This window comes from Enterococcus sp. AZ089, assembly GCF_050547225.1.
Lineage (GTDB): Bacteria > Bacillota > Bacilli > Lactobacillales > Enterococcaceae > Enterococcus_D > Enterococcus_D entomosocium.
In genome coordinates this window covers 519043-576713 of the sequence record NZ_CP172954.1, presented here as the reverse complement: position 1 = coordinate 576713, position 57671 = coordinate 519043, and the positions used below count along the sequence as shown (strand labels likewise).

Sequence of the window (57671 nt, the reverse complement as noted above, 5' to 3'; positions counted from 1 at the left end):
CTTCTTTTTTCTTGTCGCTGCAATGACAAACAGTACTAAGAGTGCATACCCAAGGATGATCAAACGAGTGGTGTTTGAAGAACCTGTTTGCGGTAATTTCCCTTGTCCGATTTGAGAAGCATCTGCGACGATCGTTTTCTTATTGTCATCGTCTGCTTCTTCCTCTTCCTTCGCTGTTTCACCAATTCGACCAGTCACAGTGACCTGCCCTGTTGTCGCCTCTGCGACAATGGTTTCTGATAGATCCCAGACAGTCAGAGCCAGTAATGCAGCGATGAAAAAAATGATTCTTTTTCGTTTTTTCATACGATAGATCCCTTCTTTACTGGGATTTCAGTTTTTAGTCTTCCTCTACATCCGGCGCAAAACTCAAGACCAATTTGAAACTTGGGTTTGATTCTTCTGATGCATTGACAGGTGTTGCTTCACCAGTGAACGCAAACGTCCCTTCATTCGTTCCTTGGTTGCCTTCAAGGGTAAACAATTCTGTTTCTGTTACAGTTGGTGTGCCGTTTTCAAACAACTCAATCCCGTTTACGTTTAACAAGTCTACTTCAGACATATTCAATGGTGTATCAACACCTGCAACAGAAGCGATCACACCAACTGCTGAGTTATTTGTCACCGTGTACGTAGGCGAAACGATCTCTGTATGACTTGACGCTTCTGTCGTATAGAACAAAGCAGTCGTTGGAATCGTTACATTGATCCATTGGTTCAAATCATCGGGATTTGGTCCAGGTGTTGTATTATCGAATTCACCGATGATCCCGTTTACTTGGACATCTCCTGACGTATCGCCTTCACGTCCGTCAATAGTTTGTGTCGCAAAAGCGGTGGTGCCGCTTGCGATTACTCCTGCGATCGTTGCTGTACTTAGAATAGCTGCTACAAATTTTTTCATTTTTATTTCCTCACTTTTCCTTTTTTTAATTCTTAACGATAATCGTTAATTCAGCTTCAGTGACCCCTTGTTTTTCTTTGCTTTCAGGGTCATAAATATTGATGGTGGCTTTGGCAGGATACTCGCCTTTTGCCAATGGTGTCGCCAAGGCGACATTTTCAACAAATTGATTTGGATAGATCGCACCGGAAGAATAGATGACTTCCCCGCTCGACAGTAAAGAGATATCCACGGCGATTGGGTACACATTGGTGCCTGGATTAACGATTTCGATGGATCCCGTGCTTTGACCATCTTCAAAAATGGCTTCTGGATTGATTTGCAGGGTGAAATAATTCGCATCTGCAATTTCCTGCGCCCGTTCAGATAATCGCTGATCGGTGGCATCGCCAGATTCAGGCAAAAGGTCTGCACTGATCAACGGAACTGCTTCTTTTGATTGATAGAAATAGTACCCGAGTCCACCGGCAAGTACTGCCAATAGCAACAACCACCAGAGCCATTTCCGTCGTTTTTTGTTTTCGGTTTGATTCGTTTGCTCCAATGGATTCACCTCCTTCACATTTGGTACGATCTTTTTTTCTTAGTCTCGTGGAACAAAGCGTAAGACGATGCGATAATTCGGTACAAGCAAGTCTTCATAATACCCGCCTTGATCGGCTTCTGAATCAACGACCCACTGGGGATAGTCCCCATAGAAATCCCCCGTTAAAGAAATCGGCACGCGGCTTCTTTCTTCTAAGCGAACCAAGTGTTGTTCTTCCATCGCTTCATAGAGTTGAATCTGGGTCTCTTCCGTTTTTAGGTTCAATCGCAACAGCGGGGTTGAGATATCGTCATAAGTAAGGGTTGGGTCTTCCTCTTCGCTTTCACTTTCAGCGTAATCGAGGGGATCTTCTCCCTCTTCTAACAAGACGATTCCGGCATGATCATCGATCGCCAATTGATTGATATAGGTATCCACAGCAAGTGGCGATTGATTGCGGATCTCATACGCTTGGCTTTCAAAATTACGATTCGATTCCGCCGTATTGTACAAGGATTCAAAGACCATTTTGGTCGGGATCGTCACTCGCATATGCTCCAATTTCGATGTCACATCGATACCGATGGTCATCTGGTAGGCTTTATTCCCCACCTCAAGAACAGCGAAGTAGCTGCCGTCTTCGTCCACTTCTCGTGTAAGATCCGTTTCTACGATGCGAAAGTCATCCGTCATATCCGCTTCCGTCAACACATTTGCGGCTTGCGCGCGACTTTCTTGAAGGATCAAAGCATCTAATTCTTCTTGCGTGCTTAATTCATTAATTTCATAGCGATCTAAGGTGATATTGTATGCTTCAAAATTCACACCTTTAATCACGGTTTGACGAGCGGTCACATCGACATAGGTCTCAATCGAAGGTTTCGATAAGAAAATCGACACTTCTGTCTCTGTTTCCAATCGCTCATTTTCTCTTAAGGGAATGCGGAAATAGCGATACAGCTGATTTTCATCCCGATAGTCGCCCCATTCGATTCGTTCAGAGTTTTTGTCCAATTCGACGATTTCTCCATCGGTATTTGTATAAGAGATCAAGGTGACATCGGTATCCTCGTACATGGAACCAGTGATTTCAGTCGACTGATCACTCAATGCATCAATTCTGGCAATGAGGCCTTCTGGTTCTGAAAAACGAATTTTATTGAAGTTATTCTTAGCAATCACTTGGTAAATATCCGTTTGTTTTTCCAGACTTTCCAAAGAACCCTCTAATTGCTCGCCACTCAGTAATCTGGAACGCGCTTCGCCATTTCCTGTGCCGCCATAAGGGAATGTATTCCCCCCATTTCGATTGATTCGCATCGTTCCGGAAATATTGATAAATTCTTCTGTTGGTTCATCTAAAGAAGCATTTTCCCAAACTGCTAGTTTTTGACTCGCAACATTGATTCTCAAACCGTTCGCAACCGTATTTTGTGCAGATCGGATCAAACGCTGCAATTGCGCATTGGCTTGACCAGTTCTTGTCGTAGGATGACTAATTTCAAACAAATTCACATTGTTTATATTCAATCGTGCATTGGCAAGTCTGAAATAAAGAACTTCAGATTTATTTCTTATGGTTTCCAATACAACCGTAGAATCTTCTCCTGCCGAAAATGAATTCCGCACATTGACTAACGGGCGATTGATAAATTCCGCCGATGTTCCCATGCCTGTCCGATTATCGGTCATGGAAAAATTAGCTCTGGCCCCTACTGTGATATTCGCAAATGAATTCGAATGATTGCTTGAGGCATTGCCTCCCGCCTGAGTATTTAAACCTCTCGCAACACCTTTAAATGTTGCCTCATCATTGAGAATGAAATTAGAGGAAGTCGTTACTCTAAAGATTCCTCCAGATTGATCCACGTCGAGGGTAGCCCCTTTACCAATCCGAACAAATGAATTACTAGCAGTCAACCAAATAAATCGGGAATCTGAAGTCGTTCGATCTCTTCTTGACGTCATGGTAGCATTGTCTTGCAACTCCACTCTTTGTGATACTCGGATTCTGGAATAATTTTGACTTGTTGCTGAATTTTGAATCGCCGTCGTTGTTGGCTCTGTCAAATGCACTTCAGCATGTTGCGCAAGCGTAACTGAACGAACAGTGGTGTTTCCTGTCATTCCTCTAGCAGCGTTTATTCTCGTATAGGAATTTTCGCCGAATAACAGATCTGTTGTTCCGACTCCCTGTAGAAATCGTCCACCAGTATCAACTTCGACTTTACTTCCTTCTTCCATCGTAAATTTCGAATTCGCCAAGGTTAAACGAAAAACGGCTCGTGCAGCTTGTCGCGTTGTATGATTGACCGTTACTTCCGCTTCACGACCTAGTTTGATTTCTTCTCTAAACCGGAAAAAATCAACATTTGCATTGCTTCGTCCAGAAACGGTGATTTCAGAGTGATCGCCCACATGCAACCGGCGAATGGTTGAAGAAGCAGCAGATGAGGTACCACCGGTAAAGCCTTGTGCGGTTTGTAGGCTGATCGTATTTGCTTCACCAATATAGATATCTGTTGTGCTGCGACCGGTCACCAATGGTCCTACTTGATTGAGGGTGATGGTTGCATTTGCTTCTGACAAAAATTGTGAAGCCGTCGACGTTGAACCCAGTGCAATGAAAGGATTGGCTGCTGATGATGTGCGAGAATAATTGATCGCTGCTTTTTCTCCTAGGAAGAAACGTCGTTGCACGGAAAAAGAATTGGCTGCTGTGCTCGTTGAATGCTCAGCAACATTGATTTCAGCCCCTTCAAGCAGCTCAAATTGATCGACCATCGTTCCAGCGGTAAAACCATTCCCTAATACGCCCGTTAGTTTTGAGTATTTCCCTAAAGTGACATGGGACAAACTTGCGTTGACAAACGCCCCTCGCTGGTTCACGGCTATTTCAGAATAGTCACCAATGGTGATTTTCCCGTTGCTTGATGCTAAGCCGATGACGACATTCGATGTACTTGCTGAAGAGGTCGTTCGCGTTCTCGGCACGTCAATTGTTGTATGACTTCCGATTTGAACCGAAGACGTTGCGAAAAAGGTTCGATACGCTTGACCAACAGTGGCATTACTAGGTTCACTTATGGTTATATCCACCTGATCACCAATCGCAATACTGTTGACTGCTACGTTGCCATTAAACCCGTTGCTATGCTGATTGTTCATTTTCACGTGGTCTTGAATCACTATCGTGGTACTAGCCACACCCGTAAACATCGGTCCATGCTGCGATATTCGCGTTTGTGTATTCTCCCCAAAATCGATGGAGGAATTTGCACTTTGGAGCTGGATAAAAGCTCCGGTCGTTGTGCCCGTCCGCGTTCCTTCAATAATGGTAGGTTGGTCCGCGGTACTATTTTCAACGATGAAGCGGTGTCCGACATTGATGGCGGGCGTCCCGCTGACCGTCCCGTACTCAGATAGTTTTAACTGACTCCCTGCTTGTAACCTTACTTCGCCTAGCGTGCTGGTGGAATTACCAGAAAGCCCCTGTCCCGTGCCAACATCTAGTGTTGCCCCGGTTGCTAGCGTCAACCGACTATCTTGATTGGCATTTGGTAGGGAAACCATTGCGCCAGATTGGCGAATCGTGGTCATACTTCCTTGACCAAAATCAAGGCTTGCTGCGGTACCTGTCATGTGAAAGACAGTGCCAGTATTGCTGTTGGTACTTCGGGTGACAGAAATTTCAGCTTGGCTAGCGACTGCTACTTGATTCATTTCAAAGATTGGTGTGGCATTTGATGAGCGATGATTGATCGTCAATTGGCCTTCGACCAAGAGTCCTTCAGCCGTGAATAACGTTGGAATGGAAGACGTCGCTGTCGTCACCACATTGGTTCCTTTGAAATGAAGATGTGCTTGGTTGTTATTCACCACGCGTCCTGCGGTAGTGGTCAGCTCCAGTTGGGTATCTTCAAAGGTAATCGTTGAAGCCCCAGTTGTTTGAGCCAGCCCTTGCGCCGACTGAATGCCTTGTTGTTGTACCCCTTGCCAAGTCAGTTGAACAGGTGCCGCAAACTGCATCAGGTTCTCTGCCGCCGTCTGCGAAACGATCACAGGTGTATCTTGACTACGAAAAGTAACGTCTGACCGTTGGATACCACTGATTGGCTCAGTTAATGCCAAGTTGTTGGCAAAAGTAAGCACCAAGGATTGATCATTGGCGATTTCTTCGTAATGATACTCCGTGCCATCTTCATCGGTGAAGGATTCCCCAAGTAAAATTGCCCGCAATTGCGCCTCACTTGCTACAGTCAATGCGACCGCTGAAGCTTCAGCATCAAACCTTTCGACTTGCTCATTCTCAGCTTCTGTTTCCGCTTCATCTTCTGAGCTATCTGGCGTTTCTGCTTCGGGCAGTGCTTCATTTTCCTCTGCTTCTTCTTGGCTAGCTGTCGTGGAATCATCCGTGGCTTCCGAAGAAGATTGTTCTTCACTGCTTTCTTCGGTTGTTTCTTGGTCTTCCGATAGATCAGCAGAATTAGTGGTTTCCTCAGTTGAGGAGTGTTGCGTCTCTTCAGAAAGTGACTCTGTTTCTGCATAAGCAACTTGCTGGAACGCCAGCGTCGTGTTGACCGCCGTGCTGCTTAGTAGGAATACTGCAGAAAACAATGTAAGTAGTTTCATCATATCCTCCTTTCTTCAAGTCTTTGGTGCGTCAAGAAGGTTGAAGCTAAGAAACAGCCTCCTCCTTTTCACACAAAGTTGTCTCAATATTCTTCGTTTTTGGGGGAACGACAAAAAAAGACATTTGGACGAATCAAATGTCTGAAGAAAGTTGTTAGATTGGGTTTTTGTAAAATAATATCTACATACGAGTTCCTATTTCTTAAAAACGAAGGTTATTGAGACGAAAAAAACTGTAAGTGTATCACGCGTGGTCCTTACTAAACTAAGAATAGCGTGGTCCTTTAGCAAAAGAAAATCATTATTTTCATAAACACCTGAAATAGATGAATAAATAACCTACCTCTTTCACTGTGTGAAAGGTACGGGAATGGGTTTAAAAAAGCGGTTTTTGATACGGGTTTATTTTCCGTTCAAGATGTTCCCAATCTCGATCATCTGGAAGAGATTTTAATAATAAATAATCTGTTTTGACTTTGTAATCGACGAGATAGCGATTGTAATTGGTCACGATCAAATCAATATGTGATCCATTTAGCGTCTTCTTTGTTAAATATTGCAGCTGCACAAAGGTCAACTCGTGCTTGCTGCCAAACCGCTGGATTGCTCGAGTTTGAATGTGCTGGCACACAAAATGATCTCCTTCTAGGAGAAAATAAATGGTTTTTGCTGGTGCGTAATAATCGAAAATCAACTCGCTATAAATTGTTAAACTGACACAGATGTCTTCTAAGTAAGCACTAGACAAAGAGAGTTTTTTGCTCTGCTCCTTAAGAAATTGTAAGTTCTTTTGATAATTCTCGCTGTTGGAACGCATGATCACTTCTTTGATATCATCCATTTCCTTGTTCAAAACCGGCGCAATCGCATAGTTTATTTTCCTCGATAAAAAGAAAGAACGTAAAAACGTCGCCACCGTAATGGCTTGCTCTTTGGGCACATCATGGTTCTGCAGAAACAATTCGGCCACGTTTGCAATCGCTGTACCTTGATGAAACTGACGGTAAAATTTTTGCTCTCGTTCTTCTTGATCCAAGGTTCGCTTACACAGGGTGACCAAGTAAATCCAAGCAAATTCTTCTTTGGGCAACTGGGTCTGATAGATTTCTTCAATGCCTTTTTTCAAGGAATAAAGTTTGGCGAAACTATTCCCTTTATACGCTTGCCTGACCAGTTCTTTGGGCACAGTGATATGATAGCCAAGGCTCGCGCGTTTGATGGCAATATAAAACGTATAGTAAAACGCTGCGGGGGTCGCCCCAGATCCGATTTCATAATAGCCGAACTTGTCATCCAATTGCCCTAAAATCAAGTCATGCAATGCTTGGTCTGGGACCAATGTATAGATCGTTTCGACCCCTTCATAATAAAAATCTTTGAAAAACTTACGTAAGTTGGCTTCGCTTCCTTCAATCGTTAAAGGATTGGAGGTCCATTGTAAGCCATAGCTTTTCAAAATAGGGTTGCGCTGATTAAGTAAGCGCCGAAATGTACTCTCTGAAAAATGGTAATGATGTGCTAGCTCATCCACCTTAGCTAACTTGCCATGAAAGATATTCCCGATAATTTCAAATAAGCATTCATTTTTTAACAAACTTTGTTTTCTTTTTTGATATTCTGTAGGCTTTTTCTCTTCGAAAACAAACCCGCTATTGCCGGAAACAAGAACTATACTGTCCCCAAAATATTCTTTCATGTATTTGATATCATTGGCAATCGTCCGCTGAGTTACCTGATTGCGCTCAGCTAAGTCGCCAATCGTAAACACCCGATCTCGCTCAATCGTACTCAACAGCCGAAACAACCGCGCGGTTGTGCGGTTGCTGATGAAGGCCAATTGCAGCTCTCTCATCCACTCCACTCCTTTTTCAAGAGATTCTTTTCTATACTATTACATAAATAGACCACTATTTGGTAATTATATACTCAAATTTACAGTATTTTTATCAAAAAACCTACTAATAATGAAAAAAATAGCGTTCTGAATTTTATTTTCTAACTTGTAATCGCTTCTTCGATGGAATGAAAAAAAGCCGCAAGCAACACTCGATGAAAAGAGCTGCTTACGGCTAGTCTTGGCTTTTTCGTTAAAATAAATACTGCGCAGTAATCGACGATTGACAATTGATCAGTTGTTCTGGGGTTCCTTCGTACAAGATTTCACCACCGCGAATCCCACCATCAACACCGACATCGATCAGCCAATCCGCTGCTTTCATGACCTCAAGGTTGTGTTCGATCACGATCACCGTGTTGCCTTTTTCTACTAATCGTTCGATGATCGCCAAGATGCTTTTGATGTCGGCCATGTGCAATCCGGTCGTTGGTTCATCCATAATGTAGATATTGCCTTTTTTGCTTAATTCTTTTGCTAACTTCAGTCGTTGGCATTCACCGCCAGACAAGGTATTTAATGGCTGTCCGAGGGTCATGTATCCTAGACCTACAGCCAAAATCTGTTTTAGTTTTCTTTGAATCGCTTTTTCCTCAAAAAACTCCACCGCTTCCGTGATACTCATGGCAAGGACTTCATCGATCGACTTGCCTTTCAAGCGATACTGGTAGACTTCTTCTTTAAACCGTTTGCCGCCGCATGCCTGACACAAAACCTCGACGGAATCCATAAAGGACAGCTCCATCTTGATGGTCCCGTGGCCCTTACACGTTTCACAAGCACCTTCGGAATTGTAGGAAAAAAGACCTGCTGAAACCTTGTTTTCTTGCGAAAACAACTTGCGAATGTCATTCATGATTCCTGAATAGGTTGCAGGATTAGAGCGAATATTCCCCGCCACCGCTGATTGATCGATCGTAATGGCTTCAGGGTATTCTTTGGCAAAAACACCATTTACCAAACTGCTCTTTCCAGAACCAGCGACACCGGTCACCACCGTAAATACCCCTAATGGCACCCGCAGTGCTGTATTTTTCAAGTTATGCAGCGTCGATTTTTTCGTTTCGATAAACTGTTGGCTTCTGCGAGGGGCTTCTTTGAAATCCACCATCTGTCCAAAGGCTTTGCCAGTCAGTGTATCTGATCGCAGCAAACCTTCAAAGGTTCCTTCGTAAGTAATATAGCCGCCATTTTTTCCAGCTTTAGGACCAACATCGATAATGTGATCGGCTGCTTTAATGACATCTGGGTCATGCTCCACTACGATGACGGTGTTCCCTTTGTCCCGTAGTTTGACTAACAATTCATTCAATCGATGGACATCCCTTGGATGCAGCCCAATACTCGGTTCATCAAAAATGTAGATCACATCGTTCAAGCTAGAAGACAAGTGTTTGACCATTTTTACCCGCTGACTTTCCCCACCAGAAAGCGTCGTTGTTTCACGGTCTAAGGAAACATAATCCAACCCGATATTGATCAGATCAGTGATTCTCGCTTGGATGTTTTGAAGCAGGGGTTGGACACTCTCCTCCGAGATTTCTTGAAGAACCGTCAATAGTTCATCCACTTGCATCGCCAAAACGTCCGCAATCGAATAGCCCGCGATTTTACACGCGAGTACTTGTGGATTGAATCGCTTTCCCTGACAGTCAGGACACTTCTGCTCATTCATGAAAGAAGCGATTTTCTTCTGCGTAGCAGCGGAGCTTTCATTGCCACCTTTGATATTGGAGCGATTAAAACGAGCGACTAAGCCTTCATAGGTGGAACTCATGCCTTCCATATACAAGGAATCGATTTTTTCTCCTTGGGCATACAAAAAGCGGTTCATTTCCTCTTCGCTATATTCTTCCAACGGCTTGTCATTGTCAAAAAAGCCCGTATTGGTGAAGGACTTCAGTAGCCAAGAGCCGACTTTGTAGCCAGGAAGCAGGATCGCCCCTTCGTTCAAGGACTTTTCAAGATCCAGTGCCTTTTCTAAATCTAACCCGACGATCCGCCCAATCCCTTCGCAAGTGAGACACATCCCATGAGGGTCATTGAAGGAAAAATTCCATGCAGGACCTAAATACGGTTGACCAAGACGAGAAAAAAGCAAGCGGATCAAGGGGTTGATATCCGTGATCGTCCCTAATGTAGAGCGGGAATTGCCGCCTAAACGGCTTTGATCAACTACTACCGCCATCGAAAGATTGTCGATGGCATCCGCATCGGGCTGGCTGTATTTTGGCAAAAAGTTGCGGACAAATTTCGAAAAGTTCTCATTCAGCTGTCGACCAGCTTCTTGTGCGATCGTGTCAAAGACGATCGATGACTTGCCAGAACCAGAGACACCCGTGAAAATCGTGATTTTTCTTTTGGGAATCTTCAAGTCAAAGCCCTTCAAATTGTTCTGCCTGGCGTTGTGGATCGTAATGTATTCCTGCATGCTATACCCTCCCAGATTCTATTGAATTTTTACAGTGAGCGACCATTATAGCACAAACATTCTCGCTGTTTCTCGGAATTTTGCAAAAAAACTATGTTTATTTTATGTTTTGTTCTCAATGTTGGAATAGCAAGGATAGAGGGCTTATGCAATTTTTCAATAACTGTTGCATAGGAAGGAATTTAGAGTGCGAACGAAGTTAGAAGATAGAGCGAAGAAGGAGTATTTTGAATGACCTTAAATTGCTAAAAGGTAAAAAACAGTCCATTTCCCCTTGCTTGCAAAGTGAAATGGACTGTTTTCATGAAATAACCTTTAATCGTTTGAAGCCGAATGTTAGAGATCGGCCAGATCAGCCAGATCAGCTCAATACAGTTGACGGAAACATTTTGATCAATGTCACCGTTTCTTCTGCCCCATAATCCCCTTCGGCATAAAAAGCAAGATACTCTTCCAACAAATAGTCAGCAAGGTCTTGGGTAGATTGCGTAAAACCAGCCTTTTCGTAAGATCTGACTGCAGGGATATTTTTTCTCGACGGCCGCATCATCAATTTTTGAATGCCGAATGTTTCATGTAAATGATCACCGAGGGTGACGATCGCATCGGTACCAAATCCTTTGCCGCAATGATCTTCTCGATTCAACCAGATATCCAATTCTGCTATGCCGTCTTTTAGATGAGACGAGGAGTAACTAATAAAGCCAATAGGTTCACCTGCATGTAGAATCAAAAAGCCTCTGCCATCTTGCGGTTGGGCACCAGTAAAGTAATACTCTTGATAGTCCTCAAAAAACTCTGCTTCAGTGGCGATCGGTGCATTAGGATAAGAAGGTGGTCCGGAATGATATTTTGTGGTTTCAGAATGAAAACACCATTGATAGACCGCTTCTTTATCTTTGATTTCCGCAGGGGTTAAAGTGACTTTGTTGCCTGTTAGCATGTGGTGTACTCCTTTCGCTCTTCCTAATGTTCCCCCCAATTATAGCGGAGGATGTCCCTTAAAAACAAACCGCGTTTTTTCTTTACTTGAATCGAACATCGACATTGCTTAAATTTTCATTGTTGCGCCAACAATCTTCCGATTGATTCCTCTATTTTTTCATCCTCTAAAAATTAAATTCATTTTCCCAATTAAAATCAGCAGATTCTTCTAAACTGTTCGGCCAATGATGGCACCAGGAAGGAACTCTGGGCACTTCTACTCGATCCAAACTTGGTGTGTACGGTTTGATATCTATTAGTGGCGTTTGGTCGTTTGCATCAATATAAGGAATAGAAAGAATTCCTTTCTCAACATCGACTGATAATACTTGAACAACACTTAATGCAATTGGATTTGGTCGGATGGGTGATCTCGTAGCAAAAATCCCCATTTTTTCAGGCGCATGTTTATAGGGTTGCTCAGCATCCAAAATCATTCGATACTTTGCATCCGCAAAATCACTGAACCACCATACTAATTGAAAGTGACTAAATCCTTCAATCCCTGCCAAAGCTGGAACATATTCTTTCTTTAGCTTGAGCAAGCATCCGTCCTCATTGTTTTGAATGATTCCGATCGGTTGTAGTTTATATTCTGTCATTTTCTTTCCTCCATTTCCTCTTTGTGCTCTTAGAATAGTGCCTGACACAATGTGAGAGTCAAGAGAAAATAGAAAAAATCTGCTACTCATCGTTTTAAGAGTGGTATTTGTATTTCAGTCAAATAATTGCTTTCCTCCTGCTCATTCCAAGGACCGCGATGCACGATTTGCCTGTCTGGTCCGTCCATTTGGTAATAAGGATGTTCTTGTAGCCACTCAGCCAAGGACAAATAGACGTTGGCTATGTTGGAGAATGCACCGTACACCATCGTGCACGCCATAATTGGCACTGCTTCCGTTTCGTAGATGGAAAATACTTTGGAATCTACTTGCAGGCCTGCTTTCACTTGCACACACAATTCAACATCGACATTTTTTTCTTTAAACTCTTGGTCGTGATAAATCGAAAATGATTGTCCGAAATTCTTTATTTTATGAAGCTCCATAAAAGTGGCTAGTTCTCTCCACAGTTCCTCTTCAGCAAAATAATTTGGTATGACTTTGCGAAGGGAGAGCACATGATAACTCGGGACTGCTTTCATTGTGACCTGATAATGGCGCTCTGTTCGTTCCTTCGTCAATTCTAATTTAGCCACTTCTAGTTTGATTAATTTTTGTTTTTCCGCCTCTATAGTTGTCTCAATTTCATCTTTTTTTCTTTCTAATTGTTCTGCAAGGAAGTCCTGCTCTTGGTTTTTCAGCAACACCGCAATTTCTGCTACACTAAAGCCGCTATCACGTAAATAGAGTATTTTATTGAGTTCAGGCAATTGAACAGCCGAATACAGTCGATAACCAGTAAACATATCAATCCTACCGGGCTTTAATAGACCCATCTCATCATAGTAACGCAACATTCTGATACTCACTTGAGAGAGCTTTGAAAATTCACCTATCTTAAACATACGCACCTCCGATAGATTTATTATAAAAACACTTTATCCACACTTCAATGCTACTCACTATAAAAAACCGAAACAAAGAACTCACTCTCTGTTTCGGTCTTGCTTCATTATTCAACACTCAACGAAAAATTCTTCTAACAATTCTTGCCTTTCATAGGCATGTGACCATTTGTTCCACCTAACGGTTCACTGAGACGGCCATTCGGTGATAGGTATGGCGCTTGCCTCTGATGGCGATCGATAGTTGCAAGATGTTCTCGGGATCAGCGGTCCCAGAAAAACCCGCATCTCCGATATGATGAAGGTCGCAACCGGCACGTTTGCTAGTCAATGCCAAGGCACGGATCGTGCCTCTATCTGCACCTTCTTGTGTAGTACCGATGGTGCCCATGACCAACTGCCCTTTTTGGTGAATAAAGGCTACAAGATCACTCATGTGTTGTTCACTCAGACCAGGAATCGTGCCTGCAATGGGTACAAGAATAACATTGGCTCCTGCTTGAATGAATGCAGACGCAATTTCTTCATCTAACACGGGTTCATTGACACCAGCTCCGTGCATTTTTCCAGCAATAATGATCCCAGAGAAAACGGCTCTTGCTTGTTGGATTGCCGCTGTGATTTCCTTATTTGAAACGCCAGTGGAAGGATTTCCTGTCAGACAGATAAAATCAAATCCAAGTGCTTCTGCACGAGCCATGTTTTTCTTTGTTGCCAAACGCCCAGTAGCGATAGTTGTCAACTGTTCCATCTGTTCCGCACAATCGTCGACAGGCTCAAGATTGACCCCAATAGGCCGCCCCGTTAAGCACTGCAAAAAGCGAATGGGGTCATCCGTTGTCGGTAATCCTTTGATAGCGCCGTTTTCGCAATCAAATAGATTCAGCAAAATCAAATCCGCCCCAAATGCAGCGACGAATTCAGCATTAGTGATTCCTCTAGACATCGGATCGATTTGGACATCATTTTCTGCTACGATCGTCCGACCGGCACTTCCTCGGATACTTTCCAATAGTTGGTCTTTATCAAATGATTTAAAATCAGCTGCCGTGCAATTCAATAATCGTTTTGTCTTCATTTTATGCCCCACTTTCTGAACCGAGTTCACTGGCTAATGTCCGATTATCTAGCATTTTGAAGAATGGATAATAGATGGCGATAGAAATCGTCAGATTCACCAGCTGTAAGATTGCCCCCGAAATATGTCCGCCTGTGGCTAGATAACCGCCGATGATTGGCGGCATCGACCAGGGAACCAAAACGACGGCAGGTTGGACGATCCCCATGGCAACTGTCGTATAAGAGATGACATAGCACACGACCGGCGTCAGAATATATGGGAACAAAATCAATGGATTCATGACAACAGGCAACCCAAACATGATGGGTTCATTGACATTAAAAACCGTTGATGGAAATCCGAGTTTCCCCAACTCTTTTAAATACTTACTTTTACTTCTGACTAATAGCAAGATCGCCAAGCCCAAAATCACGCCACTCCCACCAATCCAGACAAAGGTATTCATAAAAGTATAATTGATGATATGCGGAATCGTTTCGCCGTTTTGAAAAGCGATCCGATTCTCATCGATCATTTGAATCCATGTCGGCTGCAGGACGCTCAGAACCAAGTCCCAACCGTGGATGCCCACTGACCAAAACAATGACGTAAACATAATGGCAAACAGTCCGCCTATAAAGCCTCCGCCAATGATCGACAATGGCTGTCCCACAAGACTGTACAGCAGATCATGAACATTCGTGTTGCCGAATGATTCCACTAATAAACGAATCACCCAGAAAAGCGAGAGGCAAAAGAATGAGGGGATCAATGCAATAAAGGAGCGACTGACCGCCGGGGGAACGTTTTCTGGCATGCGAATCACGATATTCTTTTGTACGAATAATCGGAAAATCTCCGCCGTGATCAGGCTGGTGATGATTGCTACGATCAGCCCGCGGCTACCAAGATAAGACATTTGAATGCCGCCATCTTCAATCGGAGTGACTAAAAGAAAAATCGACGCTGCCAATACACCGGCAGATAAACCGCTGACGCGGTAAGTGGTTGCTAAACTATACGCAATAGCAAAGGAATTGAACAGCGCCATCACACCAAAGGTCACTTGAACGACAAAGTCTAATTTGCTGCGCCATTCCCCGCCAAAAATACTCGTAACAAATAGGTTAAAGCCTTCCCATGGAACGTTAGATAAAATAACAAAAATGGAGCCGATAATAATCAAAGGCATCGTGGTGACAAGTCCATCACGGATGGCAACCAGATGCTTTTCACCGCCAATTTTCATTCCCCATGGCAGCATTTTTTCTTCCATAAATTTCTTTAACGAATCCTTCATAAGCTTCCTCCTTAACCTTAAAAGATCGCTGAAAGAGTGCGTTCAGGTATCTTTTCGAAGTGTGAATAGAAACCAAGGCTTGCCACCTTCAAGAACCTAGGATTGAAGTGCTGATCGCCAAAACGCTATTGTTATGAACACAGTAAGAACGCAAGGCATTGGATTTCTCAACTATGACTGCCTATTTTCCATGCAACTGTTCTCAACTGATCTTCACACCTTTTATTTGCCGCAAACGATCCTGCGCATGAACCGTTTCAAACGACAAAAAAGGCATTGGACAAGATTGTCCAATGCCTTTGGCATAGCAAAATAAGCGTCCAGCATCCCACGGTTTTTGCCCAAAAACCTGCCTGAATCTACTAGAAATCGACAAGGAAATCGGGTACAATAAACACGTTGATGCCTTTGGCGATCAACTATGGCAACTTGATTGGTCATCCTGCTTAGGGGTCTGACTGATCAGGGCCTCGTAAGTCTGCGCCAACAGAATTACGGGGTGCCTATTTTTTTGGTTTCTATTCGCTTACATTTTATAGAATGTTTTTGGGAAAAGCAAGCGAACATTGCAATAAAATTGTAAATAATGGTCAAAAAAATAAAAAACTATTGTGATTTGTTCGATTGAAATAGAAAATAGTGATTGCTTTGCGTATTTATAAAAAAAGGAGGACCGAATCATCCATGATTCAGTCCTCCTTTTCGCGCTAGACAAATACAAACAAAATTCCAGAGCAGATCGTGCCTACCAATAGCCCACGAATACTGCCTTCCCCTTCATTGGGTAACTCAAATTTGATGATATTCACCAGCAAAGCGCCGGTGATCAAGGCTTCAATGATGACCACCAAATAGTAGGGCAATGATACAAAGAGGGAGAACGCCGCTCCCGCGAAAATACTGAAGGAAAGCACAAAGCGGCCATATTTGTTATAAAGGGCACCATGATGGTGATAGAGCAACCAATCGTTCATGAGAAAGTGCAAACCAAAAGCGATAAAGTAGGTCAAAATGTAGAAACGCTCTGATAGCGTATTGGCAATCACGATATAGCCGATCATAATATTATAAATCACATGAAAAGCGATATCCGACCAAAAAAAGGCGTTTTTGGCACTGGTGATGTCTTTCTTTTCTAACACCATAAACGTCCGCTCATCGATTTTGTAGATCACGTAACTGAAGACTAAGCCAAACAAAACGATGCCATAGACCCCATGACTATAAAAAATCCCCGAGTCCCAGCCAAATTCATCAATCAACACCGTTTGAAAATACGCCAAATGGGGCAATAGATGAACGATCGCATAGGAGATTCCTACCCCAGCGGCAAAGGAGCTCATGTATTGCACGTTTAGTTTTCTGGATGAGATAACATTTGAAAATAGATGGATGAAGATAAACCCTAAAGTGATCATGCAATTCACAAAATTGTTTGTTAAATACGTCATTGTTTTCTCCTTCTTACATTCCGTTTACAGCATCGTTTAATCGCAATTTTCAATAACAAAGTCTTTTTAATTATTTGTTTTTGGTTATTTTCACGAAATATTCTTGTTTACTATACAGTAAGAGGGCTTGGGGGGCAATAGGTTTTTTAGGTTTTTGGGGAGAAATATTTTTGATAGAAAACGACCTTCATTGTTGCCGATTTTTTACCGATGATCTTGTCTTCATTTTCGGATAGGATAATCTTGTTTTTGCTCTAGCAGATACTAGGTCTAACTTCATTTTTTATCAAAAATTGCGCTTATTTGAAGTTAACTTCAAATTTCCGAAAAATTGTAACCAATTTGAAGTTATCTTCAACTTTCTCAATTATGACAGATTTTTGACGTTCGTAACCAATCGCAGATGAATTCAGAAAGCCGTTGCTGCTCCTATTCCATCAAAAAAAGAAGCAAGAACTTGCAGCGTCCTTGCTTCTTTTTTGTTACAATTCATTATACTTCTTTTTCGAATCTTTACTTTCTTTCACCGGATACTTCATGTTGTTTTTTTCCAGCTTTTCTTTGATGATCTCATCAATATCAAGACCCAAATTGTCTGCCAGCATATAAGAATAAATCAGAACATCGGCAATTTCTTCTTTTAGATGTTCGAAATTTTGAGTGGCTTCTTTAGGTGTTTTCCATTGAAAAATCTCCAACAATTCGGCGGCTTCGATGGAGATAGAAATAGCTAGATCTTTTTCATTATGAAATTGTCGCCAATTGCGATCATCTCGGAATTTATTGATCCGTTCCATTGAAGAGGGGTGGTTTTGCATGGTAGGCCTGGCTCCTTTCGTTTTGTAGGGTTAAGAGTTTTTGGATGATCGGTTTTTATCATCTCTGAATGATTGGCGAATAGTTATCCATCCCTTTTAATACGGACTCTGATTTCATATAGTCTTGTAAGTGGTTGGTTATAGAGTTATTTCTCCGTGGCTCACTTGTTTTTGTATGTTGTTGTATTGAAAAATGCTTTCACATAAAATACATGTTTACAATACAAAGGAATCGAATACTATTGATTCTAGTATAGCATTGTGATTTTTGTTCTTAAAGCATTTGACGAATGAAGAGCACTGAAACATCTTATTAAACTCGTCTTTTTCAAAATCACTTGATGAAACCAATCAGCAATATTCCTCCAATTATGCAAGCTCCCCCTAAGCTCAATAAAAGAAATTCTTTACGCTTTTTCTTCTGCTTGAAAACCAACAATCCGCCATACATAGAAATCAAAACAGCAAATTGTGAAAAAGTGAAACTCTTTGCTACCCCTAGCATTGGGATCATTAAAAATAGACTAATGTTCGCCATACTCCATGCAATGCCCGTACTAATATTTTTTCTGATTTGCTGCCAATCAATTTCTCTTTGTTTAAAAAAAACAAAAGCAGCTGATGTACTCCACATACCTATTGCTTGCGGAAATAATATACCTGAGCCTCTTACTTGAAATGCCTGCGGCAAAACTACATATACGGTTAAAGCCGCAGAGGAAAGCAACAAAGAGGCAATTGCTTTTCGGTTTGTCCGCTTTTGATTCTCTAATGTCTGTTTTTCTTTCCATGACGTCAGCCATATACCAAGTACAATCAGCAATATTCCTCCACTGCCAATCAGCCACATGGAAACATTTGTCCACTCTTGGAAAAAGAAGGCGGCAACAAAGGTTGTCCCTATTAATTGAGTACCATTAGAAATAGGCATTGCTTCTGATACCGGTAAAAATTGAAACGAGTAAAACTGGAAGTATTGTCCAATCGCCCAAAAACATCCAGAAACAAATGCAATCATGACGGAAAAATTTGTAAATTCTGGTTTTATAAGAAAAGTAAACAATAAACTGACTAACACAGCAGCAGTTGTCGTTCCAACTAACTGATTAATTGGTTTAGATCGAGTCAGCTTCGCAATAAGCGGCATGACACCCCAGCCTATCGCTGGCAAAAAATAAAAGAATATCATCATTTCTCCTATAATATACGCTTAAGAAAAGACTGAGCGAAAACCTCAGCCTTTTCTTGCGTTTTTAAAATTGATAGCAATCGTCTTGTATCGATACTTGTTGATTTGTTTTCAGCAGTTTTCCTTTCGACAGATCAGGTGAAACAACGATGATAGCTGCATCTTTTTTTGCTTCAACTAGTTGTTGTAAATCCATCTCAGCTAATAAAGTACCACAATTCACTTTCTGACTGGTGGTGACGCGAATAGAAAAAGGTGCCCCTTTTAATTCAACCGTATCAATCCCCATATGGATCAAAACTTTCTCTCCTGATTTACTGCCAATTGTTATTGCATGATACGTTGGAAAAATATTTTCGATCGTTCCTTCAACGGGAGAATGGACATGACCGTCATGACCGATGATTGCATAGCCCTCCCCCATCATTTTCGAGGAAAACACTTGGTCTTTTACAGCTGCCAAAGGAATAATTTGGCCTTTTGCCACAGCTCTCAACACTTTTTTTTCTTTAAAAAAGAACACGTTCTATCACCTCTACTTTAATTCAGGCCAATATTCTTTATTTGCCTCAATCATTTCATCTAAGATTTTTTTAGCCACTCGCGCATTCGGAACAGTCTGATTCAATGTGAATGCCTGCAATGCTTTTTGATAAGACCCTTCAAAGTAAGCATCAACAAGGAGCTTTTCAGCAGCCACTTGCGCCTCCATTAATCCCTTGTGAAAATCACAAATCGGTTCTCTCAGTGCAATCGGCTCCACTCCCGTTGCTCCCACGTAAGCAGGCACCTCAACTACGGCATCCGAACGCAGATTAGGAATTGCTCCTTGATTGGGCACGATCAGCATAAATCGGCGCCGTTCATCATTTAATAAAGATGTCGCCATATCCACAATGTATTGTCCATGCTCACCAAAGTTAAAATTTAAGACATCTTCTTTCTCTCCGCGTCGGATTTTATCTGCCATTTCTTTGGTATTTTTCTCACGGCCATCCATCACCATATTTGCTCGCGTATATTTTTTGTCTGTATGCTCTACAACCAGATCTGGATACAAATAATACTCTAAGTAATTGTTAGGGATATTGTTTGGAAAATTTCTCGTGATGACTGACATCATTTGAAACGCTTCTTGCCAAGTATTATCCCCTGCATTAAAGTCAGCAACCTGCATTTCTTGTGTTGTCAGCTTTTCAATAATTTCCGGCATGATTTCTCGTTTTAGCTCTTTATCATAGATAGAGGTATACCAGCCAAAATGATTTAACCCATAATATGTCGGTATCCAATTTTCACGGTTGTAACCATAGTTGACGGCAATCGTTTCTTCGATCGAGATGGTCATGTCGCATGCATTGATCATTTTTGCATTTGGGTACGTTCTGCGAACCGCTTCAGAGACGATCGATTCTGGATTTGTATAATTCAAGATCCATGCTTCAGATGCATAATCTTGCACATAACCGACGATCTCTAGCAATCCTTTCATTGAACGCATGCCGTACGCAAAACCGCCTAATCCACAAGTTTCTTGTCCAACTAGCCCATGATTCAAGGGGATTTTTTCGTCTTTTTCTCTCATTTTCATTCCGCCAACACGAATCTGCGAGAATACAAAGTCACAGCCAGTAAACGCATGCTTAGGATCTTCTGTTGAAATGATCTGGACATCTGAAAAGCCCTCTTTTTTCAGCATAAACTGAATAATCAAGTACATATCTGCATTTCGTTCTGCATCAATATCATACAAACGGATTTCAGCTAACGGTAAACGTTGTGCATTATTTAAAATAGCCTGAACAATTCCTGGTGTATAAGTACTTCCGCCTCCAGCGATGGTAATGATTTGTTTTTTCATCCTATTTTCTTCCTTTCTATTGTTCCAATAATTTATCAAATTCAGCCATTACATATGTCACTTCTAACCCAATGATCACTTGATAGTTTTTTTCAGTTGGCTTGATAATCCCGCTCACGCCTAATTGCTTGATTCGTTGTTCCTCTACTAATGAAGAATCAGCAACTTCAACACGCAAGCGTGTGTTGCAGCTGTATGCATCCAAAATATTGTTTTTCCCGCCAAACGCTTGGAGCATTTTTTTTGCCATGTATTCATAATTTTTGCTCGCCAATCCCAACTCTGTTTCCTCTGGAGATATTTCTTCCCCAAATTCTGTCGCAGTTTCTCGGCCCAATGTCTGGATATTTCTCGCTTTAATCAAATAATAAAAGGTAAAGTAATACAGGGCGAAAAAGACGAGCCCAATTGGAAGGATCAGAATAGCATTTGTCGCGATACGGAAATTAATAAGATAATCTACAATACATGCTCCGAAAGTGAAACCAATTCGTATATTAAACAAATAACAGACGATCCCTGCTAGCCCAGCAAAAAAGGCATGGATCACATACAGCATAGGGGAGAGAAACATAAAGCTGAATTCAACAGGCTCTGTAATATTGGCAATAAACGATGTGGCAGCACCGCTTCCCATGATTCCTTTAACCATCTCTTTGTTTTCTTTATACGCTGCTTTGTAAATCGCTAAACAGATAGCTGGTATTCCAAACATCATCACCACAAAAAATCCTGATAAAAACAATCCTGCCTGCGGATCGCCATTAATAAAGCGTGTCATTTCTCCTCGGAAAACTTCCCCGCTAGGTGAAGTATAGCTTCCTAAATCGTAATATACATAGGTGTTCAAAACGTGATGCAAGCCAAAGGGAATCAACAATCGATTTAAAAACATAAAAATCCCAACACCGAGTGCCCCCATGTCAACCAGCATTTTGGCAAAATTGTCGATACCCATTTGTATGATCGGCCAAACCAAACCGAAAACAACCGCTGAGATCGTCTGTAAAATCATGACCATCGTCAAAGGAAATTTTTCACCCGCAAAATAAGAGAAAACCATCGGTAATTTTTGTTCCTTAAAGCGGTTATAAGTCCAAGCGGCAATCAGTCCGGAAATGATGCCCCCAAAAATACCCATACTTACTGCTGGATTCATAATCTCCAACCCTTTTTTCAAGGTAGCTATTGCTAATAAACCAGTAAGTGCTGGTATTCCTTTGTCTTTGGTTTTAGCAAAACCAATTGCGACCCCAATCGCAAACAGGATATCCAAATTGCCGAAAACTGCATTGCCGGCCGCTCCCAAAACGGGAATATTCAACATGTCGTCAGCTGATAGCCGCATGATCAATCCTGCTAGCGGCATTGCTGCAACTGGCAACAGCATTGCCCGCCCTAACTTTTGTACATTTGCTTTAAAATTCGTCATTATTACATTCCTCCTATATTAAATTGTTTTGTAAGTAGTTAATTCAATCGACGGATCTTTCTTTACTTTCTGAGCAAACGACGAATGAATCAAAAATTCAACCTGCTTCACACGAGGATAAATGAAACTCGACCCCTCTAATAACTCCTGATCCAAATAAGCAGTATGACACATGACTTCGATCGTTTGGTTCCCTTGAAGCTTTTTATACAAATCCTTCAAATAGGCTTCAATAGACGTACTAATTTGTCTTTTCTTCACCTCTTTTTCTCCCACGTCATCAAAATACGGCTCAAAATAATCGACATGCCGCACTTCTTCACTTCGCTCAAAGTTTCCTCTGACGGGCAAATCATATTTTTTGGCTAAAGCAATCACTACTTCCTGATTGCTGCCAAAAGAATGCGTATGGTGATGGCTGTCTAAGTGCGTAGGCAAGATCCCAGCTCGATATACTTTTTGAATCTGAGCATTCCATTCTTGATAGAGCTGATCTTGGTCAATAGCAAATGGTTGCTGATAAAACTTCAACGGTCTAAATCGGCCACCTTCTGTTAGACTATCAACGTTTTCCAAAAGTGGTTTTCCGCATGTTAGGGTCAAATGAACCCCTACTCCTAGACCCGGCACCTCCTTTTTTAGTTTCACTGCATGTTCAAAACCAGGCATGTTTGCCATCAATGTTGTCGAGGTGAGGATCCCTCGCTGGTAGGCATCTAAAATGCCATAGTTAACACCATAGCTGTAACCAAAATCATCCGAATTAAAAATTACTTTTCCCATTTCATTCTTCCTTTCTTTTTCCGCTAAAAAAGCGCAACCAAATGAGCATAGCTTGTGTGCTATGTTTCATTCGGTTGCGCCTACCAACTAGTTACGCCCGGATTCACTTATTTAATAGATACGTGCTAAATGAATGGCTAAATAAATAACTTCATTCTCTTGAACTGCCAGTTGAAACTGGTTTTCTATGATTTCCTTGATTTTTAAAGCTGCTTGGTATGCTTCGCTGCTCTTAAAAGTTTCCGTAAAAAAGCCAAAATTTTCTTCTGGAGAGGCTTCGTTATAAATCAAACGCTTGACCAAGAACTTGATATGGATCATTAAGCGATGATATGTCAGTGATTCTTTATCAAAGTTTTCTAAATAAGATTTTTCTAAATAGCTCAAGATCGTTGTCGTCATTTCTAATATTTTCAAACTGTTCAAGCTATTGGGCTCACCTAATTCCGCATTTATAATGTGCATCGTGATAAATCCGACCTCATTTGCACCCAATTCCGTTTGATACTGGTGATTGATCCGTTCAACTACCTCGACAGCTGTATCATATTCGGTTGGATAAAGAAGTTTCATTTCTGGCAGCATAATGGCAGTTACATGACTGTCTTCTCTTTTTCTTTGAACGGCAAAATACATATGATCTGTCAATGTAATATAGATATTGGAATCTAATGGAGAGCTGATCCTAGTGGAAATCAGTTGAATCATCTCTTCAGTAAACTCAATAAATTCAATCGGGATTTGTGCAGCGATCTCACTAAATCGCTTTGTTTTTTCTTTTGAATCCAATGTGAAAATTTTATCTGCAAACACTGGATCAAATGGTTGATTGACTACCGCTGAAAACCCAAGACCTTTCCCCATTGCTATTTTTTCAACTCCATCATCATCAATCAAAACGGCATTATGATTCAGTTTTTTTACCACAAACATTGATTGTCCCCCTTTCCGCATAGTTCTTCAAAATTAGAATAACTATTTTTCTGAAACTATCGAGTTGTTTTCAAACAATAAAAAACGACCAAAGAAAGAAACCTTTCTTCGGTCGTGCCTAATTTAATAGTAGCACCCTATCACTTATGGACACAGTTTAGCATACTATGAAACCGGTATCAAGGGTGAATTTATTTTTTTGAATAATTATTGAGAGTGACAAGAATTGCTCAATCAATTATATTGATTCTCATTTATTCAAAAAAGATAAACCAATCGCTCTTTTATAAATATTTTAATGAACAGTTAGAACAAAAAATGTATAGAAATATTTCTATTTCACTTACATAGCACTTAGGGTTCCTTTCTTAACAAAAAAAAATTTCATTTTATTTCAAACTACTTCACTTATCTTATAAATAAAATACGAATAATGATTAAAACTAGCGAGAACAATAAAATGAAGCTTTGCTGATTTAAAAGCTGAGAGTATGATTTTTAAACAAGTTTTTAAATTTCAAAACATGTTTTTAATATCGAGAGAACCCTTACATTCGTTTTGAAACCATTTATACTAATGAATGAAGAAACAGTGGCCACATCGTTCTTCTAGCTAAAAATAGCTAATAATGCTTCACTCAGTAAGATTTCAAATTGATTTAATGTTGTTCCAAAAAAAAGATTGGGTTGATAATCTGATATTCTTTTCGGTGTATATGTTTCAGTACTGATTGTTAATGTCGCCAAGTTACCTATCTTTGAATTCTTTTCACCAACAAAAGCAATCAAATCAATATGATGATCGTTCGCAACTTTAGCTAATTCAGCTAAGCGAACCGTATCCCCTGAATTTGAGATAATAAAAAGCAGGATATCGCTTTGAACATTTTCTCTCAAGAATTCAAGATGACTATTGGCAGTCGCACGGAAACCATGTAGATTAAGAGCTTCAGAAAAATAATTTGCTATATTTTGAGAAAATCCTGATCCAAGGATCATCATTCGTCTATCTTGGTAATCAGACATCAGACGAATAAATGTCTCTTTTTCTTTGTCTGAACAGATTTTAGGCAAGGTCATACTGTGCCGCTGATTGCCTACCGAAAAGACTAATTCACTATATCCTGTAAAGCCAATTTTTTTAGCCATTTGTATAATTGTAGCAGTAGAAACATAAGAAGCTTTGGCAACATCTCGAATACCTAAGTTTTTTAATGACTGACGATTTTTCCACATAAATCTTAAGACATCAGCTTCTGAATTGTTCAACTGATATTTGTCGATAAGCATTTCAATATCCATAAGATCCACCTCAAATTTTTAGTTAGGAGTATTATATCATGACAGAAAGTAAATTCATTCAAGATCCATGGGCAAAGATGACCACACGTAACGGGCTGCGAGGAGATGAAGTTATTTCTGCACTACAGAAATCGATTCGCCGTGGAAAGGAAAAAGATGCTTGCGAGTTTGCATATGAAATGTACATTACCTCGCCACAATTTGAAGAAAAATTATGGCGACGCTTATTGGCAATTAGTGTAGAAGATGTAGGAATGGGTAATCCTTTAGCTGCCATCATGATTAATAATTTGAACGTGATGCGTAGAGAATTCCAGTATAATGAATCAGACCGTGCAATGTATTTCTTCCATGCAATACGTTACTTATGTGATTCTGAAAAGGATCGTTCATCCGATTTACTCAAAAATATCGTTATAAAGAGCTTCGCTATGGGCTATATTCCAGAAATACCAGATATTGCTTTGGATAAACACACCACTCGTGGGCAAGAAATGGGGCGAGGGTCCGAACATTTTTTATATGAAGCAAGTAAAGTAATTCCTCAAGCCGATATTGATAATAATTACAAAGAACAATATGAAAAAACAATTGAGAAATATGATCCAGAACGTGTCGTGCCAAGTGCTTTTGCTTTCAACCCTTGGCAAGTATAGGAGGAAATAGTATGGAAAATTCTGCACTTGTCATAAAGCTTAATGAAATACTGAGTCCATTAGCAGCTAAAATTGGAAATCAACGTCATTTGAAAGCTATATCCAGTGGGATGATGTTCAGTCTGCCTTTTATTGTTATCGGTTCTTTTTTTCTGATTTTTGCCAATCCACCTATAAATATTGACCGTTACAACCCAGAAACAGCAAATTACTTCATGCAATTCATGGCCGGTTGGAAATATTTTGCAGTAGCAAATTATGATGTAATTACTGCGCCTTATAATTTGACGATGGGTATCATCGGTTTGATCAGTGTTTTTGGTATTGCCTTCTCACTTGCTCATGAATATAAATTCAATGCATCCATGAACGGAATGATCGCAGTAGTCATTTTTCTAACGGTTTGCACTCCTGTGAAAGATGGAATGATTTCACTAGATTTTTTAGGTACGAATGGCCTTTTCGTTGCAATTATCATCGGTTTACTTGTCGTAGAGGTGAATCGCACTTTTGAAATAAAAAATATCAAGCTGAAACTTCCAGATACTGTCCCACCAATGGTCGCAACCTTTATCAATATGTTGGTGCCACTACTTACTAACATCATTATTTTTTATGGCGCCAATCTAATTGTCTTATCGACAACAAATACAATTTTCCCAGAAGCAATAATGCAATTACTAACGCCTGCAACAAACATTGCTGGCAGTTTAGGAGGTTTTTTATTTATTGTAACTTTAGGGAATATCTTGTGGATGTTTGGTATTAACGGCTCCTCAATTATCTTCCCAATCGTCTTCACGTTAGGAATCGCCCAAACTGGCTTAAATGCTGAACAAATGACAAATAATGAGACGATGACCCACTTGATGAATCTTCAAATGTTCCGTGTTTCCGTTCTTGGCGGAGCTGGTGGAACCTTGGGATTAGTGTTACTAATGATGCGAAGTAGAGTTCCAGAATATCGTTCGATAGGAAAATTATCATTAATCCCTGGAATCTGCTCCATCAATGAACCAGTCATCTTTGGATTACCAATCGTCTTCAATCCTATTTTAGCAATTCCATTTTTATTTACACCTATTGTCTCTTTATTATTAACTTATTTTGCTCAGCAATTTGGATGGATTGGATTAGGATTTATAATTGATCCCTCATTCACACCTTTCTTTGCGCAAGCCTATCTTTCTAGTATGGATTGGCGTAATATTATTTTCTGCTTCGTACTTATCTTGGTCAGCATTTTTATTTACTATCCATTCTTTAAAATAATGGAAAATAATAGAATAAAAATAATAGATGATAAGCTAGAAAGTCTATAAGGAATAACTGAAATTATACTGAATTTTTAGTACTAATTGATAGGAATCAAGCTAAGTGTCTCTAAGCGTTTATAAACTTAGGACCGATAGAAATGACTCTATAATTCATGGGACAGATGAATCAGAATTGATTCTTCAGTCCCATGAAACTGACTAAAATCAATAAATAAAAAAACTTCAAATGCTGGTATATCAACATTTGAAGTTCGTACTATATGATTACCCCACAGACCCTTCCAGCAAAGGGGTAGTGTTTTCTACAAGTTTTAACAGCTTCTAAATGCTATTAGATCAGCATCTGCTGTTTTGAGCGATGCTCTGAAATTCTGATGATTTTTCGGGATTGGTGTTAGTTTGGGTGTTAGTTTTTTTAAGATTTATTTACAATATTGCGGATAATCTTAAATGTTTTATTTATAAATTTCTACACTAAAAATCTGTATAATTAGTTCTTCTTCGCGCCACTCCATTAATAAACTCGATAACTTCTGTTATTTTACCAATAAATTCATAGTCTTTTTCTTCTAGATCCATCTCACATGCTATTATTTTCTTTAGCGATCCATATACATAATCTAATTTGTATAATTCCTTATACAAGCCAATCATTTCTATATACTTATTTGATATCACTTTCTTTTCCTCTGTTAATTCATTATTTGTGACGATTGCTCCAAATTTGTTTCTATAAAAAAGTTTTTTAAATTCGGGATCAAGTGGATCAATATAGTAATCAATCTCTTTATTATTTTTAGAACAATTACATATTGGACAGGCTAATGCCATATATTGATAATCATCAATTAATTCTGTATGTTTCTTTTTACTTTTAGTGTGCTCTATATGGAACACAGAATCTGCATAATCTGTGTTTCCCCACCCACAATAGGCACATTTATAATTAAAATCCTCCATTAAAAATTTACGTATTAAATTTCTATCCCCTTGCTTAGAGTATTTTAATGATTGAACATCTTTAACATCTCTTCTTTTTGGAATAAATTCATATCCTCTGTAATCAATTTTATACAACTCTCTTATCATATATTATCATTACCTTTTTTATATCTCTCTATAATATCAAAAGCATAACCCATTAATTTTTTAAATTGTTTTTCATCGTCTTCATTAAAATCCGACTCGTAAAACAATGAAAACTGATTTTCTATTTTCTCTTCATTTTTAATTACAGCATAGGAAATTCCTTGATCAGTTTTTAATTCAGCATTAACACGTTTTAAAGATTGAACAGTATCCAAATTGAGTTTAATTTGAGCTAAAAGATAATCGAGCATTTTTTTTGTTTGCTCTTCATTACCTTTTTCAAATACAGATTCTGCATTACTATTCAATGTCACCTCTTCTAACCGGGAAGTATATATTGCTAGCGGAAATAGTGGATTATTAACTTTAATCTTCTTCCACATTATATTCGCAGTTTTAAATATTTTACTATCTACCAGTCTATAATCTAAAATTATCCCGTGATAATCATTATCTAAAAGTTTTTTCCAAAACTCTTCTTCTGAAGATTCATCTCTAATATCCACAAAAGACACAGCGAGTTGCAAATCAGCATTCCCCATTTTAGCTATTTCATCTTCAATTTCTTTTAAAGGACCGTAAATAACATCTATCTCGTCATCAATATATGCTATATTAATTTTATTACTCACTTCCATTACCAACACCACCTAACAAGATAAGTTCAATGATAAACCCTGAATCTCCAATTTCCGAAACCAGATTCTTATCACCATTTAATTTTTCTATAATTGAACTCAATATCCACATTCCCATTCCTGTTCCTTGGTTTCTTTTATCATATGATTTATAGGGTTCAAAAATATCTTTCTTGTTTTTTATTTGTTTGCTCAATCCTTGCCCATTATCTGTATAAATAACTTTAACCTTATCAGGAGATTCCATGGAAATATTTATATCAATACTTCTTTTATTGACATTACCTTCTTCAAAACTTTTATAAGAATTAGAAATCAAGTTCAAAAATATACAATCTAATTGCTGATCACTACCATAAACAAAAATTTTCTTTAGATCAGCATCCAATTTAGAAAAATCTTTTATGCCGTTTATAGTATAGGAATATTCATTATAGTTATCTCTAATCGAGTCTGCCCACCATTTAAAAATCAACTCTATATACGATACCAATTGAATATTTTTTTTCCTAGCTTTCGTTGGATTCTTGGATGCGCTCTCTATAAAGCCTAAAATGCTTTTATTTTTTCGTTCAATTGACTCCGCATATTGGTAAATGTTGTATTTAGTTTCGATATTCAAAAAATCAACACCATACTCTTTTTCATAAAAATCCCCCATACTTCTGAGTACACTTGAAGAATTTTTGAAAAATATTCTATCATTTTTTATTTGATGAGCAAAAGTAGACATAATGACGCCTTGTGTTGCTAAAGTTCTCAACATGTCAGATTCACTTATAAGCGAATCATTTTTCTCTTCAGTAATATCAGATAGAGCATACAGCTCGAATATTGTTTCTGGCGAAAGAAGCTTTTCATACTCAGGATCTTTAAATAATTGACTCTGATCCCCGTTATTTTTTTGTAATAACTTATCAATCTTTCTTTTAGTGCTTTTTCCTTTTTCACTATGGTAATCTATATCAGAAGTATCTTTTAAATACTCATTATACCAAATATGAATGTTAGACCTAACTTTTGAAAACTTTTTAACAATTTGAAGCATTGTTTTTTTTAGATAATCAAACTCAGCACTTTTTTTTAAACCTTCTCTATTAGCTTGATCCTCAAATACATTATTTTTTTCTTTTGTAATATTAATAAACCCGCTTAGTTGATTTGCTTGCATCAAATAAGTTTTTCTTGCTACACCAGCTGGGTCTTTTGCACGTTCAGTATCAATATCCAGCCAATCAAACCCTATCGTATCTTTCTCTCCATATGGCCTAATTCTAAACCCATCTCTATATAATGAAATTCCCGGTTCATACTCAAAATTGTAACTTTTAATAGCGGGTTCTTTTATAAATGGATACCTTCTACCACCAGTATTCTTGGTAAAATAAATCGTTCCATCAAAATCCCCAATCGGATTTTCAGGAAATTTTTCTGGAATAAATTCACTAATCTTTAACTCTTCATAAAAAGACAACTTGTTTGCTCTTTTTCCATCTTTCATTATATACTGTTTTAAATTTTCAAATTTTTGGAAGATAAAGTCTGGTGGAAAAGATTTTAAATCTATCTCAGAAAACTCTCCTTCTATTATTAGTAAGTCATCTTCATGTGAGTAAGTGAAATTTATAATTGCATCACTAGAAATGTCATCTATCATATATTCAATTTCTTCTATTTCATCATCAAAGTATTTTAAAAATATGTTAAATTCTTCTAAATTTTGAGTTTTCATAGGATTTTTTAATTTTCCTAAACTTTGTTTTAATAAGTCATAATTATCCTTTTCAGTATTTGAAGCCCCGCGTTTCCAATCATCATTTAATTCTCTAGCGATTATTATGGTTCCCTTTTTTTCTATATTGCTTAAATTTCTCTTTGCATATTCTTCTTCAAACTCGCTCAACGTTATATTTATAATAGTAATTTTAATAGTACTAAGTTCAGCACCTGTAGAAAAAGTATTCCAATCTAAATCAAATTTATGTGCTTGTTCACCATCACTGGTTATTATCGTTGATTTCTTACCCAGCCTTCCTAATGATAATCTACCAATTCCCATTGATCCATTCATTATTCTCTTATTATTAGCCATTTTTCTAGAAGGAGTTTTAGTTTTGTCGTCAGTTCCAATTGTAAAAAAAACTTCCTTGATTTTTTCAAGACTCATTCCTTGCCCATAATCAATTATTTCTATTGAGTTTTTATTTATAAACATATTTACACTTTTTGAAAAAGCATCATAACTGTTTTTTACTAACTCTAAAACTGCACTCCTATAATCTAGAACATTATCACGCCCTAATAAATTTACTGTCCTTGTAGTAGCTTTAAAATTCACTTCTATTTCTTTTCCCATCTTTAACTTTCCTCCTCCACAATATATTCTCTAGGTACTTTTATTTTCTTCAAATCATTAGAACTAATACTCTTATATCCAGCAGCATAATTTTTAGATGCAATGGTTAAATATTCTCTTACTAGATCTGAGTTAAGATACTTTAGAATTTTATTTAGATCAGTTCCTAAATATTTATTTTTTAATTTAATAGACAGACCAGATAATAAGAAGCCTTTTCCAACAATTTTAAATGGATTTCCTTCCAATGAAGCCACCTTAGGAATTACTATCTTTTTTTCATCATAACAAGTAAAGCCTTGGGTTCTACCAAAATATAAATCATATTTAACCTGATATTTTTTATCAAGCCTTTCAGATAGATAGTCGTATGTTTTTTTATAACGTTTATCAATCTCAGTATCTTGAAAATAAGCTGTTTTTGATTCATTCGTGGGAATATATGGGAAAATCACATATTTTACTTCATCGACGTTTGAAACTCTTATAACTTTCCTAAGGACACTTTTTTCAACTGAGAAAAGTTTATTTTCTTTCACAAATGTTAGTAAATTATCTGTTTCTTCGATTATCTCTTTTTCGTTTATTATAAAGACTTTATCTTGCAATGTAGCGAGTCCATTTCTTATCTCAGTGAACTCTCCTAAATCAACAAAATCTTCTTGAGTTTCAGTTAAAAAATCATGGCTATAAATCATATAATTAAATTTTCCCACTAAATCTCTATACGTTACCTGGACCAAATTTTCCCCTTTATTATTTTTCACTCGTAAAACTTTATTATCTTTAGAAAAAACACTGATTGCTGTATAAGTAGTTGCTCCTTCAAACTTCATCTCGTCTTGATAATCGATAATTTCTTCAATTAATGAATTATCTATGAGATATTTCATCATCGCTTCACCACTTCTAGCTTTGATATAGCTATTAGGCGTGATATAAACGATTTTTCCCTTTCTATTCCATAAATCAAATCCTATCTCAAAAAAATAATAATATAAGTCAAAGTTGAATTTTGAGCAAAAATCACTTTTTTCTCTCAAAGCAGTGATTGTTCTCTTATCCATATTATGTCTTGAAACATATGGAGGATTACTGATAACATAATCATACGCTCCAAAATTTTCAATAAGTTCTGTTCTATCAAGAGCATCAAATTTTTGAATATTCCAATTAATTTTTCTCTTTATATATTTTTCTGATAAATCATTCAATTTGTCTACACAAACAGTTATTGCTTCGTCTCTAATATCAAAGCCAGCTATATTATTTTCTAAAAAATCAGCTTGTTCATCTTTATTTTTTTCTTTATTCTCAATAAAATATTTTTTCACAACAAGAGAAAGTATGTGGCCTTCGCCTACCGCTGGCTCAATAAGATTAAACTCACTCCTATAATCTATCCCTAATAAATCAACCATTTTACTAGCTAATTCTATATCAGTATAGAAAATACCATTTTCTTTAATAAATTTATGTTCCGCATTCACGAACGTATTCTCCTTTTACAATAAACTAGAACAATTTAGAATCTTTTAAACTTACTAGTATTAATTCTGGAAATTAATATTCTTCTAGTTTCTACTATCTATAATACTAAGAACTAAATTTAAGAGAGCATTTTATCTAAAAATTCCCTGTATTGAAATTATCTTCATTATATAATGTATGACCAACTATTTGAATACAATATTCTATAAATTTGTCCTTACTGTAACTTTATATTATTTTTTTCCAAAGTTAATTGCGTCCCTATAATTGTATAGAAGTGGAAGCAAAAAAACATTGTTCTCAGTTAAGAGAGTACAATGTTTTTCGCATAAATACACTTGAATGATATAGCTATAAATCACTTATGTACGCTTTACTCTTAAAAGCGAATACATCCACCTATCTATCGGTAAAGTAATACTAATAATACTGCTTAACTCTTATAAATACCATATTAAATAATCTCAGGAAAGAGAAACAAAACTAGTACATATGAACGTTTAAAAGAATATTAGTCACAAGAAGAAAACTATTATAGTCGATTTTTTACGAGAAAGAAGACTAATTGGAAACCTCATTTTAAAAGAAAATCCGCGATTTTAGAACATCAGTCCGTTCTCCATCTTTACCAAATGCTCTATAAACAAATATTTCAATTGTTCATCTATTAATTTTACCAATAGTTCTACACATCAATATTATTCGTACCTATTCCCTAATTTATCTGCACTACATGATTTTCTCTACTCATTTTACATCGCCTCATTACAGTCATCGTTATTGATTTGTACATTTAATAAATCACGATTTCTCAGCAAACTTACATCGTCTTAAATAAAAATAATCTGGTGAAATGCTCCTATCCAACATCAACCAAGAGCCCACATCTTCCTTCAAGTCATACTTATATATTGTCAATTCGCTGTCATTCATATATCCAAACGGACTATCTGGTTCATTATACAAAAAGAAATTTCCCTGTAAGCTGTCACAATGAGAACAAACATTAGCAAAGTAGCTTCTCTTTTCTGTGTAGGAGTATTTAAATTTACATCCAAACTTCGTCGAAAGTTCTTCTCTTATTTTTTTAGGAATTTCATCATTTAATGCCCATAACTGGAGATCATAACCAGTATCTTTTTGAACTGAAACTGTTGGTCTGTCTAAATCAATAATATTATTTGATAAAACACCTACAGCATAAACCTTCGTATTTTCATGACATTTCCAACACGTCTGCTGACCTTCAATAATTAGAAAGTTGTCTTTGACGATAATACATCCGTCAACCCACTCTTTGAACTTTACATAGTCATTTTAATTTTCAACATACCACTTTTTTTCTTTTGGATCCCACTTCGCACCTAATTGTTTAGCCAACTCTTTTTGTTCAAATGGAACAGTTAAATAAAGCATAATACAACCCCCTTAGTGAGCGTTTTCACTTATGATACCATACTTTTTTAGTCACATTGTCCATTTTCTAGCATTTCGAATAAAAATCGTGGAATATTTTCAATAATTCTAAAAAATACTTTTTCTTGTAGTGAAAAATAAACAAAAAATCCTCATTCATAAAAAAAGTGGAGCACAAGACTATTCATCAATGGTAATATTCTCAATATCCGTATCTGGTTGATCAAATTGAATTGATACCAAATCTTTTGGTCTGAAGGCTATAGACATCCCAGAGGCTCAATAGGAAAATAATTATACGTACTTTCATAAACTTTGGGCGCTCGTACTACCTTCGGAGCCGTAATTTCATAAGTTACCTCGTTTTGCACTGTGCGCATTTGATATTCTTTGTTAGTGATTGCCTCGTTGATTGTCTCATCATTTACATAATCGTCCCCAACCGCATACAAATCTCCTCCCACATTATATAATCCTGTATAACTAGAATCAGGGTAACTCACTTCATGAATAATAAATGAAAGCTCTTCCTTATCCGTCGGATTTCCTGAAGAATAAGTGATAATAATTGAAATAAAAATCTGATGGTTAGATATCAATTGGGTTCAAATTATTAACTGATTTTATCTTGGATAGGATTTCTTTTCCTGATTTTACTATGGAACTGTCGCTTTTCTCTAATAGCTCCTCCGCTATTGCAATATCTTCTCGTACACCTTGAACCCTAGCTGATTGATAATCAAATTCATCTTGCTTATCTTTTTCTAATATCTCTACATCTGTCATATTAGAGACTTCGCCGATAGTTAACTTAGTATTCTTATATCTGCTAATTTTATTATCCTTATCAAATACTAAAACAGACTCAATTGCTGTATCTTTTCCAAAATTATCTTTTGTAACATACCATAGTTTTGTCTCTTTACCTTTATCATTCATATATTCAGCAAACGTATACTTTCATAATTGGGCGCTACTAATTATTTTATTTAGGCTTAACAATGCAAAAATAACTGCATAGTAGTTAAATCTCTCTAAAAATTTATATCCAAATGGTGTTACTTTATACACACCCAAAATAAAAAAAGCCAGAAACACCTGCAAGTAGGCATTTCTAGCTTAATCAATTCAATTACCCTACACTACCTTCCATCTCATAACTAATCAACCGGTTCAATTCGACTGCGTATTCCATCGGTAATTCTTTGGTGAATGGTTCGACGAATCCCATGACGATCATTTCGGTTGCTTCGCCTTCGGAGAGGCCGCGGCTCATTAGGTAGTACAGTTGTTCTTCTGAGATTTTGGAGACTTTGGCTTCGTGTTCTAGGGACACTTGGCTGTTGTGGATCTCATTGAATGGGATGGTATCAGATTTCGATAGGTCATCCATGATGATGGTGTCACACTCGATATGGGAGATAGAGCCTGCGCTCTTCTTGCCGAAGGTGACTTGTCCACGGTAGTTTACTGCACCGCCGTCTTTAGAAATTGATTTTGAGACGATGGAGCTGGAGGTGTTTGGTGCATTGTGGATCATTTTTGCACCGGTATCTTGGATTTGGTTGGCACCTGCAAAGGCAATGGAAAGCATCGTGCCCCGTGCGCCTTTGCCATCAAGATACACACTTGGGTATTTCATGGTTGTTTTGGCACCTAGGTTGCCATCGATCCATTCAACGGTAGCACCTTCTAAGGCTTTGGCCCGTTTGGTTACTAGGTTGTAGACGTTGTCTGACCAGTTTTGAATGGTGGTGTAGCGGCAGTAAGCGTCTTTTAGGGTAAAAATTTCAACGATGGCTGCGTGCAAACTATTGCTTGAATAGGTTGGGGCAGTACAGCCTTCAACGTAATGGACGCTGGCGCCTTCGTCAACGATGATCAATGTTCGTTCGAACTGACCGGTATTTTCGGCATTGATCCGGAAATAGGTTTGTAATGGCACATCGACACGAACGCCTTTTGGTACATAGATAAAGGTACCACCTGACCAAACGGCTGAGTTTAAAGCAGCAAGCTTATTATCGGTTGGTGGGACTAATTTTGAGAAGTATTGTTTGAACAGCTCAGGGTATTCCTTCAAGGCTGAATCGGTATCGGTAAATACGATGCCAAGTTTTTCAAACTCTTCTTTCATGTTGTGGTAAACGACTTCTGATTCGTATTGGGCAGAAGCGCCGGCCAGGTATGCCCGCTCGGCTTCTGGAATACCAATGCGTTCAAAGGTCTCTTTGATTTTTTCTGGTACGTCATCCCAATCACGGGCAGGACGATCACTTGGTTTTTGGTAATATTTGATGGCATCAAAATCGATGTCAGACAGGTCTGGGCCCCAGTTTTGCATGGGCATCTTGTTGAAGGCTTCAAGAGACTTCAAGCGGAACTCAAGCATCCATTCTGGCTCTTGCTTGACCCGTGAGATTTCACGGACGATGTCTTCGGTCAATCCTTCGCCGGTACTAAAAACAGGCTGCACGTCATCGTGGAAGCCAAATTTATATTCTTCTAATTCGGGTACACCCATGGTTCTCACTCCTTTTGTAGTGCGGTTGTCTATTCGCTGGTTTCTTCAGTATCAGATTCATTGGCGTGGCTGTGACTGACAGATGCTTGTGTACTGTCGGCAGCAATGGCTTTTTCTAATGCTTTCCAAGCTAAGGTCGCACACTTGATGCGTGCAGGAAACTTCGCCACACCCCCAAGCATGGAAGCATCGCCTAAACGATCGCTTTGGGGAATGTCGTTTCCTTGGACGAGATCAGAAAACAAGCCTGATAGCTCACCAGCTTCTGCTAGTGTCTTACCGATAATCGCATCCCCCATCATGGATGCACTGGCGGTACTGATGGAACAGCCTTCGCCAGTAAACGCGATGTCTTTGATGGTGTCGCCTTCGACAGCGAGCTCCAAGTGGATCACGTCGCCACAGGTAGGGTTATTCAATTCGACTTTGTACGTTGAATCATCCAAGGTGCCCCGATGATGTGGGTGGCTGGAATGATCCAGAATGACTTGTCGATACAAATTATCTAATTTCGTTAGTGCCATGTTGGAAAAACTCCTTCGTCAGCTTGATGGCGTCAACCAGTCGATCGGCGTCCTCTCTTGTATTATACAGGTAAAAGCTGGCCCGTGCAGTCGCTGGGACTTGCAAATAGGTCAAGAGGGGTTGGGCACAATGATGACCTGCCCGTACCGCGATGCCTTCCATGTCTAAAGCGGTGGCAACATCATGAGGATGGATGCCTGCTAGATTAAAGGCGATCACTCCCGTGCGTTTTGCTGCTTCTTGGGGACCATAGATGGTCAAACCTTCAATGGCTTGCAGTTTGGGCAAAACGTAGGCAGCTAAGTCTGCTTCATGGGCGTGGATGTTTTCTAAGCCGATTTCTGTTAAGTAATCGACCGCTGCACCTAAGCCGATCGCGCCGGCAATATTTGGTGTGCCCGCTTCAAATTTCCACGGCAGTTCTTTCCACGTGCTTTCTTGCAGATGGACAAAATCGATCATTTCACCGCCAAATTCGACGGGCTCCATTTGATCCAGCCATTGCCGTTTGCCGTATAAGACACCGATGCCAGTTGGTCCGCACATTTTATGGCCAGAAAAGGCATAGAAATCACAATCCAGTGCTTGGACATCAACTGCCATATGTGGAACAGCCTGAGCACCATCCACCACCATGACGGCTTGGTGCTGATGCGCCAATTTGGTTAGCTCTGCAATCGGATTGATCACGCCTAAAACATTGGAAACGTGCGCGATCGAAACGATGGCGGTTTTGTCTGTGATCTGTTTCTTGGCATCTTCCATGTCCAAGGTGCCTTCTGGTGTCAACTGGATATATTTCAAGGTAGCTTTTTTCCGAGCAGCTAATTGCTGCCAAGGGATGATATTGGAGTGATGTTCCATATAAGAAATCACGATTTCATCGCCTTCATTGACAAAACGGTCGCCGTAGCTGCGGGAGACCCAATTTAAACCAGTGGTCGTCCCTCGAGTAAACAGCACTTCCGCCGTCTCACTCGCATGGATAAAACGGCGAACCTTTTCTCGTGCGCCTTCATAGGAATGGGTCGCCCGTTCTGCGAGGGTATGAACCCCACGATGAACGTTGGCATTGTCTTGATGGTAATAATCGGTGATTGCCTGCAGCACTGCCTCTGGTTTTTGCGTAGTGGCGGCATTGTCGAGGTAGATCAATGGTTCGTCATTTACGAGCTGATCCAAGATGGGAAACGCTTGTTTCACTTTTTGGGCATCGATCATGCGAGCAACTTCCCTTCGATAACGGCAACCAATTCTTGTTGCACTTCTTTGACTGGGATCGCGGTCAAAACGGATCCTAAGAAACCACGAATCACCAAACGTTCCGCTTCTTCTTTGCGCAACCCACGACTCATCAAGTAGTACATTTCTTCTGGATCGACCCGTCCCACACTGGCTGCGTGTCCGGCTGTTACTTCGTGCTCATCGATCAAAAGGATTGGGTTAGCATCGCCACGGGCTTGGTCTGAAAGCATTAGGACACGGCTTTCTTGTTGCGCGTCCGCTCCTTTGGCTCCTTTTAAAATGTGTCCGATACCGTTAAAGGTTAAGACGCCGCGTTCTCTGATAACGCCGTGTTGCAGGATATGACCAATGGAATGCGGTGCTTTATTGGTGACGCGGGTATCGATCCCTTGTGTTTGACGCCCAGCACTGATTGCGACCGCTTTGACTTCCGAATGCGCGCCTTCGCCTACAAGATCAGAATCAAAGTCCGCCACGACGTCGCCGTCATTCATGACTCCAATTGCCCAATCTACCATCGCATCTCGTAATACATAGCCGCGACGATTCATGTACGTAGTGATGTTGACACCTAACTGATCAATCGCAGAGAATTTGACCTTCGCACCTGCTTTGGCGATCACTTCCACTACGATATTGCCAGACAGTTTTTTCGCTTGGTCGCCTTTGGTTTGGAAACGTTCCAAGTAGCTAAACTCACTGTGCTCATCAGCAACGATCAAAATGTGTTTGAAGAAATGCGCTTGGCTATTGCCATTGTGGTAGAAAATCGCTTCAAGGGGTTCTTCGATCACCACGTTTTTTGGTACATACAAGAACATGCCGCTATTCATAAACGCCGCATGTGCTGCGGTCATTTTGTCTTCATCCATTGGCACTGCTTTGGTCATGTAGTATTGATTGACCAACTCTGGTACTTCTTTCATTGCTGTAAACAAGTCGGTAAAGATCACGCCTTTGTCGATCAACTCTTGCGGTAATTGCTCAAAGATGGTGGTGTCATCGAACTGAACGAGGGTCGGATGGTTATCCATCGCGTCAAAGGCGGGAACTGCGCCTGCCACTTCTTCTTCTGACAAAGCGTACTCACCAGCAAGTGCTTGTTCGTCGATATTGAACAATGGCCAACGCTCGTAACGCACCCGCTCGATTTTTGGAAACGCAAGTTCATCCACTTTCGCAAGGGCTGCTTGGCGTAATTCCAACATCCATTCAGGCTCTTCTTTTAACGCTGAAAAAACGTTGACTTGTTCAAGATAATCCTGTAATTTTGCCATTTACCTTGCCTCCTTACGCTTCTTCTTCTTTGTAGTCGATCCCTAACTCTTTACTGATCCCAGCATAGCCTTCTGCTTCTAGGCGTTTGGCTAAGTCTGCCGAACCGGTCATCACGACACGGCCTTCCATCATGATATGAACCACGTCTGGTGTGATGTAGTTTAACAGACGTTGGTAATGGGTGATGATCAAAGCGCCAAAGCCTTCGCCCCGCATTTCATTGACGCCTTTTGCTACGACTTTCAAGGCATCGATATCTAGACCAGAGTCGATCTCATCCAAAATCGCAAAGGTTGGATCTAGCATCAACAATTGCAAGATTTCATTTCGTTTCTTTTCTCCACCAGAGAAGCCTTCATTCAGATAGCGTTCCGCCATTTCTTCGGGCATATTCAATAAATCCATTTTTTCATCTAATTTTTTCAAGAAATCCATGACAGAGATTTTGTCGTCTTCGTCACGTTTGGCATTGATCGCTGCCCGCATGAATTCTGCATTGGTGATGCCTGGAATTTCACTTGGGTATTGCATCGCCAAGAACAAACCTAAGCGAGCTCGCTCATCCACTTCCATTTCCAAGACGTTTTCGCCGTCGAACAAAATTTCTCCTTCTGTCACTTCATAATTCGGGTTGCCCATGATGGCAGCGGACAAGGTTGATTTCCCTGTACCGTTTGGTCCCATGATGGCATGGATCTCTCCAGTTTTTAACACTAAGTCAACGCCTTTTAAGATCTTTTTATCTTCGATTTGGACGTGTAGATTTTTGATTTCTAAAACTGACATTTCTTTCCCTCCAGTATCTTTTCTTTCTCACTATTTTAGACTAATTGAGAATGAACTTCAAACGCTATTCCCGACTTTTTTAAAATATTTCTAATCTGTACATTGGAATTATTATAAAGTATTACATAGAGATAGTACATGGTTATTGTTCAGAAAGTCGACTATTTTTGAAATTTTACTTTTATCTTTCAACTATCTTCTTTTCTCTATTGTTGAAACCTTGTATTCTTAGGAAATCAAAGTGAAGGACCCTCACTCGTTTTTTGTGAGGGTCCTTCACTTTTTCCATCCTGCTGTTTTTTAACTATAATGGAAAATTAAAGTTCATCATAAAATGCTGTGCAACGTTAATCAGTTCTTTTTTTGATAGTTTCCCTAAAATTTCAATCTTTCTACCGCCACGCTCGGAATAATCTAGCGTATAAACTTGCTTTGTATTTACTTTACTCCCAGGTTTCAATTTGTCGTGTTGAATATCGACAAAGTAAGGACGCTTCCGATCTGTACTCGTTATTGGACAAACAATGATCAAATTTGAGGTGTAACTGTACTCATCCCTGCTGATGACTAAAGCAGGCCTGCGCTTTTTGATTTCACTCCCTTTCGAGGGATCAAAATCAATAAATACAAGAGTCCCTTGTTCGAGCCTATTCATCAAGCAGCCTGCCTTCAACAATAAAATCAGCAGCTAGCATATCTTCTTCATCAACAAATTCTTTCTCTTTAGCAGCTAAAAAATAATCATCGATCTTAGGAATCAAGGAAATCGTACCATCGTCTTCTTTGCTGATAAAGTAGGTCTTACCAGCAGGAATCTCAAACTTACTTGCTAGCGTGACCATTACCGCATTTCCTTGCTTTCTTGTTTTCACTGTATCCAAAACAATCACCTTTCCTTCATAACATATATAGTCTATTTTACCACGTAATTACTGTAATTACAAAATACAGCTAGGAGAGCAGCCCTTTTTTTACTAGGTACTTTACTATACGCAAAATGCATCTGATCAATCATCAACAACGAAAGAGGACACGAAAAAATTTCGTATCCCCTACCTTCACTTCTGCTGTGCCCATTCTTCTCGCAAGATGCCATACTTGATGGAATCATAATAGGTGCCTTCCCAGAAACGGACTTTGCGGATCTGGGCTTCTTTGGTCATCCCTAGCTTTTCTCCTAGTTTCATCATGCGGTGATTACCGGACCACGTGGTGTACCCGACTCGCTGGATATGAAGCTGTGATTCAAACAACTCATTGATCCACTGGCGAATTGCTTGGCTGCCAATGCCTTGATTCCAAAGGGAAGCATCATAGATGGCTATCCCGAATTCCAACCACTGCTGCAAGGTATTGTCTTCCCAATAAGCGGTAGCGATCCCTACGATTCTTCCTTGATAGCTTATCGCTTTACGTAACGGGTTGTCGATACAGCTAGCGCCAAACCCCGTTCGAAATTCTTCCCACGTCAACACGGGGTCTTGGAAATACGGTCCGTCCCATTTTTTCCATTCTAAATCTGCCTTTGGTCCATAGCTGATCGACCAAAGTTCAGCAATCATTTCTTCCGTAATCGGTTGAAGTGTGACTGTTTCTGCCATCTTCAAGCCCCCCTTTCTCCTAAAAAAAGTCGTCTCCTTTATTCGTAGACGACTTTCTTTCTATTTTATCTGAAATTTCCGTAAGTTTAAATAAAGGAGTCCGAAAAAAAGGACTGGAAAAAGAGTAAAGCCAAATTGCGGCTTCAAAATCAAGGCGACAAAAACGGCAACAAACAAAAAGGTTGCTAACAAACTAACAGGCCATTTTTTCAAAGTGAAGAAAAGTGCGGTACGCAGGACATCTTTCTTAGCGGCTTTTGGATTACGCACTTGGAAGTACCACGCGTTGATACTAAGAGCTATGGAAAGCATCCCTAACAAAAGAAAGAACGGAACGAACCATTTGCCACTTTCAAATTGAACCGCAAACAGAATATCCACGATCGCAATGACACTTCCCAGCCAGCCGATGAGCCAATAGAGAAACCCGCGCACGGCAAAGGTTCGTAAAAAGTAGCAGAAATCTTTTACAGGATCGATGTCTTTGTGTTCTGCAAAGCGATCGATCGCAGCCAGGAGGCTGATTATGCTTGGCCCAATCAGCAAGAGTGCCAATGCAAACCAAAGGAGGTTTCTAGGATCGACTGCCAAGAACATTGCCGTGAGGGTGTAGGGTGTGTTCACGACCCAAAAACTGATATTCAGGGCAAAGCCAATATATAGCCAGCGGAAGATCCGCATGTAAAGATTGTTTTCAAAGGTAGGTTTGGTAAACATGATTGATCACCTCAATTTTTCATTCCCGAAGTAGCGATTCCTTCTACGAAGTATTTTTGCATTGCTAAAAAGACGATCGCTACTGGCAAAATGGAGACCACAGATGCTGCCATGATCAGGGCGTACTCGGCATCATATAAGCCGACAAACATTTTCAACCCTAACTGAATGGTTTTGTTTTCGGTTGAGGAAAGGTAGATAAATGGTCCCATATAATCGTTCCACGTATTGACGAAGGTGATGATGGTCAGACTCGCTAAGGCGGGCTTCGTCAGTGGTAGAATGATTTTTCGATAGATCCCCCACTCACTCAAGCCGTCGATCCGCGCACTTTCACACAATGAGTCAGGAATACTACTATAGTATTGTTTCAACAAAAAGACCCCAAAGGCACTGAAGGCTTGTAAGAGGACCAAAGACCAAAGCGTGTCTGTCAGCCCGAACTGGCGCATCATGATGAACTGAGGAATCATATAGGATTGCCAAGGAATCGCAATCGTACCGATGTATGTCAGAAACAACAGGTCGCGTCCTTTGAAATGCATCTTCGAAAACCCATAGGCCGCAAAGCTAGAGGTAAACAGTTGGATCAAGGTAATGATGATGCTCAAAAAAGCTGTGTTCTTGAAAAAAGTCAGCAAAGGAATGCGATCCCAGATCACCGTATAGTTTTCTGGGTGCCAACTTTTTGGAATCCATTGGATCGGTACGCTAAAAACATCGTTATTGGTCTTAAAAGAAGCAGAGATCATCCAAAGAAACGGGATCAGTGTCACTAACGCGAGAAATGTTAATAAAAGAATCAAGGAGACACTGCCGACCGACAGCTTGGCTTTTTGTTTTGGTTTGGCTTGAACATTCTTTTTACTCAGTGTATTTTCCATCTGTACTCCCTCCTTACACGCGTTCTTGTCTTTGGTTCCACTTAAACTGGATCACCGTGATGCCCAAAACGATCACAAACAAGACCATGGCGATCGCAGATGCGTAACCAAAATTAAATTTCACAAACGCTTCGTTGTAAATTTGATACACCAAGACATTGGTGGCTCGACCGGGTCCGCCGGCAGTCATGACTTGGACCAAATCGAAGATCTTGAAACAGTTGATGACCAGCATGATCGAAACAAAGAAGGTCGTTGGTCGTAAGGACGGCAATGTCACGTTGCGAAACTGCTGCCACTTGTTGGCCCCATCGATCGAAGCCGCTTCATACAATTCCTTTGGCACACTTTGTAGCCCTGCCAAGTATAAGATCATGTAATACCCCATGCCACGCCAGACGCTGACTATGATGATCGCCGTCAAAGCCCAATCAGAGCTGGAGGTCCAACCAGGAGGATTTTCAATAAAAAATTTCAAAAACTGATTGATTGGTCCCATCGTTGGGTGAAACAACATGTTCCACACGACAGCGATCGCAACTAACGAGGTGACATAAGGAAAGAAGAAGGCAGTACGGAAAAACTTCATTCCACGTACTTTTTTATTCAATAAAATCGCTAAGCCTAAGGAACATACTAACGTTAATGGAACGACGCCAATCGTATAGAGAAAGGTGTTCTTTAACGAGATCCAAAAGGTGTCGTCCCCTAGCATTTTGCTGAAATTTTTCATTCCCACAAATTCAGGCGAACTAAAGGAATCCCATTCCATGAAAGCCAGAATCAATGAGAACACAACTGGCACTAAGGTAAATAAGAAAAAGCCGATAAAGTTCGGTGCAATAAAAGACAGCGCGGTTAGCGTATTTTTGCGTTTCAACTTATTGGCTGCTTTTGATTTTGAGGTTATTTCCATATTTGTCTCCTGCTGCTTGCCAGCAGGCCCCCTTTCATTAATAAAGAGAAGGAACTTTTTTGCCCAAGTCCCTTCTCTCGTTAGGACTATTCTGTTTCAGATTTCACCCTTTTTTCCATATTCGCAATGCCTTCTTTTGGTGTTTCATCCCCTACAAGGATCAAGTCATGTTCTTCTTGCAAGATTTTGTCGATCGCTGGTCCATTTTCATCGACAGGAAACTCGATCGCGACGGTTTCTGGATTGAAGGCTTTTTTCGATACTTCATCGGCGGGCATGCCTTCACGGGAGAAGTAAAGTTCATCAATGGCATCAGTCTTATATGAAGGAACGACACCGACTTCTGCTAATACTTTGGCGCCTTCTTCACCGGAACAAAAGTCTAAGAATTTTTGCGCAGCTTCTTGATGTTTTGAATTTTTATTGATGGCAAAAGCAGTCGGAGAACCAAATGTCGTTACTTCCCCTTTTTCATTTTGCGGCATTTCCGCAATGCCCCACTCGACATCTGTCTTGCCATCGTCGATATTGGTCATCAATGCACCCATATACCAAGTTCCCATGTACATCATGGCTGCTTTTTCATTTTCAAATTGTGATTGATACGTAACTTTCGTTGATTTTGCTGTCCCAAAGTCCATTTGTGCTTTATCGTCTTGCATCCGCAATGCACGATCATAATATTCTTCTAAGTAGTCGTATTGAGGATCGATCAAGTTGGCACCATTTTGAGCAGCTGCAATCGCTTGAGTAGTAGAACGCCATGTGTGTTGATACGCACCATAAATTTGTTCGTCTGGTTTTGTTAGCTGCTTGGCAAGCTCCTCATATTCGTCCCAGGTGATGTTCGATGGGTAGTCTAAGCCTGCTTCATCGAACATTTTTTTGTTATAATATAAGACCCAAAAATCCGTCCGATACGGTTGTGCATAGGTTTTGCCTTCTACGTCATACATGTCATAGCTTTCTTGCGCTGGGGCAATATCCAATGATCCGATATGGTCGGTGAGATCCACCAATTGGTCCCGCAACGCATAATTAGAGTAAGAAAGTAAATTTTTCATGGTCAAAATATCTGTCGTATCTCCGGAAGAGAGCATGGTCGTCAGTTTGGTATCATAATCATCTGAAGCAATATCGACAGGCTCAACGGTAATGCCCGGATTCGCTTCTTCAAAGGCACGGAATAGTTTTTCGAATTCAGGTGTCGTATCGTAATTCCAAGTGGTTACGGTCAATTTGATATCGCCATCTTCAGAAGCAGCGGAATCATCTGTCGCTCCGCCTCCACAGGCTGCCAAAGCTGCGATTGCCCCAAACATCGTTGCTGCTAATAAACCTTTTTTCAAAAAGTGCATTTTCATTCCTCCATTAAACATTTTTTTAAAGGGTCGCCCCTAAAACTACCAATAGGAATACCAACTTTGTGACACCCGCATCAGCGCTTCCATGTAATAATAATCGCCCCAGATCATGCATTCATCGACCCCTTTGAGGGAATTCTTGTCATAAACCCCATGCATCAATAGTCCGTTTGATTCGGGATGGTCGATCGTTGTATAGTTTTGGGCTAACGATGCCAAGATCGCCAAGGCGTTTTCCTGATAGGCGGCTTGGTTTGGCTGCGTGATCGGTAAATGTTTCGCCAGTTCTAGCAAGCCACAGACTGCGATGGCGGCGGCCGAACTATCCCTTTCTTCCTGACTACCATCGTTAAACACTAAATCCCAATAACTGACCTTGTCCGCCGGTAATTCAGCAATAAAGTATTCCGCAAGGTCTTGAGCAGTCTTCAAGAAACTGGTATCACCGGTGTAAAGGTAACTCAGCGTAAATCCGTAGATGCCCCACGCTTGCCCTCTTGCCCAGCAGGAATCATCGGCATAGCCTTGTTGGGTATTGCCGCCGATCGCCGCTCCAGTTTCAACGTCGAAGTAATAGGTGTGGTACGTCGTGGCGTTGTCTCGCACGATGTATTTCTGGGTCTGCTTGGCATGGGCATAGGCTGCTTTTTTGTAGGATTCATCCCCGGTCATTTGGGAAGCAAAATACAATAGCGGCAAATTCATCAAGCAATCAATAATGATGCGCCCCCGTTGTTGCGGATCATCGAGATCGCCCCACGCTTGAATGATCTGGGCTTTGGGTGAGTAACGGGCCATCAATAGATTGGCGGCGGCAATCGCGAGTTTTTTCGAAGATTCCCGTCCGTTCACTCGATAGTCGGCAATCGCAGTCAAACTATACAAAAACCCGATATCATGGGTTTCTAATCCAATTCTTTGGTTCAATCGTTCTTGGAAAGAGTGCAGCTGTTTTTCGATGGTTTCATCAAATTCTGTTGATCCCGTCAGTTCTTTACTCAAAAACAACATGCCAGTCCAAAAACTCGCCGTCCAATCATGGTTGGCTTCTGGTCGATAGACAAGCTGTTCACTTGCTGCCGGTGGGACCAACGTGTCAAAGGTCTTAGTATTCTTTCTTACTTGATTAACGGTGAAGTCGATTTGCTCGGCTATCCATTGTGATAGCTGTACGTCATAGCTGGTTTCCATTTTTTCCTCCTATTCGCTCAACCTGGATCGTTTGTCCGGATTGATTGATCGTAATGTTGTCTGTTGTCACTTCGACGGTCACTGCTTGTTCTTGTTCTTGTGGAAGCAAGCCGGTGACGAGGGAAACGAACAGGTGCTTTCCCGCTTGTCGTTGAGCAGTTAGATACGGCAGCCACGTTGCAGGATACAAGAGGTTCGTATTTGGCTCCGTTCGTAGGACATCGCTCGTTTCATAGCCAGCGATCGCCTCGATTTTCGAATAGCCGATCGATGTTCGTACCGCAGCGCTGCTTGTGGTTTTTTCAGTGATGGCAGTTGCCTCTTTCGGTGATGAAAACCCACCCTCATAGAAAGAAAGGGCGCGCTGAGAATTGATCTCATGAATGCGAAGGTGACTGCCTATCAGTGGAATGATTGTTGTTTTTATCTGGACGTCTTCCCATGGATTCCATTCATGAATGATCCGATCAGGTAAAAGCTGATACTGGCGATCCAATCCTTTGGTGCGAAAGTAATGGTCATCTTCTGATAAAGCCAATGTGTTGTCATAATTTCCTTCATAAAACCAATAATTGCTCTTGGGCACGCTATTGCCAAACGTCGTTGAGTAGACAAATTTGCTATATTTGCTGCTGGCATGACTTTGATAGTTGATACATTGTCCTGCAGGAAACATCAAGGCATGCGTCAAGTCTTGATTGTGTTGATAAAAGTTCTTACTGATGGGATGAGCCAGTGTTCTTTCAGTGATCACTAATGGCGTTGGGGTGGCTTGCCAATAGGGATGCTCCTTTGGTACCGCTAACAAAAGAAAGGTTTTTAACGCCCAATAAGGTGAACCTGGTGCATTGTAGCCTTCGGCAAAGATCAGATTCTGGTACGAATAGCCGACCGTCAGTATCCCTTCGGAAGTAAAAATGTCTTGCTGCATCCACTGATGCAGGTGACGACTGATCAACCCTTTGATCTCTCCCCATGGCAATGCTTCAACATCCGCAAAAACCAATGCGCTGAAGAAAGAAACTTGCGCAAAGCGATACGTCAAACTTCGACCAAAAGGAACGGCAGCTCCACCTGCTGCAAACCAATGCTTGAAGGTTTGAGCAAACTCGGTGGCTCGTTGTTTGAACTTCGTTGTCCTTTCAAGATCTTCAGGGACAAATCGACAGTACAGAAGACTGTAGTAGTGGATCGCAAAAGATACATAGTAATCGATTTGAGTGGCTACTCCGTCACAGTACCATCCTTCCCCTAAATAAAAGGTCTCGATCAATGCCAAGTCAGCATCGATCTTTTCTTGGGAAAAGCTGCTGCCACAACGCTTCATGGCTACATTGACGAGAACCCGAAAGAAATGCCAATTGTTTGCGGGAATTTCTCGTTGATTGACTTGGATCAGCCACGCATGGAGATTATCTTTTTGGCGTTGGGATAAAACATCCCACGTTTTTTCCTTGTTTAATAGTAAAAAGGTACTTAGCGAAGCCATTTCCACGATTCGTTGGTCGAAGTCTTCCACAACACCCCAATAATCGGGACTCTCTGGATCTGTACCCGCAATAATTCCTGAGAGATAGGTTTCCATGAATGAATCTTCTTGCTGGGTTAGATAAGGCGCGAGTCCCCAAAGCGGTCGCAAGAACGCTTCAAGTTCCTGTACCTCTTTCTCATAGACAGTCCCATGGCTGCCTAAAGCCAAATGACCGGGACGACTGCTTGCAAAAGCGGGTTTGAGTTGATCCATGATCGTTTTGAAGCCGGCTGCTACATCTTCATAACTTTCAAATTTATTCTTTTTCAATTGCTGCAGCTTCTGTGATTGCATCCGCATCCTTCCTTTCAATCAATGTCGCTTTAATAAAACCATAATATTCTCCGTAGACCGTCACCACATCTTGCAGTTTCAGTTGTTGACTTTGTTCATTGAATACTTGGTACTGTCCAGCCGCTGTTTCTAGAATAAATCGATCCCCTTTCTCAATGTCTGCTGTTTTCGCATCACTCTTTACGATGGTGCCAGATAGCTTCACGAATTCATGCAACGGGACGACACCTTGCGAAAAATCTTCGTCAGAATAACAAAGCGCTCGTTCTTTTAATTGCTTTTCGCTGCTTTGGGAAAATGCTTGCGTCTGCGTTGCTTCATTTGGAGAACAAGCAGTCAACCCCATAAGTAGACCCAGGATAAATAACGAATTAATCCACTTCATTCATGCCACCCTCATTTTTAAAACGCTTTCTTCATTTCAAATCATACTTTTTTTTAGGAAAATAATCAATAGTTTTTCCTAAAAAAAGTAAAATTTTTACTTGAGGGCAATTTCTCTCTTGGTTTTTTTACTAAAAAGAAATATACTGAAGAGGAGAAGCATTGGAGGAGGGATTCTATGGCTACGATTACCGACATAGCGACCATAGCTGAGGTATCAATATCAACCGTATCACGGGTTCTGAACTACGATCCTAGTCTTTCAGTGACCGAAGAAACCAAACGAAAGATTTTTGAGGCAGCTGAAAAACTAAATTATACGAAATACAAAAACAAGCAAAAGCAGCGTGAACTACCAGTGGATGTACCAAAAAAACACAACAAATCGATCGGGATCGTTCAGTGGCGGATGGATGATGAAGAATTGGAAGACATTTACTATATGTCGATTCGTTTAGGTGTGGAAAAACGCGCCGCCGAACTGGGTTGTGATCTGTTAAAAATCTCCAACCTTGATGAGTCAGTGATCCAGTCCGTCGACGGCTTACTGGCGATTGGCAAGTTTACAGAAGAGCGGGTCAAGAAACTCCATGAGCTACACCCCAACCTCTGTGTGATTGGCAGTAACTTTCCCCTGGATGACTACGATTCTGTCAATACCGATTTTACGCAAGCAACGGAGTTGGCTCTTTCTCACTTGATGGGACTTGGTCATCAAAAAATCGCCTTTATCGGCGCCGAGGAAAGTCAAAATATGTATGGGTATCGGCGGTACAAAACGCCAACGGTCAACACCTATGTCGATATGATGCAGCATTATCAGCTGTTTGATGAGGATTATTTCATCGTGAAAGAAAATAGTCGGTTGGATGTCCAAACGGGGGAAGAATTAACGGAGCAGGCTTTGGCTTTGTGGCAAGACCGCTTGCCGACTGCGATTTTGGCAGCCAATGATGCCTTTGCGATCGGGGTCATTCATACGCTAACGGCTCATGGAATCAAGATTCCTGAAGACATCAGTGTTATGGGCATCAACGATATTTCGGTGTCCCGCTATGTCTCCCCACCCCTTTCTTCGGTCCAAGCATTTACTGAAGAGATGGGTGAAACGGGGTTAGAGCTACTCTATAACCGCATCGAAAATCCTGGGATCGCCAGACGCATCTTTTTAAGTACACAGCTGGTGATTCGTCAATCTACCGCAAAACCAAAAGAAGGCTGAGAAGCTGCGGTGTCTTCTTGCATTGATCAACGTCATTGCAAGGAAGCACCGCATCCTTCTCACCCTTTTTTTATTTTAATGGTCGTTTTGATTTCCCCTGTCTGCTCAAGCGTGTATTCGGCTTGAATCAAATACGCTTGCGCCTGTACACCATGGTGATCTTGATAAGTGACTGGCTGTATTTGGATCTTATCACTGGTAAAACCAAGAACACAGCGTGCTTTTTTTGTCATTAGTTGAACGGTCTTATCTTGCACCATTGGTGGTATGTTCGTAATAAAGTTTTCCACCACCAGATTCTTTGGTTGGTGCTCGTCAAAGACAAAATGGTCTTCGATCGTTACTTGTTGCTGCGAGACCACGAAGCGCCGCTGGTATTCAGTGACCGCTGCTTTCGGATAGAACGCACTGAGGTCTAAGTCAAATTGCTGGTCATTAACCTGTAGCACCGTTGCTTCCTCGGCTGTTGGGCGTTGGGTGTGCTGGTTGATGATTGGCAGCGAATGACTGATTGCGGCTGCGGGAAAGTAGTGATAGCGCGTGTTCTCGTCAAAATACTCTTTGGTGTACTCCCCTGCACCAAGGTCCGTCAGAAACAACTCCTCCGTCGTTCCTAAGACAAAATGACCGACATCAAGATGATTGTGGCTTTCTTGATTGCTCCCCCCTTTGGCAGCAAAAAAAAGATCCTGTTGCACATCTTTTGCCATGAACCACTGCGCTTGTTCAAAATAGTGATGAAACGAGGCATTCGTTTCACGTGTGATCGCTTCGTTATGCCAATACAAATTTCGATAGCTGTGGGCAAACCGGTAGCAAGGATCAAAACCTAACGGACTGACCCCCGATAATTGGGGAACCGCCACGCCCAAATGCTCGTAGCAATAACTGACCAAGCCACTAGGCAGTTCGATCGCCGAATAATCAGAAAAAGGAATGTAATGCCCTAGAGAAATCATCGTGTAGTAAGGAAAAGCAGCAATTTTTCTGGTTTTAGGCTGCTTTAGGTAGGTATCTTCTTGCAATACTTCTGCCAACAATTGTGCATAATACAGAAAATAACCAAACCCATACGCCCAGTATCCGACGCCTTCTACACAAGCACCATCTTCGCCAAAGCTGTTGAGATAGCTTTGCATTGCAGTATCCAATCGTTTGATCATCCGCAATTGTAGCTCGCTTTTTTTCGGCAATACATAGAGCGCCGTCATTCCAAGACAGCCACCAATAACTGCGGACCAATTGTTCTCTTTTGTCTCCCATTCCCAGGTTTGCTCCTCGAAGGGTAAAAAAAGCCGTTGATCGATCTCATACAACACTCGTTCTGTGATGACTGGTGAAAGGTCTCCCCCAACCAACATAAACAACTCTGCTAAGGATTGCCCAGTTTCAGCTGCAAAAAGATCGACTGTGTGGCGCGCTTGCGAAGAAAACTGGCCATCGACAATCGGCAGATGCGCTGGCAGACACCATGTATATTCATTGCAGATTTCCCAAATCACTTGCTCCAACAGCACTTTGATCGCTGCCTTACGCTCCATTTCATAAGCAAGTCCTAAAACCACCAACATCCGTCGGCGGGCAAAATAATGGGATTCGAAGGCAACACGATTCCCCGATTCGAGATACTCTTGATAGCCTTGATAAGGCAAATAGGGAATCTCACCAGTGTCAAGGTACGCCTGTGCCGCCTGTAAAATTTCTTCTTTTACATCTGCTGGATTCACGCGTTTTCCTCCTGAATGGAGCGTCCGAAGACTTCGATTTGGGTCAACGCTGGAAATGGTGAGGGATCGTCATTTTGGATCAGCTCATGCAATTTCACCCAAGTGACCGTTCGCGGCTGGAAAGAAAACCGTTGAGGCTGGCTGCTTTTGACCGTCTGCAAGATTTCTTGACTCCCGTCGGAAAACGCCAACGTGACTTGTTGCCAATAGCTATCATGGGGAAAATCCGCCCGTAACGTAAGCGCACATTGGTCGATGCGGACCTCATGACCAAAGTCGATCGTCAAAGCGGCATCTGCTTGTTGATTGATCCCCCATGAGCCATAGGGATAATTGCCATGAGACGTATTGGCAAAAATGCCATCAATAGCGTTACAAGCGAAAAACGTCGCATCATCTCTTGTTTCAACATTGGCATGGGCATGCGGATAGGCACCCAAGAATTCTTTTTGATCATGAGGGTTTAAGGCGACATTGCGGTAAGCCGCTAGTTCTTCTTTTGTTGCTACCCGCACACTCAAATAATGGCTTTTCCCAGCAAAACGGCCTTCTGGCGCGGCTTCTTTGGCATTTTCACTAAGATGTACGGGGTAGATCCACTCGTTGCCTTTGATGTACACCAAAGTAGTCGCCAGCGTTTCATCTAGTGTGACCCACACAAATTGTCCACTGCGTGAGAGCGAGACAACGATTTTATCTCCGTCCTCGTAACAATACGCTTGGGATGCCAACGTGACAAAGTCTTCCGCCGTCGCTTGCAGAAGGGTAGGTTCACTTTCAGGTGTTCGTTTGCCTTTTTTTACTTGATGCTTTTGGTCATAAATCGTTAAGGAAATCTGGGTCATTGCATGTAGCTCCTCTCGTATTTTCTCCATTATAGCGATGTCGACAAAAAAATGTAACTGGTTCCAGCGATTTTTTACTATTTTTTTACTTAAAATCGAGAAATGTAACAGTTCCCATTTCTTTATTTTACTAAATAAAGTAAAATAACAAATAAAAGGAGCTGTTTACATGAGAAACTTCCAAGAAGCATTAAGTAAGAACCCTCTTCGAACCAAAACCGATCTAGAAGAGGCCCTTGTTGATCTGGTCACTCCCGTATACGAATGTATGGCACGACAAGGAACTCCCGGGAGGGTCCACCTAGGAAATTCAGGAGCAGTGTACACCCAGGAAAAGAGTGACGTCGAAGGCTTTTTGCGGACACTCTGGGGATTGGGCCCATTGTTCAGCCAAGAAGAAGCGTGCCTTCGTTACCCAAAACTTTTTCAACAAGCCAATGCCGGGATCGTTGCAGGCACCACCCCGACCTCTCAGGAGTACTGGGGAAAACTGCATGACTACGACCAATTGTTTGTGGAAATGGGTGCCCTTGCTAGCTATTTGATTTTTACCAAACCCGTCTTTTGGGATCTCCTCACACCAAGAGAGCAAACAAATCTCTTTAATTGGCTCAATCAGATCAATCAGCACACGATCCCTAAAACCAATTGGCTCTTCTTTCGGATTTTAGTTAATACCTTCTTTGAAATGGCAGCATTGCCTTTTGTAGAAACAACCCTTTTGGCTGATCAAGAAGAGATCGAGAGGTATTACTTAGCAGACGGCTGGTATTTTGATGGCTATGAAAACCAAATCGACTATTATATTCCTTTTGGGATGCAATATTACGGACTCCTTTACAGTGTTCTTACTTGTCGTTCCCAATGCCCTTATCAGTTTAGCTACTGTCAAAGAGCCGCTACGTTTGCGCAATCCTTTAAGCAGTGGTTCACGAAAACCGGTGCGGCATTGCCTTTTGGTCGTAGTCTAACGTATCGGTTTGCACAATCAAGTTTCTTTGCTGTCGGTGCTTTCGCCGATATAGAATATGAAGGCTTCACAAAAAATGAAGGAAAATATTTACTGTTACAAAACATGCGTTACTGGTTTCGCCAACCAATCTTTACGCAAGAAGGCTTTTTAAGTATTGGCTATGCCTACCCCAACCTAAATATGGCTGAAGGCTATAACGCACCCGGATCGCCTTATTGGGCTTTCAAAAATTTCTGTGTATTGGCCATCCCAGCGGATGCTGAATTTTGGACGCTTGAGGAGCAGGTGCCAACCTTTGCCACAACGGTGCGCAATCTTCATAGTCGGATGCTTTTGGTGCATAACCAAGAAGGCACAGAATTGCAAGCTTTCACTGCGGGGCAACATTCCCACGAACATGCTCACGGCAATGCCAAATACGAAAAGTTTGTCTATTCGACAACGTTTGGGTTTAGCGTACCGAAAGCAACCGTTTTATTGAAACAAGGTGCCTATGATAATACATTGGCGATCTCAGAGGGGCAGACGGATTTTAAAACAGCTTTTGGTTACGAAGCCTTTGCGATTGAAGATGACTACGTCTATAGTCGCTGGCGCCCCTACGAGCAGATCGTCATCGAAACCTTTGTGATTCCGATGTATCCTTGGCATCTGCGTTACCATCGGATTCAAACGGATCGAAGGTTGCAACTGGTCAATGGCAGCTTTGCAGCACCAGCTGATGGTGCTGCGCTTTCTAGCAAAGAAGGCACCTTTTATCAAAGCTCGGTTGGCTGTGTCGGTATCAAAAGCTTCCCGACGCATCAAGAAGGTACCCTCTTGATGCCAGAACCCAACACGAATCTACTTTATAGTCGAACAGTCATCCCTCAAATAAGCAAAACCGTTCTCGCCGGACAACAGGAATGGCTCGTTGCGTGTTTAGGCAATGCCTTTTCTGATCAGATTCCATCTTTTGATGTCACTATCACAGCGGACAAAGTAGCAATGAGCCAAGGGGATCAGAGAAAAACCATTCAGCTTAGATACTAGCAAAAAAATTACTGGCAAATGCTAGTAGAAAAGCTACCGAAAACACCTTTCTGATTTACGGGATTGAAGAATGTCCCCCCAGAAGTTCGATTTCAGTCTAAGGTTTCAGCGTCAGTACCTTCTGATCTCTCCGTTTCTATTGGCAAAAAGCAAAAAAATACTTGTACCACAAAACGGTGCTTCACGTATTGTGAAGTGCCGTTTTTTTGGTACAAGTGATTCATGTTTTGATCGACGATCAGTGCTTATTTCCCGAAAAGCTTTTGGAGAAATCCTTTTTTCTCAGAGACTTCCTTTGTTTCAGTCACCTGAAGCGGTCCAGTTTCCTTCACAACTTGCTGAAAGCCACGATTGTCTTGCAGCAACAGACCGTTTAGTTCCAGGATCCCGGACAGACTGCCAATCATCCGCCGCACTTCTCCCGCACTTTTGCCAAAAAAGCGCTGGTCGTCGTTTGCTTCGGCTTCTTCCAAAATAACCAACAGCTGCTGGATGCTTTGATTTTGTTCACCTAAGACGTACGACAACTGGTCAGCTTCCGCTGCTGTAGTGGCCGCTGACGGTACTAAATCCGTTACGAGCTTTAAGCTATCTAAATAATCCTTTAAGTCAAAAATGAACGTTTGTGCCGCTTCATTGTTCGTTAATTGACTTTGACTCAATTTTCTTTGTAGCGCTTCCAATTCGCTTGAACGTTTAGAAAGTTCGCTTACGATCGTTTCTGTATCCATACGCCACCTCCTAATGACATTGTCCCGTTTTCTCTTTCATCCGTCAAGAATTCGTCGGACTTTTTTCAGCGTTTTTACCGATCAGACCTGCCTATTGCTCCTGTTGGTACTTTGTCGGTGCACAGCCATAGCGCTTCGCAAAGAGCCGATTAAAATGGTTGATGTTTTGGAACCCAGATTGAAACGCCGCCTCTCGAATCGTCAGTGTTTCGTTGCTGCGTAGATAAAAAAACTTTTGAAACCGAGCTTGCAATAAATCTTCTTTGGGCGTGGTATGAAAAAACTGTTGATAGAGCTTGTAGAATTGGCTTTTACCGATGGAAAGCTCTCGGCTAAACTGGTAAAAATCCCATTGCTGTTCGCAATTGACTAACATTTTCAACCGCATCGCTTGAAACAGTTGATAGTGTTCATTTTGTGGTTGCGGGATGCTTTCTTCAAAATTGCGTTCAAGTAAGACCAATAGATTTGTCATATACGCCGCAATCAATTCTTCCGTGTGCCGTTGTGGCAACAAGGATTCATGATTGATCTTTTGGATCAATTTGTTGATTTGTTGAATATTTTTCGGCTGGAACAATTGGTTGCAAGGGATCGCATAGGTTTCTTCGATCACCTGATCCGTTTGAAACTCAACAAAGCTATTAAAAAAATCTTCTTTGCCACGATAATTTTGATAGACGGTTGGAGGAAAAAGAATGCAGCTACCTTTTTCACTAGTTTCTTGATGACCATCTTCAAAAGTGAAAACCATTGGAGACAAAGTCAACACGAAAAGATAATGCTTTAAGCCAGAGGGTCGATAAATATGATCGGAAACAGCATTGTGCATTTGAAATCCTGAATAGGTTACGTTCAACTTCTCACTCCTTCCTACTTGCCTTTAGTATAAAGAAAACGGACAAAACGTCAATAGAATAAGACAGAATGTAGTGTTTATTTTCATGGACTATCGCTACAATGAAAGAAAAGAAAGGGGTTGCAAAATTGAAGGAAACTACGATGTATTTAGACAAACACTTTATTTTGGCACCAGTCGACGAACGGATCTACGGCTCTTTTGTGGAGCACTTAGGGCGCTGTGTGTACGAAGGGATCTATCAACCAGAAAGTCCTTTTGCCGATGAGCAAGGCTTTCGTCAAGATGTCGCTGCCTTGATCAAGCAGTTGAATGTGCCGATCGTCCGTTACCCAGGAGGCAATTTCGTCTCTGGGTATAAATGGGAAGATAGCGTCGGCCCTAAAGAGCAACGGCCAGCAAAAATCGATTTGGCCTGGCGGGTGATCGAAAGCAATCAGTTCGGCTTAAACGAATTTATGGATTGGACCAAAGAAGTCAATACGGCACCGATGATGGCGATCAATCTTGGGACACGAGGAATCGAAGCAGCGAAAAACTTGATTGAATACACCAATTTAAAAGGCGGCAGCTATTATAGTGATCTCCGTCGTACCCATGGGGTGGCCGATCCTCATGACATCAAGCTTTGGTGTCTAGGCAATGAAATGGACGGCCCTTGGCAAGAAGGACATAAGACAGCCGATGAATACGGCCGTCTCGCAGAAGAAGCTGGCAAAGCGATGCGTCTGGTGGACCCAACGATCGAAACCGTCGCTTGTGGTAGTTCTTCTCTCACGATGCCGACCTTTGGCATGTGGGAAGATACAGTATTAAGTCATTGTTACGATCAAGTCAACTACATTTCCATGCACCAATATTATGGCAATCGTAACGGCGATAGCCAAGACTATCTAGCAAGCAATGTCGCAATGGATCAGTTCATCAGTCAAGTCGCAGCGATCTGTGATGCGGTGAAAGCCAAACGCCGAAGCAAGAAGACCATCAATATTTCCTTCGACGAATGGAACGTCTGGTATCACTCAAATGAACAGGATCAAAAAATCGAACCTTGGAGTCAACACCCACCACAATTAGAAGACGTCTATCACTTCGAAGATGCGTTACTCGTC

At 40.8% G+C, this 57671-nt stretch carries 50 protein-coding genes (2 of these 50 only partly in view); 5 read left to right on the top strand and 45 right to left on the bottom strand.

The window, feature by feature from the left end:
- The 20 genes from IGJ01_RS02660 to IGJ01_RS02565 all read right to left on the bottom strand — a co-directional run.
- Positions 1 to 306, bottom strand: partial view of an LPXTG cell wall anchor domain-containing protein gene (locus IGJ01_RS02660; RefSeq protein WP_144331032.1) — the 5' portion only. 24 nt of this gene lie to the left of the window's left edge; 306 of the gene's 330 nt are visible here — the first part of the coding sequence; its start codon is at positions 304 to 306; the stop codon falls past the left edge of the window.
- Positions 307 to 340: 34 nt separating this feature from the next.
- Complete coding sequence (locus IGJ01_RS02655) at positions 341 to 904, bottom strand: hypothetical protein (protein WP_008377887.1); 564 nt, start codon at positions 902 to 904, stop codon at positions 341 to 343.
- Between the two features lie 25 nt (positions 905 to 929).
- Complete coding sequence (locus tag IGJ01_RS02650) at positions 930 to 1448, bottom strand: hypothetical protein (RefSeq protein WP_034871937.1); 519 nt, start codon at positions 1446 to 1448, stop codon at positions 930 to 932.
- 39 nt (positions 1449 to 1487) lie between these two features.
- A complete protein-coding gene (locus IGJ01_RS02645) occupies positions 1488 to 6065 on the bottom strand; it encodes a hypothetical protein (RefSeq protein ID WP_430601378.1) in 4578 nt (1525 codons plus the stop codon).
- Between the two features lie 373 nt (positions 6066 to 6438).
- Positions 6439 to 7914 (bottom strand): helix-turn-helix domain-containing protein, encoded by a 1476-nt coding sequence (locus tag IGJ01_RS02640; protein ID WP_430601377.1) that lies wholly within the window; start codon positions 7912 to 7914, stop codon positions 6439 to 6441.
- 235 nt (positions 7915 to 8149) lie between these two features.
- Positions 8150 to 10387, bottom strand: coding sequence for an ATP-binding cassette domain-containing protein (locus IGJ01_RS02635; protein WP_430601376.1), 2238 nt, complete (start codon positions 10385 to 10387; stop codon positions 8150 to 8152).
- Between the two features lie 361 nt (positions 10388 to 10748).
- Positions 10749 to 11330, bottom strand: coding sequence for a GNAT family N-acetyltransferase (locus IGJ01_RS02630; protein WP_244732987.1), 582 nt, complete (start codon positions 11328 to 11330; stop codon positions 10749 to 10751).
- A gap of 166 nt (positions 11331 to 11496) precedes the next feature.
- The gene (locus IGJ01_RS02625) at positions 11497 to 11973 is read right to left on the bottom strand and encodes an SAM-dependent methyltransferase (RefSeq protein ID WP_144331025.1); all 477 of its coding nucleotides are present in this window, start codon (positions 11971 to 11973) and stop codon (positions 11497 to 11499) included.
- 86 nt (positions 11974 to 12059) lie between these two features.
- The gene (locus tag IGJ01_RS02620) at positions 12060 to 12878 is read right to left on the bottom strand and encodes a MerR family transcriptional regulator (protein WP_244732986.1); all 819 of its coding nucleotides are present in this window, start codon (positions 12876 to 12878) and stop codon (positions 12060 to 12062) included.
- A gap of 178 nt (positions 12879 to 13056) precedes the next feature.
- Entirely contained in the window at positions 13057 to 13956 is a 900-nt protein-coding gene (locus tag IGJ01_RS02615) for a haloacid dehalogenase-like hydrolase (protein WP_244732984.1), read from the bottom strand.
- A 1-nt stretch (position 13957) separates the two neighbouring features.
- A complete protein-coding gene (gene celB, locus IGJ01_RS02610) occupies positions 13958 to 15238 on the bottom strand; it encodes a PTS cellobiose transporter subunit IIC (protein WP_244732982.1) in 1281 nt (426 codons plus the stop codon).
- 707 nt (positions 15239 to 15945) lie between these two features.
- Entirely contained in the window at positions 15946 to 16689 is a 744-nt protein-coding gene (locus IGJ01_RS02605; RefSeq protein ID WP_008377866.1) for a hypothetical protein, read from the bottom strand.
- A 482-nt stretch (positions 16690 to 17171) separates the two neighbouring features.
- On the bottom strand, positions 17172 to 17507 hold the full coding sequence (locus IGJ01_RS02600) for a nucleotide pyrophosphohydrolase (RefSeq protein WP_008377864.1): 336 nt from the start codon (positions 17505 to 17507) through the stop codon (positions 17172 to 17174).
- Between the two features lie 334 nt (positions 17508 to 17841).
- Positions 17842 to 18699 carry a GRP family sugar transporter gene (locus tag IGJ01_RS02595; RefSeq protein WP_430601375.1) on the bottom strand — a complete coding sequence of 286 codons (858 nt, stop codon included), beginning with the start codon at positions 18697 to 18699 and terminating at the stop codon, positions 17842 to 17844.
- 61 nt (positions 18700 to 18760) lie between these two features.
- Positions 18761 to 19219, bottom strand: a complete 459-nt coding sequence (locus IGJ01_RS02590) for a PTS glucose transporter subunit IIA (RefSeq protein ID WP_142966845.1) — start codon at positions 19217 to 19219, stop codon at positions 18761 to 18763.
- A gap of 12 nt (positions 19220 to 19231) precedes the next feature.
- Entirely contained in the window at positions 19232 to 20557 is a 1326-nt protein-coding gene (locus IGJ01_RS02585) for a maltose-6'-phosphate glucosidase (protein ID WP_430601374.1), read from the bottom strand.
- 16 nt (positions 20558 to 20573) lie between these two features.
- Positions 20574 to 21989, bottom strand: a complete 1416-nt coding sequence (locus IGJ01_RS02580) for a PTS transporter subunit EIIC (RefSeq protein WP_142966847.1) — start codon at positions 21987 to 21989, stop codon at positions 20574 to 20576.
- Positions 21990 to 22007: 18 nt separating this feature from the next.
- Positions 22008 to 22772: a carbohydrate deacetylase gene (locus IGJ01_RS02575; RefSeq protein WP_139960392.1), complete on the bottom strand. Its 765-nt coding sequence runs from the start codon at positions 22770 to 22772 to the stop codon at positions 22008 to 22010.
- A 111-nt stretch (positions 22773 to 22883) separates the two neighbouring features.
- Positions 22884 to 23705 carry a PRD domain-containing protein gene (locus IGJ01_RS02570; RefSeq protein WP_061053730.1) on the bottom strand — a complete coding sequence of 274 codons (822 nt, stop codon included), beginning with the start codon at positions 23703 to 23705 and terminating at the stop codon, positions 22884 to 22886.
- Positions 23706 to 24314: 609 nt separating this feature from the next.
- Positions 24315 to 25007: a MurR/RpiR family transcriptional regulator gene (locus IGJ01_RS02565; RefSeq protein ID WP_061053729.1), complete on the bottom strand. Its 693-nt coding sequence runs from the start codon at positions 25005 to 25007 to the stop codon at positions 24315 to 24317.
- Positions 25008 to 25045: 38 nt separating this feature from the next.
- Between IGJ01_RS02565 and IGJ01_RS02560 the strand changes: the two genes are divergently transcribed.
- The gene (locus tag IGJ01_RS02560; protein ID WP_430601373.1) at positions 25046 to 25663 is read left to right on the top strand and encodes a hypothetical protein; all 618 of its coding nucleotides are present in this window, start codon (positions 25046 to 25048) and stop codon (positions 25661 to 25663) included.
- An 11-nt stretch (positions 25664 to 25674) separates the two neighbouring features.
- The gene (locus IGJ01_RS02555; protein WP_430601372.1) at positions 25675 to 26985 is read left to right on the top strand and encodes a PTS sugar transporter subunit IIC; all 1311 of its coding nucleotides are present in this window, start codon (positions 25675 to 25677) and stop codon (positions 26983 to 26985) included.
- Positions 26986 to 27414: 429 nt separating this feature from the next.
- Here IGJ01_RS02555 and IGJ01_RS02550 read toward each other — a convergent pair whose 3' ends face one another.
- From IGJ01_RS02550 to IGJ01_RS02450, 21 genes are all read right to left on the bottom strand, one after another.
- Positions 27415 to 28017 carry an HNH endonuclease gene (locus IGJ01_RS02550; protein WP_430601371.1) on the bottom strand — a complete coding sequence of 201 codons (603 nt, stop codon included), beginning with the start codon at positions 28015 to 28017 and terminating at the stop codon, positions 27415 to 27417.
- Between the two features lie 8 nt (positions 28018 to 28025).
- Positions 28026 to 28667 (bottom strand): hypothetical protein, encoded by a 642-nt coding sequence (locus IGJ01_RS02545; RefSeq protein ID WP_430601370.1) that lies wholly within the window; start codon positions 28665 to 28667, stop codon positions 28026 to 28028.
- A complete protein-coding gene (locus IGJ01_RS02540; RefSeq protein ID WP_430601369.1) occupies positions 28654 to 31023 on the bottom strand; it encodes an ATP-binding protein in 2370 nt (789 codons plus the stop codon). Before IGJ01_RS02540 ends, IGJ01_RS02545 begins: the two co-directional genes overlap by 14 nt.
- Positions 31024 to 31025: 2 nt before the next feature.
- Positions 31026 to 32513 (bottom strand): Eco57I restriction-modification methylase domain-containing protein, encoded by a 1488-nt coding sequence (locus IGJ01_RS02535; RefSeq protein ID WP_430601368.1) that lies wholly within the window; start codon positions 32511 to 32513, stop codon positions 31026 to 31028.
- A gap of 1318 nt (positions 32514 to 33831) precedes the next feature.
- Positions 33832 to 33930 (bottom strand): DUF5710 domain-containing protein, encoded by a 99-nt coding sequence (locus IGJ01_RS02530; RefSeq protein ID WP_430601367.1) that lies wholly within the window; start codon positions 33928 to 33930, stop codon positions 33832 to 33834.
- 588 nt (positions 33931 to 34518) lie between these two features.
- Entirely contained in the window at positions 34519 to 34869 is a 351-nt protein-coding gene (locus tag IGJ01_RS02525; RefSeq protein ID WP_275626384.1) for a hypothetical protein, read from the bottom strand.
- 193 nt (positions 34870 to 35062) lie between these two features.
- A complete protein-coding gene (sufB, locus tag IGJ01_RS02520; protein ID WP_016619705.1) occupies positions 35063 to 36454 on the bottom strand; it encodes a Fe-S cluster assembly protein SufB in 1392 nt (463 codons plus the stop codon).
- Between the two features lie 29 nt (positions 36455 to 36483).
- A complete protein-coding gene (sufU, locus tag IGJ01_RS02515; protein ID WP_244732975.1) occupies positions 36484 to 36978 on the bottom strand; it encodes a Fe-S cluster assembly sulfur transfer protein SufU in 495 nt (164 codons plus the stop codon).
- Positions 36956 to 38200 (bottom strand): cysteine desulfurase, encoded by a 1245-nt coding sequence (locus IGJ01_RS02510; RefSeq protein WP_061053721.1) that lies wholly within the window; start codon positions 38198 to 38200, stop codon positions 36956 to 36958. The genes sufU and IGJ01_RS02510 overlap by 23 nt, the downstream gene beginning before the upstream one ends.
- Entirely contained in the window at positions 38197 to 39501 is a 1305-nt protein-coding gene (sufD, locus tag IGJ01_RS02505; protein ID WP_016619703.1) for a Fe-S cluster assembly protein SufD, read from the bottom strand. Before sufD ends, IGJ01_RS02510 begins: the two co-directional genes overlap by 4 nt.
- A gap of 13 nt (positions 39502 to 39514) precedes the next feature.
- Entirely contained in the window at positions 39515 to 40288 is a 774-nt protein-coding gene (gene sufC, locus IGJ01_RS02500; protein WP_005232112.1) for a Fe-S cluster assembly ATPase SufC, read from the bottom strand.
- A gap of 304 nt (positions 40289 to 40592) precedes the next feature.
- Positions 40593 to 40943, bottom strand: coding sequence for a type II toxin-antitoxin system PemK/MazF family toxin (locus IGJ01_RS02495; RefSeq protein WP_005232114.1), 351 nt, complete (start codon positions 40941 to 40943; stop codon positions 40593 to 40595).
- Positions 40936 to 41160, bottom strand: coding sequence for a type II toxin-antitoxin system PemI/MazE family antitoxin (gene mazE, locus IGJ01_RS02490; protein WP_233499125.1), 225 nt, complete (start codon positions 41158 to 41160; stop codon positions 40936 to 40938). The genes IGJ01_RS02495 and mazE overlap by 8 nt, the downstream gene beginning before the upstream one ends.
- A gap of 186 nt (positions 41161 to 41346) precedes the next feature.
- Entirely contained in the window at positions 41347 to 41889 is a 543-nt protein-coding gene (locus IGJ01_RS02485; RefSeq protein WP_005232118.1) for a GNAT family N-acetyltransferase, read from the bottom strand.
- 60 nt (positions 41890 to 41949) lie between these two features.
- Positions 41950 to 42606: a DUF624 domain-containing protein gene (locus IGJ01_RS02480; protein WP_430601366.1), complete on the bottom strand. Its 657-nt coding sequence runs from the start codon at positions 42604 to 42606 to the stop codon at positions 41950 to 41952.
- A gap of 11 nt (positions 42607 to 42617) precedes the next feature.
- Complete coding sequence (locus IGJ01_RS02475) at positions 42618 to 43490, bottom strand: carbohydrate ABC transporter permease (protein WP_010748766.1); 873 nt, start codon at positions 43488 to 43490, stop codon at positions 42618 to 42620.
- Between the two features lie 13 nt (positions 43491 to 43503).
- Complete coding sequence (locus IGJ01_RS02470; protein WP_005232126.1) at positions 43504 to 44406, bottom strand: carbohydrate ABC transporter permease; 903 nt, start codon at positions 44404 to 44406, stop codon at positions 43504 to 43506.
- Positions 44407 to 44492: 86 nt separating this feature from the next.
- Positions 44493 to 45764, bottom strand: a complete 1272-nt coding sequence (locus IGJ01_RS02465) for an ABC transporter substrate-binding protein (protein WP_086332980.1) — start codon at positions 45762 to 45764, stop codon at positions 44493 to 44495.
- 45 nt (positions 45765 to 45809) lie between these two features.
- Entirely contained in the window at positions 45810 to 46961 is a 1152-nt protein-coding gene (locus IGJ01_RS02460) for a glycoside hydrolase family 88 protein (RefSeq protein WP_430601365.1), read from the bottom strand.
- Complete coding sequence (locus IGJ01_RS02455) at positions 46945 to 48786, bottom strand: DUF2264 domain-containing protein (protein WP_430601364.1); 1842 nt, start codon at positions 48784 to 48786, stop codon at positions 46945 to 46947. Before IGJ01_RS02455 ends, IGJ01_RS02460 begins: the two co-directional genes overlap by 17 nt.
- Positions 48749 to 49171, bottom strand: a complete 423-nt coding sequence (locus tag IGJ01_RS02450; RefSeq protein WP_074535302.1) for a hypothetical protein — start codon at positions 49169 to 49171, stop codon at positions 48749 to 48751. The genes IGJ01_RS02455 and IGJ01_RS02450 overlap by 38 nt, the downstream gene beginning before the upstream one ends.
- 177 nt (positions 49172 to 49348) lie before the next feature.
- Here IGJ01_RS02450 and IGJ01_RS02445 point away from each other — a divergent pair, with 177 nt between their 5' ends.
- Positions 49349 to 50392, top strand: coding sequence for a LacI family DNA-binding transcriptional regulator (locus IGJ01_RS02445; protein ID WP_005232137.1), 1044 nt, complete (start codon positions 49349 to 49351; stop codon positions 50390 to 50392).
- Positions 50393 to 50451: 59 nt separating this feature from the next.
- On the opposite strand, the gene IGJ01_RS02440 is transcribed toward IGJ01_RS02445, so the two are convergent.
- Both IGJ01_RS02440 and IGJ01_RS02435 read right to left on the bottom strand, forming a co-directional pair.
- On the bottom strand, positions 50452 to 52119 hold the full coding sequence (locus IGJ01_RS02440; protein WP_430601363.1) for a hypothetical protein: 1668 nt from the start codon (positions 52117 to 52119) through the stop codon (positions 50452 to 50454).
- Positions 52116 to 52964, bottom strand: a complete 849-nt coding sequence (locus tag IGJ01_RS02435; RefSeq protein WP_074934378.1) for a hypothetical protein — start codon at positions 52962 to 52964, stop codon at positions 52116 to 52118. Before IGJ01_RS02435 ends, IGJ01_RS02440 begins: the two co-directional genes overlap by 4 nt.
- Positions 52965 to 53133: 169 nt before the next feature.
- On the opposite strand from IGJ01_RS02435, the gene IGJ01_RS02430 reads away from it, so the two are divergent.
- A complete protein-coding gene (locus IGJ01_RS02430; protein WP_430601362.1) occupies positions 53134 to 54969 on the top strand; it encodes a DUF2264 domain-containing protein in 1836 nt (611 codons plus the stop codon).
- A gap of 245 nt (positions 54970 to 55214) precedes the next feature.
- Here IGJ01_RS02430 and IGJ01_RS02425 read toward each other — a convergent pair whose 3' ends face one another.
- On the bottom strand, positions 55215 to 55700 hold the full coding sequence (locus IGJ01_RS02425; protein WP_101698808.1) for a hypothetical protein: 486 nt from the start codon (positions 55698 to 55700) through the stop codon (positions 55215 to 55217).
- A 91-nt stretch (positions 55701 to 55791) separates the two neighbouring features.
- Positions 55792 to 56559 (bottom strand): helix-turn-helix domain-containing protein, encoded by a 768-nt coding sequence (locus tag IGJ01_RS02420; RefSeq protein ID WP_087664853.1) that lies wholly within the window; start codon positions 56557 to 56559, stop codon positions 55792 to 55794.
- Between the two features lie 101 nt (positions 56560 to 56660).
- Here IGJ01_RS02420 and IGJ01_RS02415 point away from each other — a divergent pair, with 101 nt between their 5' ends.
- Positions 56661 to 57671 carry the 5' portion of an alpha-N-arabinofuranosidase gene (locus IGJ01_RS02415; protein ID WP_430601361.1) on the top strand. 522 nt of this gene lie beyond the right edge of the window, so the window shows 1011 of its 1533 coding nt (coding positions 1-1011); it begins with the start codon at positions 56661 to 56663; its stop codon lies off the right edge, out of view.

Bases quoted from the DNA above. Each gene is read 5' to 3' on its own strand.
- IGJ01_RS02430 (WP_430601362.1), top strand. From the start codon at position 53,134: ATGAGAAACTTCCAAGAAGCATTAAGTAAGAACCCTCTTCGAACCAAA.
- IGJ01_RS02560 (WP_430601373.1), top strand. From the start codon at position 25,046: ATGACAGAAAGTAAATTCATTCAAGATCCATGGGCAAAGATGACCACA.
- IGJ01_RS02465 (WP_086332980.1), bottom strand. From the start codon at position 45,764: ATGCACTTTTTGAAAAAAGGTTTATTAGCAGCAACGATGTTTGGGGCA.
- IGJ01_RS02485 (WP_005232118.1), bottom strand. From the start codon at position 41,889: ATGGCAGAAACAGTCACACTTCAACCGATTACGGAAGAAATGATTGCT.
- IGJ01_RS02475 (WP_010748766.1), bottom strand. From the start codon at position 43,490: ATGGAAAATACACTGAGTAAAAAGAATGTTCAAGCCAAACCAAAACAA.
- sufD (WP_016619703.1), bottom strand. From the start codon at position 39,501: ATGGCAAAATTACAGGATTATCTTGAACAAGTCAACGTTTTTTCAGCG.
- IGJ01_RS02455 (WP_430601364.1), bottom strand. From the start codon at position 48,786: ATGCAATCACAGAAGCTGCAGCAATTGAAAAAGAATAAATTTGAAAGT.
- celB (WP_244732982.1), bottom strand. From the start codon at position 15,238: ATGAAGGATTCGTTAAAGAAATTTATGGAAGAAAAAATGCTGCCATGG.
- IGJ01_RS02580 (WP_142966847.1), bottom strand. From the start codon at position 21,989: ATGACGAATTTTAAAGCAAATGTACAAAAGTTAGGGCGGGCAATGCTG.
- IGJ01_RS02595 (WP_430601375.1), bottom strand. From the start codon at position 18,699: ATGATGATATTCTTTTATTTTTTGCCAGCGATAGGCTGGGGTGTCATG.
- IGJ01_RS02645 (WP_430601378.1), bottom strand. From the start codon at position 6,065: ATGATGAAACTACTTACATTGTTTTCTGCAGTATTCCTACTAAGCAGC.
- IGJ01_RS02630 (WP_244732987.1), bottom strand. From the start codon at position 11,330: ATGCTAACAGGCAACAAAGTCACTTTAACCCCTGCGGAAATCAAAGAT.
- IGJ01_RS02530 (WP_430601367.1), bottom strand. From the start codon at position 33,930: ATGCTTTATTTAACTGTTCCATTTGAACAAAAAGAGTTGGCTAAACAA.
- IGJ01_RS02600 (WP_008377864.1), bottom strand. From the start codon at position 17,507: ATGCAAAACCACCCCTCTTCAATGGAACGGATCAATAAATTCCGAGAT.
- IGJ01_RS02640 (WP_430601377.1), bottom strand. From the start codon at position 7,914: ATGAGAGAGCTGCAATTGGCCTTCATCAGCAACCGCACAACCGCGCGG.
- IGJ01_RS02605 (WP_008377866.1), bottom strand. From the start codon at position 16,689: ATGACGTATTTAACAAACAATTTTGTGAATTGCATGATCACTTTAGGG.
- IGJ01_RS02460 (WP_430601365.1), bottom strand. From the start codon at position 46,961: ATGGAAACCAGCTATGACGTACAGCTATCACAATGGATAGCCGAGCAA.
- IGJ01_RS02435 (WP_074934378.1), bottom strand. From the start codon at position 52,964: ATGACCCAGATTTCCTTAACGATTTATGACCAAAAGCATCAAGTAAAA.
- IGJ01_RS02495 (WP_005232114.1), bottom strand. From the start codon at position 40,943: ATGAATAGGCTCGAACAAGGGACTCTTGTATTTATTGATTTTGATCCC.
- IGJ01_RS02625 (WP_144331025.1), bottom strand. From the start codon at position 11,973: ATGACAGAATATAAACTACAACCGATCGGAATCATTCAAAACAATGAG.
- IGJ01_RS02555 (WP_430601372.1), top strand. From the start codon at position 25,675: ATGGAAAATTCTGCACTTGTCATAAAGCTTAATGAAATACTGAGTCCA.
- IGJ01_RS02525 (WP_275626384.1), bottom strand. From the start codon at position 34,869: ATGAATGATAAAGGTAAAGAGACAAAACTATGGTATGTTACAAAAGAT.
- IGJ01_RS02615 (WP_244732984.1), bottom strand. From the start codon at position 13,956: ATGAAGACAAAACGATTATTGAATTGCACGGCAGCTGATTTTAAATCA.
- IGJ01_RS02445 (WP_005232137.1), top strand. From the start codon at position 49,349: ATGGCTACGATTACCGACATAGCGACCATAGCTGAGGTATCAATATCA.
- sufU (WP_244732975.1), bottom strand. From the start codon at position 36,978: ATGGCACTAACGAAATTAGATAATTTGTATCGACAAGTCATTCTGGAT.
- IGJ01_RS02480 (WP_430601366.1), bottom strand. From the start codon at position 42,606: ATGTTTACCAAACCTACCTTTGAAAACAATCTTTACATGCGGATCTTC.
- IGJ01_RS02620 (WP_244732986.1), bottom strand. From the start codon at position 12,878: ATGTTTAAGATAGGTGAATTTTCAAAGCTCTCTCAAGTGAGTATCAGA.
- IGJ01_RS02635 (WP_430601376.1), bottom strand. From the start codon at position 10,387: ATGCAGGAATACATTACGATCCACAACGCCAGGCAGAACAATTTGAAG.
- IGJ01_RS02470 (WP_005232126.1), bottom strand. From the start codon at position 44,406: ATGGAAATAACCTCAAAATCAAAAGCAGCCAATAAGTTGAAACGCAAA.
- IGJ01_RS02450 (WP_074535302.1), bottom strand. From the start codon at position 49,171: ATGAAGTGGATTAATTCGTTATTTATCCTGGGTCTACTTATGGGGTTG.
- IGJ01_RS02655 (WP_008377887.1), bottom strand. From the start codon at position 904: ATGAAAAAATTTGTAGCAGCTATTCTAAGTACAGCAACGATCGCAGGA.
- sufC (WP_005232112.1), bottom strand. From the start codon at position 40,288: ATGTCAGTTTTAGAAATCAAAAATCTACACGTCCAAATCGAAGATAAA.
- IGJ01_RS02565 (WP_061053729.1), bottom strand. From the start codon at position 25,007: ATGGATATTGAAATGCTTATCGACAAATATCAGTTGAACAATTCAGAA.
- IGJ01_RS02570 (WP_061053730.1), bottom strand. From the start codon at position 23,705: ATGTTTGTGGTAAAAAAACTGAATCATAATGCCGTTTTGATTGATGAT.
- IGJ01_RS02545 (WP_430601370.1), bottom strand. From the start codon at position 28,667: ATGGAAGTGAGTAATAAAATTAATATAGCATATATTGATGACGAGATA.
- IGJ01_RS02425 (WP_101698808.1), bottom strand. From the start codon at position 55,700: ATGGATACAGAAACGATCGTAAGCGAACTTTCTAAACGTTCAAGCGAA.
- IGJ01_RS02575 (WP_139960392.1), bottom strand. From the start codon at position 22,772: ATGGGAAAAGTAATTTTTAATTCGGATGATTTTGGTTACAGCTATGGT.
- sufB (WP_016619705.1), bottom strand. From the start codon at position 36,454: ATGGGTGTACCCGAATTAGAAGAATATAAATTTGGCTTCCACGATGAC.
- IGJ01_RS02540 (WP_430601369.1), bottom strand. From the start codon at position 31,023: ATGGGAAAAGAAATAGAAGTGAATTTTAAAGCTACTACAAGGACAGTA.
- IGJ01_RS02510 (WP_061053721.1), bottom strand. From the start codon at position 38,200: ATGATCGATGCCCAAAAAGTGAAACAAGCGTTTCCCATCTTGGATCAG.
- IGJ01_RS02585 (WP_430601374.1), bottom strand. From the start codon at position 20,557: ATGAAAAAACAAATCATTACCATCGCTGGAGGCGGAAGTACTTATACA.